Here is a 57091-nt window from a genome sequence, read left to right on the forward strand (position 1 = left end):
GCACGGCGATGGTCATCGGGCCGACCCCGCCCGGTACCGGCGTGATCAGCGAGGCGCGGGCGGCGGCGGACTCGAAGTGCACGTCGCCGACGTTGCCCTCGTTGTACCCGGCGTCCAGGACCACGGCGCCCGGCTTGATGTCCTCGCCGCGGATGAACTCGGCCTTGCCCACGGCGGCGACCAGCACGTCGGCCTGGCGCACGATCGAGGGAAGGTCCCGGGTGCGGGAGTGGCAGTAGGTGACGGTGGCGTTCTGCTCCAGCAGCAGCATCCCGGCCGGCTTGCCCAGGATCGCGCTGCGGCCGACGACCACGGCGTGCTTGCCGGTGAGGTCCACGTCGTAGGCGGCGAGCAGGCGCATGATGCCGCCGGGGGTGCAGGAGACGAAGCCCGGCAGGCCGAAGCCCATGGCGGCGAAGGAGTGCATGGTGACGCCGTCGACGTCCTTGCCGGGGGCGATGGCCTCGAAGGCGGCGCGCTCGTCGATGTGGTGCGGGACGGGGTGCTGGAGCAGGATGCCGCTGATCTCCGGGTCCTCGGAGAGCGCGGTGAGGGTGGCGACCAGTTCCTCGGTGGTGGTCTCGGCCGGCAGCTCCACGTGGCGGGAGGTGATCCCGGCCTTGGCGCAACGGTTCTGCTTCATGCGCACGTAGGTGACGGAGGCGGGGTCCTCACCGACCAGCACGGTCGCGAGACAGGGCGCGGTGCCGGTGCGCTCGGTGATCTTGGCCGCGTAGGCGGCGGTCTGCTCCGAGATGCGGCGGGCGAGGGCGGTGCCGTCCATCAGCTGGGCAGAGGCAGTGGCAGTCTGGGCAGTCGTCACGGGGTCTCCTGAACGTCGCTGCGTATCGCGGTTCGCGGTTCGCCCAGGCGCGCGGCAGTCGGCGTACGACACGTACGCCGGGCCGCTCCCCGGTGGTGATCCACCCGAACGCCAGTCACGGCCCGCCGACCACTGTAGTCGACATATCCGGTGGTTCGCCTGGGTCCGACCTGCGACGATCAATGCATGACGCGCACTTTCGACCATCTTGTCGCAGAGGCCGAGTCGGTTTCCGTGGAGGGCTGGGACTTCTCCTGGCTCGACGGCCGGGCCACCGAGCAGCGCCCGTCCTGGGGCTACCAGGGGCTGCTCGGCGAGCGCCTGGCCCGTGTCCGGTCCGCGCTGGACATCCAGACCGGCGGCGGTGAGGTGCTGGCCGGGGCGGGGCCCCTGCCCCCGCTGATGGCGGCCACCGAGTCCTGGCCGCCGAACATCGAGCGGGCGACCCGGCTGCTGCACCCGCTGGGCGCGGTGGTGGTCGCCGACGCAGACGAGCCGCCGCTGCCCTTCGGCGACGAGGCCTTCGAGCTGGTCACCAGCCGGCACCCGGTGACCATCTGGTGGGACGAGATCGCGCGGGTCCTGCGGCCCGGCGGCACGTACCTGTCCCAGCAGGTCGGTCCGGCGAGCGTCTTCGAGCTGGTCGAGTTCTTCCTCGGCCCGCAGCCGGAGGAGATCCGGCGCGGCCGGCACCCCGACGACGCGGTGACCGACGCCACCAAAGCCGGCCTCGAAGTCGTCGATCTGCGCTCGGAACGGCTGCGCACGGAGTTCCACGACATCGGAGCCGTGATCTACTTTCTCCGGAAGGTGATCTGGATGGTGCCCGGCTTCACGGTCGGGCAGTACCGGGACCGGTTGCGCGAGCTGCACGAACAGATCGAACACGAAGGCCCGTTCGTCGCGCACACCGCCCGCTTCCTCATCGAAGCCCGCAAAACGGGATGACGAATGAGGGCGGACGGATCCACGCCGATTAGGTTGCGCGGCCACAGCGTGGCGCAGGTCACTCAATTCAGCGCGTAACGAATCGACTCGGGCATGCGATGAACCGACAGGTGTCCTCGCGCGGCCCCGGAATACAGACCCCCCTCGGGTCTGTTTCCCGAGTCCGCGCGATGATGTCCCGCCCACCCCATATCTGTTCGCAACGAGAGGCTCCTTGTGTCGCTCAGCCCGTCCCGTACGTTCCCTCCGGAGATCGCCGAATCGGAGGCCCTCGTCGCGCTCGTCGAGCGCGGCCGCGAGCAGGGTCACATCAACGGTGACGACGTGCGCCAGGCCTTCGAGGCCGGCCGCATCCCGGTGGACCAGTGGAAGCGGGTCCTGCGCAGCCTGAACCAGGTCCTGGACGAGGAGGGTGTCGCCCTCCACGTCAGCGCCGCCCCCGCCACCAAGGCTGCCGCCAAGAAGCCCCGCAAGGCAGCCGCCGCCCCCGCCCGCACCGTGGCCAAGAAGGCCGCCGCGGCGCCGCGCCCCATCGGCGCGCGCAAGGCCTCGGCCGCCGCCCCGGCCACCGCTGCGGCGATATCCGCTCCGTCGGCCCCCGCCACCGAGGACGAGGCGACGGCCGAGGCCGCCGCCGAGCCGAAGAAGCGGACGGTCAAGAAGACCGCGACCGCCGCGAAGAAGACCGCCACCAAGAAGACGGCGGCGAAGAAGACCAGCGCCAAGGACGCCGACGAGGGCGAGACCCCCGCGGCCGAGGGCGAGGACTGGGCAGCCGAGGACCTCGCCGACGAGGCCGAGGAGGAGACTCCCAAGGCCGGCGGCACCCAGGGCTTCGTGCTGTCCGACGACGACGAGGACGACGCCCCGGCGCAGACGGTCATGGTGGCCGGTGCCACCGCCGACCCCGTCAAGGACTACCTCAAGCTCATCGGCAAGGTGCCGCTCCTCAACGCCGAGCAGGAGGTCGAGCTCGCCAAGCGCATCGAGGCGGGCCTGTTCTCCGAGTACAAGCTCGAAGAGGAGGAGGACCACAAGCCCGCCTTCAAGCGCGAGCTGGAGATCCTGGTCGAGGACGGCCGCCGTGCGAAGAACCACCTGCTGGAGGCCAACCTCCGCCTCGTGGTCTCCCTCGCCAAGCGCTACACCGGCCGCGGCATGCTCTTCCTGGACCTGATCCAGGAGGGCAACGTCGGCCTGATCCGCGCCGTGGAGAAGTTCGACTACACCAAGGGCTTCAAGTTCTCCACGTATGCGACCTGGTGGATCCGGCAGGCGATCACGCGTGCCATGGCCGACCAGTCGCGCACCATCCGCATCCCGGTGCACATGGTCGAGATCATCAACAAGCTCGCCCGCGTGCAGCGCCAGATGCTCCAGGACCTGGGCCGCGAGCCCACCCCGGAGGAGCTGGGCAAGGAACTCGACATGACCCCCGAGAAGGTCATCGAGGTCCAGAAGTACGGCCGCGAGCCGATCTCCCTGCACACCCCCCTGGGTGAGGAGGGCGACAGCGAGTTCGGTGACCTCATCGAGGACTCCGAGGCGGTCGTGCCCGCGGACGCGGTCTCCTTCACCTTCCTCCAGGAGCAGCTCCAGTCCATCCTGGGCACGCTCTCCGAGCGCGAGGCGGGCGTGGTCTCCATGCGCTACGGCCTCAACGACGGCCAGCCGAAGACCCTGGACGAGATCGGCCGCGTGTACGGGGTCACCCGTGAGCGCATCCGCCAGATCGAGTCCAAGACCATGTCGAAGCTGCGCCACCCGTCGCGTTCGCAGGTGCTGCGCGACTACCTGGACTAAACCGGTCAGGCCAGCCGGAAGACGGGCCCTCGTGGCGTGAACGGCAGGGAGGCACCCTGCGGAACCAGATAGGCGTGCTCGCGCCGGATCCGCAGGGTGTCGCACCACCCGTCCGTGATCACCAGCACCGGGGCCCCGGGCGGGAAGTCCTCCGCCCGCTGCAGCAGGTCGATGCCCGGTTGCAGTACGGTCCCGCCCCGGCCTCGCACCTTCACCCGGCCCGCGATCTCACCCGGGGGCAGATAGCCCGCGTCGTACGGCGCCGCGTCGCAGAAGACGACGCGTGCCGCCGGTACGTCGCGGGCTTCGGCGTACGAGGCGATGGCGCCCAGCGCCTTGCCGAGCAGGGCGCTGTCCATCGACCCCGAGGTGTCGAGCACCACTCCGAAGGTGCAGCGGGCCACCTCCTCGGGCGGGAAGCAACGGCCCGCGCGGGGGATGTCCGGGGTGGAGGCCTGGCGGCGCGCCGGGCGGGCGTAGGACCGTACGGGCACGGGCCGCGGCACGTACTCGTCGAACCAGCGGGCGAGCCGGGCGTCCCAGGGCACCGGCGGGTGGGCGAGCGCCCGGATCTCCTGGATCAGACCGGCGGGCAGCAGGCCGCGCTCCCCGTACGCGTGCAGGTCGAAGCCCTGGACCAGGCCGCGCCGGTAGAACTCGTCGAGGTCCGTGTACGGGCCGCTCCCCGGGTGGGGCAGCGGCTCGCCCAGGATGTCCCCGAGGCCCTTGCCGCGCAGGGTGGCGAGGCGGCGCATGCGGCGCAGGTCGGTGGTGATGCGGTCGTAGACCTCCTCCACTGACAGGTCCCGCAGCGCGGGGTCGTGGAGCAGCCCTTCGGGCATCTCGCCGACGCCCATCTCCACCAGCCAGCCGTTGACCACGTAGTCGGCGGCGACGTTGTGCAGGTACGGGTCGCGGGCGCCGCGGCGCTCGCCGTGGCGCAGGGCGGCGTGCAGCATCTCGTGGGCGAGGATGAACCGCCACTCCTCGTCCCCGAACGTGCGCAGCGGGTTGATGTAGATCTCCCCGGCGGTGGCACTGACGGCGGCGACGGAGATGTTCTGGGCGCGGGCCAGCTCGGCGTCGGCGACGACGGTCAGACCGGCGGCCAGCCCGCCGAGCAGCGGGTACGAGGAGACGAACCAGCTGAGCGCGCGGTCCCAGGGGCGCTGCGCCACGCGTTCGCCGGTGATCCGGTCGCGGCGGCCGCCCGCGACGTCCATGGCGGCGGAGACACTGCGGGTCAGGGCGGCGGCGAAGGCCGTCTGCCAGTCGGGGACCCGGTTGAGGCTGGAGCGGTGCCACGTCAGCAGCCACTGGTCGGACTCGCCTCCCGCCGTACCGCAGAGGGCGAGGGCGGGCGGGATGCCGTCCCGCCGCCAGCGGGCGGCCAGCTGTTCCTCGTCCCCGCCGGGGTACGCGGCGGGGAGGTGCTCCGGGGCCCGGCCGGCCGGGAAGGTGAGCAGGAAGCGGTTGACCACCGTGCAGCGCGCGGCCCGGTCGTAGGGGTCGGGCTGGGCGCGGTGGCGGTCCTCGGCCGCCGGGACGTGGCCGAAGCCCAGGTGCAGGAGGCAGTGGGCGAGGGCCCAGGCCCACTCGGCGGGCTCGGCCCGGCGGGTGGGATGGGCGTGGACGTGGCCGTTGGAATCGACGGCGGCCAGGCCCTCGGCCGGGCACAGCCGGCAGTTCTTGCGGCGGCAGAACTCGACCTCGAGGGCGGCGAAGGCCGGGTTCCGCTTCACCAGCAGGAGTCCCGCGGCGTAGGCCTCGGCGGCCGGGTCCGGCGGGGCGGCCTTGCCGCGGGAGCGGGCGCCGCTCACCGGCGGGCCTCGACCAGCCGGGGCATGTCCCGGGCGGCCTCGACGAGGAACCAGGAGGGGAGTACGGGCAGGCCGTCGGCGTCGTCGGCGATGACGGTCTGGGCCACCTCGACGGAGATCTCGGCGAGCTGGACGAGCAGCGACTTGAAGCGGTACGCGGACTGCCGCAGGGCGGGCGAGACGTGTTCCTTCTGCGCCGGGAGCTCCTTGAGCAGCCGGCCTCGGAAGGCCTCGGCGAGGTAGTAGAGGAGATCGCGGTCGGCGAGGCGGCCGGGCCAGGAAGCGTCGCCCTTCATGATCGCCTCGATGCCGAAGGTATGGCGGACGATCTTGGCGTAGCCGCAGAAGGACACGGCGTGCGCGGGGGTGAGGGTGCCGTGCGCGATCACCTTCAGGGTCTGCTCGTCCAGCTCCGTCCCGAAGGAGTGCAGGGCGTCGGAGAGCATGTGCCAGGAGCGCGGGGTGGAGAACGCCTCCTCAGTCTTGGGCGGCTGCGACCAGAGGTGGTCGGGGCGGTCGGTGAGGTAGTCGGTGACCCAGGGGTGGATGCCGTTCTCGCCGGCCCAGACCAGCCAGTCCCGCGCGGACGCCTGGAGGTGGACGTGGGTGAGGCGGTTGACGAGGGCGGAGGCGATGGGCCGGGCCAGCGCGTTGTCGGTGGCGCGGTTGCCCGCTCCGATCACGATGGAACCCGCGGGCAGCTCGTAGGAGCCGATCCGGCGGTCCAGGATCAGCGAGTAGAAGGCCTTCTGGACGTCGGGGCTCGCGGCGTTGAGCTCGTCGAGGAAGAGGCAGTACGGCTCGTCGCGCGCGATGGCCTCGGGCGGGCAGAAGACGGACCGGCCGTCACGGATCTGCGGGACGCCGATGAGGTCCTCGGGGGCGAGCTGGGTGCCGAGCAGGCTGACGCATTCCAGGCCGAGCGAGTCGGCGAACTTCCGTACGAGCGAGGACTTGCCGATGCCGGGCGCGCCCCACAGGAACACGGGCCGCACGGTGGCGAGGCCGAGGAGAAGTTCGGGGATCTGGGCGGGGGTGACGGTGACGGCAGCCTGCACGGGCGTGGATGTCCTCGGGAGTTCGGGTGCTGTGGTGCGGCCAGTGTGGGCACACCACGGCACCCGGAGCATCCTGTTTTCCGGGCCCGCAAGGCCTCCCGAGGCCCCGGAGGCCCCCGAGACCCCCAAAGCCCCGGAGTCAGCTCGCGGAGTGCTCCAGCAGGTGCTTGAGCTTCTCCTCGCTGCGGGGCATCTCCTTGCGGAGCATGGGCTTGACCGCGAGGGGGACGAGTGCCCTGCCCATGCCGTGGCCCTCGAAGTCGACGGACAGGGTCACGCGCGAGCGCGTCCCGCCGTCGAGGGGTTCGATGCGGCCCCGTACGTCCGGCCGGACCGGCCCGTCGAGGCCGTGGATGTGCCAGCTCCTCGGCGGATCGAGCTCCGTGAACTCCATGGTCGTGGGGATCCTGCGCTTGCCGACCTGCCGGATGACGACGACCCGCGAACCGATGTGGACGGGGAGGTCACCCATCGGTACGGCGGACACGGCGCTGTCCTGCCACTCGGGCAGGTGCGTGGGGTCCGTCACGTACGAGTAGACGTCCTCGGGCCTGCGGTCGATGTCGATGCTCTTGCTGATCGCGGACATGGCGACCCCTTAGAGCCCCCCTTACCGTCCTCTCCTTCCAAATTACCGCGGGTCAGGCGGCCGCGCGGCGCCTGCGGGCGGCCATCACGGCGTAGACCGCGACGCCCGCGAAGAGGAAGAGCACGCCCTGGTAGACGGCGGCGTAGCCGGAGCCGGCCACCAGCCACATGGAGAAGGCGAAGGCCAGGCCTGCGAGGGCGCCGTCGCGGATCAGGCGCCCCCGGTGCACGCGCTCGGACCGGCCCGAGAGCAGGAAGTAGAGCTGCGCCGCGGTGGAGAGCAGGTACGGGACGGTCGCGGTGAAGGTGGTGACCAGCACCAGGATCTCGAAGACGCCCTCCGAGCCCGCTGTGTAGTTGTAGACGGTCAGGCCGGAGGCGAGGACCACCGTGACGGCCACGCCGACCACCGGGACACCGCGCTTCTTCGTTTCGAAGACCTTCGGGAAGAGCCCGTCCTTGGCGGCGGCGTACGGGGTCTGCGCGCTGAGCAGGGTCCAGCCGTTGAGGGCGCCGACCATCGAGATCACGGCCGCGCAGGCGACCACCGTGCCGCCCCAGGTGCCGCCGAACATTGCGTTGACGGCGTCCGTGAAGGGGGCCTGGGAGGAGACCAGGGTGTCGTGGGCGACCAGGCCGAAGACGGCGAGGGTGCCCAGCAGGTAGACGGTGGCCGCGCCGACGGTGCCCAGGATGGTGGCCCGGCCGACGTTGCGGGCGGGGTCGCGGACCTCGCCGGCGCTGACGGCGGCGGACTCGACGCCCAGGTAGCTGAACAGCAGGATCGCGGCGGAGGCGGAGACGGCCCCGATCGCGCTCTGGTCGGTGGCCCGGAAGGGGCCGAGGTTGGCCGGGTCGAAGAACAGGAGACCGCCCACCGCGACGAGCAGCAGCGGGGCGAACTTCAGGACGGTGGCGACCAGTTGGACGGCGCCGACGTACCGGGTCCCGGCCAGGTTGGCGAGCGCCGGGAGCCACTGCACGGTGAGGGCGGCCAGGCACATGGACCACTTGTGCGCGCCGATCGCCGGGAAGAGCACGCCGAGGTAGCCGACGGCCGCCACCGCGAGGGCCGCGTTGGAGACCCAGGTGGTGATCCAGTAGCTCCAGGCGGCGAGGAAGCCGGCGAAGTCGCCGAACGCGGCGCGGGCGTAGACGTACGGGCCGCCGGTCTGCGGGTGCCGCTGGGCGAGGCGGCCGAAGACGAGGGCGAGGGCGACCGCGCCGAGGGTGAGCACGGCGAAGGCGACCAGGCTGATGGTGCCGAAGGGGGCCACCGAGGCGGGCAGGAGGAAGATTCCACCGCCGATGATGTTGCCCATGACCAGACAGGTCGCGACGGGCAGTCCGAACCGCCGGGCGTGCGGGTCGCCTGCGGCGGGCTCGGGGGCTTCGGCCCGGTCGGCCCGGTCGGCGGCCTGGTCGGAAGCTGCGACCCCGTCGGCTGCGGTGGCCTCCGTGGTCGGTGCTGCGGTGCTGGTCATCGGTGGTGCGCCTCGAGTTGTCTCACATGATGGGCAGGTCGACCCATGGTTGACCACCGCACAGGACGCACCAAATCAGCGGGTTTCGTCCCGCGAGACCATCCCTACGGACGGAAAGGTTCCGCCCGTGGCCCCTTCCAGCCGGGAATCCTCCACCACCGGTACCTGCGGCCCGTCCGACTCCCGCAGCCAGCGCCGCAGTACTCCGTGCACCGCCTCGGCGCCCACCAGCTCGCCGCCCGGATCCGACAGCTCCGTCGGCCACATCAGGAACGGGTGACCCTGCTCCCCGCCCAGGCCCCCGTGCGAGCCGATCTGCTGCTCGAAGGCGTGCACCTCGCCCGTTTCCGGGTCGTAGGCCGAGTTCACCATCACGTCGGCGACGTGCGGGAAGGTGTCGGTCCGGCGCACGGCCGCGGCCGCCCCGGGGCCGAACGGAGCCAGCAGTTCCGCCGCCTCCCCGGGGACGTCGAGGCGTGCCACCGCCCCTCCCGGGCCCAGCACCACGCCGTCCACGAGTACGAAGCCCACACCGGGGTGATTGGCCAGGGTCGCCAGCAGGGCGGGGTGCGCGCGCTCGATGCGCTCGCGCGAGGCCCGGCCGGGGACGTCGGGGAACGAGATCAGCCCGAGGTTGCCGGAGGCGAGCACCACCGGGTCGGATCCCCGCGGCGGACGGGCCTCCTCACCCTCCTCCACCGGCCGGTGCAGGGCGGCCAGGAAGGCGGCCCGGGCCTCGGCTCCACTGGGGGTGCGGCCGGCCCGGCGGGAGACGGGCAGTCCGCAGCCCGCCCGGACCAGGTCCTTGAGGGTCAGCCCGTACCGGCCGAGGAAGGTCTCCCCCGGGCTCTGGCCGTGGTCGGAGAGCAGCACGATCCGGTACGTGCGCGGCGCGTGCTCGGCGACGCGGGCGATCAGCTCGAGGCTCCGGTCGAGCCGGGCCAGCACCTGGTCGGTGTCCCGGCCGTGCGGGCCGGAGTGGTGCGCGACCTCGTCGTAGGCGACCAGGTCGGCGTAGACCGCGGCGCGCCCGGCCAGCATGTCGCCGATCACCGCCGCCACGACCACGTCCCGTTCCACCACGGTCGCGAAGGCCCGGATCAGCGGGTACAGCCCGCCGCGCGCCACCCGCGGCCGGTCCCCGCGGATCCGCGCCCGGAGCGACTGGACGATCTCACGGGCCACTTCGGCGACGAAGGACAGGGCGGTGCGGACGGCGTTGGCCGGATCGGAGAAGTACGTGAAGTACCCGGCGCGCGAACGGTTCGCCCGGCCCCGGCGGGCGGAGACCGAGAGCACGAGCGCCAGCTGGTCCGCGCCCCCGCTGAACAGGTTGCCGCGGCTCGCGCCGTCGAGGGTGAGCAGCCCGCCGTCCGCGGTGCGCTCGACGGCGCGCCGCTGGAGCTCGGCGGCGCTGGTGGGCCGGTTGCAGACGACCACCTCGCCGGTGTCCTTCTCGTACCAGCGGAACGCGGGCACGTCGAAATTCGAGCCGTGCAGGATGCCGAGCTGGCTGGCCCCGGTCTGGCTCGACCAGTCTGTCCGCCAGGAGACGATGCGGTGGCTGCCGTCCAGCCAGCTCGAGACGGTGGGCATCAGCCCGTCGCCCGAGGCCCGGCGCAGCGTCTCGTACCCGACCCCGTCGAGCTGGAGGAAGACGAGCCCGGGCGCGGACTCGCCGGCCCCGGGCGCCGACGCCCGCCTCTGCCTGCGCCGACGCCGGTCGGCGAGGCGGTAGAGGCGCCGCCGGTACGCCTCGTCGTCGCGCACGGCGAGCGCGGTCGAGGTCGCGGAGGCCACGGCGGACATCACGGCGGCGACCACCACCGCGGTCTCGGGAGCCACCTCGCCGCGCCCCGCCGGGATCAGGCTGAGGGCTATCAGCAGCAGCGAGCCGTTGAGGAAGAAGACGAGCAGTCCGAGCACGAGGGCGGGCACCAGCAGCAGGGCCCGCACGAGCACCGGCCAGACCAGCGCGCTCAGCAGGCCGAAGGCCCCGGCGCCCCAGGCCGCCGTCAGCCCGATCTGCGTGATGCTGTCGCCGTCCCCGGACTGGAGCCGGAAGTCCGGCAGGATCCCGGCCAGCGCGAGCATGGTCAGCGTGGACACCGCCCAGACGAGGATCACCCGCACCAGGGCGCCGCCCGCGGTCCGCCACCGTCGTCCTCGCCACACGCCGCAACCTCCCGCGAGCCCCGTCCCGCCTCCAGGCTCGCACAGCCGGGCTCACCCGGCCGGGCGAAACGGACGGCGCACGGAGGTGAGGGAGCGGGCGCTCAGGTGCCGTCGTAGCCGGCGGTCGGCATGGACATCCGGCGGTGCACCTCGGCCTTCATCGCGGAGGTGTACGGCGGTTCTTGGTGCCCGGCGGTCTCCAGGCGCACCCCGCGCCGCCGGCATTCGGCGGTGAACTCCTCGACGGAGCCAAGCGCGCGGGCCAGCACCCGGTGGTTGGCGGCGACGAAGAGGTCGACCTGCCCGGCGTCGATGTCGGACCAGAGTCCGCAGTGGTCGGCGCGCAGCCCGTAGACGAGCAGTTGCTTCGTGACGACGTACCCGCGGTCCGCGGCCCAGCGCGCGCACACGGCGTGCTGGCTCCGGGTGTCCACGGCGAAGGGGTCGGCGTCGAGTTCCTCAAGCGGGGCCAGGCTGGCGATCGCGGCCACGCGCAGCTCTTCCATGTCGCCCGACCCTACTCCGATCCGCCGCCGGGGAGGAGGGGCGGTGGCCTTCCGATTGGTTCCGGGCGGATCGGCACGACACACCCTAAGGTCGTGGGAGCCGTGCGGAGCGGTGGGGCGCTGTGAGGGAGGGAGGGCCGGGTGCCGGTGGAGATCACCTGGTGGGGTCATGCCACGTGCACGGTCGAGGACTCCGGGGTGCGGCTGCTGACGGATCCGCTGTTCGCGCGGCGGCTGGCCCATCTGCGGCGGCGGAGGGGGGCGGTGCCCCCGCCCGAGGCCGCGCGGGCGGACGTGGTGCTGGTCTCGCACCTGCACGCCGACCACCTGCATCTGCCCTCGCTGGGGATGCTCGCACCCGGCACCCGGCTGCTGGTGCCGCGGGGTGCGCGCCGGGCCGTGCCGGGGCTGGCCCGGATCGCCGGGCTGCGCGGGCTGACGGTGACGGAGGTGGCGCCGGGCGAGGAGGTGCCCGTGCGGGGCGGCGTGCGGGTGCGGGTGGTCAGCGCCCTGCACGACGGCCGGCGGCTGCCGTTCGGGCCGCAGCGCGCACCGGCCCTCGGGTACGTGGTCCAGGGTGCGGCCCGGACCTACTTCGCCGGGGACACCGGGCTGTTCGACACGATGGCCGAGGAGGTCGGCCCGGTGGACGTGGCCCTGCTGCCGGTGGGCGGCTGGGGCCCGTACCTGGGTCCGGGGCACCTGGACGCGGGGCGGGCGGCGCGGGCGCTGGCCGAGCTGGCTCCGGCGGCGGCGGTCCCGGTGCACTACGGGACGTACTGGCCGATCGGGATGGACGCGGTGCGCCCGCACGAATTCCACGCGCCGGGCGAGGAGTTCGCGCACCGCGCGGCGCGGCTGGCGCCGAAGGTGACGGTACGGGTGCCCGCCCACGGCGAGCGGGTGCGACTGCCGTGACCTGGCGCGAGATCGCGGTGGCGGCCGGGCAGGTGCCGCCGGAGACCACCCGGCAGGCTCTGGGATACCCGGCGTTGTTCGTGCTGGTGGCGCTCGGCGCGCTGGTCCCGGTGATCCCGACGGGGGCGCTGGTGAGTTCGGCGGCGGTGGTGGCGTTCCATCAGGACTCGCTGCCGTACGGGGTGTTGCTGGTGTTCGCGGTGTCGGCGCTGGCCGCGTTCACCGGGGACATCACGCTGTACTGGCTCGGCCGGCGCGGGGTGCGCTCGCGCAACGGCTCGCGCTGGCTCGGGGCGCTGCGCGGCCGGGCCACGCCCGAGCGCCTCGAGCAGGCGCAGGCGAGGCTGGACGAGCACGGGGTGCTGGTCCTGGTGATCTCCCGGCTGGTCCCGGCGGGCCGCATCCCGGTGATGCTGGCCTGCCTGCTGGCGGAGATGCCGCTGCGCCGCTTCGCCCGCGGCGACGGTCCGGCGTGTCTCGCGTGGGCGGCGACGTACGGCCTGATCGGCATCCTGGGCGGCTCCCTCTTCTCGGAGCCGTGGAAGGGCGTCGCGCTGGCGGTGGGCCTGGCCCTGCTGATCAGCACGGGCCCGGCCCTCTGGCGCCGGCTCCGCCCGGGCAGGGCCTAGGCCCCGTCCGGGCCGAGGGTGCGGGAGGCGCCGATCGGGAGGTCCCAGAGGTCCTCGCGGGGCAGGGCCGCGCGGGACCAGGCGGCCCGGACGCGGTGCAGGGGCTCCGTGACCGGCTCGGCGGACAGCACGAAGGCGGCCCAGTGCATGGGGGCCATCCGCCGGGCGCCGAGGTCGAGGCAGGCCTGTACGGCCTCCTCGGGGTCGGCGTGGACGTCGCCGAGCCACCAGCGCGGGGCGTAGGCGCCGATGGGCAGGAGTGCGAGGTCGATGCCGGGGTGGCGGCGGCCGATCTCGCCGAACCAGTGGCCGTAACCGGTGTCGCCCGCGAAGTAGAGCGTGTGCGGCGCCGGACTGCGGGTGTCGGTGAGGATCCAGCCGCCCCACAGGGACCGGCAGGTGTCGATCAGCGAGCGCTTCGACCAGTGGTGGGCCGGTACGAACTCGAAGCGCACGCCGTCGAGTTCGGCCGCCTCCCACCAATCGAGCTCGGTGACCCGGGTGAAGCCGCGGCGGCGGAACCAGCGGGCCAGGCCGGCCGGGACGAAGAGAGCGGTGTGCCGCGGCAGCCGCTTGAGGGTGGGCGCGTCGAGGTGGTCGTAGTGGTTGTGGCTGATGACCACCGCGTCCACCGGCGGCAGGTCCTCCCAGCGCACCCCCACGGGCGTCATCCGGGACGGGGTACCGAGGATCCGCCGGGACCAGACGGGGTCGGTCAGTACGGTCAGCCCGCCGGTCCGCAGCACCCAGCTGGCGTGCCCGGCCCATGTGACGCAGACCGACCCCAGGTCGGCCGGGGGCAGCGGGGCCGGCTCGTACGGCAGGTCGGGGATGCCGCGCAGCCCTTCCGGGCCGGGCCGCAACGCGCCCTCGCGGGCGAGCCGGGCGAAGCCGCGGACACCGGGGAGCGGGGTGGTGAGCCGGTCCGCGAAGGAGCGGGGCCAGTGCCGGTGTTCACCGAGCGGGCGCGCAGCCGCGGGTCGCGGCGGGGCCGCCGCGGGCGGCCGGGTGGCGGCAGCGGTCCGTACGGGCGCGGCGCGGGGGGCGTCCGTCCGCTCCCTCATCAGGAAGTCTCCGTCCACCGGGTCGGGCATCAGACGAGCCCGGCCAGGACGGATCCGAGGAGGTCCAGGGAGCGCCGTACGTGCGGCAGCCCGAGCGGGTCGCGGGCGGTGAGCGCGGCGAGGCGTTCCTCCGGGGTGGCGCCGAGCAGCGGCCCGGTCGACAGCCTCACGCGCAGGGCCACCGGTTCGTCCGCGAACCGCTGCCCTCCGGGGGTGGGCGCGCCGAGCCGGCCGCCGAGCCAGTCCTCCAGCTCCATGGCGTCGCCGACTCCGTGCCGGGCGAGTCCCTCCCGCAGCGGGGTCAGGTCGGCGTAGAGGTGCCGTCCGGCCTGCGGGGGCCGGGCCAGCGCCCCGACGGCGAGGAGTTCCCGGTGCGCGGCGGCGGCGACCGCGCCGTGCAGGGCGGCGGCCGCGTAGGCCCGTGCGGCGACGCGGTCGGGTTCGTCGAGGGCGTGCGCGGCGGCCCCGGCGACGGGGCCGGCGACGAACGCGCCGGTGGCGGTGAGGACGTCGAGGGTGCGGGCGCGCAGCCAGGTCCCGCGGGGGGTGTCGGGGAAGCGGACCACGGCGGCGGGCCAGCCGGCGGGCAGCAGCGCCCCGGACAGGTCGACGAGGACGGCCGCCCGGTCGGGGAGCATCTCGGCGGGGCTCAGGACCAGGGTGTCGTGCGGCCGGTGGACGGTGTCGCGCCAGCTCTCGTCGCTGACGACGAAGAGTCCGGCGGATTCGGCGGCCTCGCAGGCCTCGCGCAGTATCTCGGGCGGCGGCACGGTCGCGGTCGGGTCGTCGGCGACCGACAGGAGCAGCACGCGCGGATCGCCGCCCTCGGCGCGCACCCGCCGTACGGTCTCCAGCAGGGCGTAGGGGTCCGGGATGCCGCCGCACTCGGCGGGGGTCGGCACGTGGTAGGCCCGCCGGCCCAGCAGCCGGACCTGCGGGGTCCACCAGGCGGGACAGGGCCGGGGCAGCATCACGTCGCCCCCGTAGGCGCCGAGCAGCGCGAGCAGCAGCGCGGGGGCTCCGGGGCCGGCGGCCACGTTCTCCGGGGCGGTGGTCAGCCCGCGGCGCCCCCAGTGGCGGCAGGCGGCCTCGCGGACGGCCTCCCCGCCGCCGGGGGTTCGGGGGCGGAGCGCCCGGCGGCCGCGGCGAGGACGGCGACGAGTTCGGGCAGCACGGGCAGGCCGGGTTCGGGCGGGGGCGGGCCGAACCGGACCGGGCCGCGGCCTTCCGCCGTCGTGCGCTGCATCCCCGCCACCGTGTTCCGCCTTCCGCGCTCGTCCCGCTCAGCTCCTCCAGCCCTGACCTTTATACGATTGATTGCCGGTTTACGCCCGCTATGGGCTTCCGGGGCCGCCCGGACCTCCCGCGAGGGCTCAGCCCCGCCTCCCCAGCAGTCCCAGCAGCCTCGTCTGTGCGTTCGCCCCGGCCGGAACCTCGAGCGGAGCCGCGTACATGCCGCTCGCCGCGAGTCCGTCGGCGTACGGCATGACCTCCTTGATGGAGAATTCGACGAGCCCGTCCGGAAGCCGGTCGTCCGCGCCGGTCCCCCGGGCGAGGTCCCAGGTGTGCACCACGCAGTCGGCCGTCAGCTCGGAGCAGTACGCCGAGCCGAGCGCGGGCCCGTAGGAGAGCCGGACGGTCCGGTCGAGCGCCCCGGGGGCGGCGAAGGCGGCGTGCGCGGCGGCGGAGGCCTTGTCCCATGCGGCGACCGGGTCCTCGCCCAGCACGTCACCGGAGAACGCGTCGCCCAGCTCCTCGACCGTGCGGCCCTCGGCGACCAGCGGCGGGATCCAGAGCTGCTCCCCGGTGACATGGTTGACCAGATCCCGCACGCTCCACTCCGCGCACGGGGTCGGCGCGTCCCACTGGTCGTCCGCGACCGCGCGCAGACGCTCGCCGAAGAGCTTCAGCGCCTCGGCGTGCTGTTCCAGCAGCGTGTGCGGCATGGCTCTCACCGTCCTGGCGTGACAGTTCCCCCTGAGGCCCACTCTCCTCGCCCCTGCTGGGCCCTGCCACCGGGGTGGGGGGTGCCGACAGGCGACGGGTGGTGCCGACAAGAGAGACGGCCTAACCGGGCGGGCGCATGCGGAAGTCGTAGCGGGGCGGGAGCGGGCGGTCCGTGAGCGCCGACCAGACCTCGCCGAGGGTTTCCTCCCCCTCCCGGAGGTCCGGGAGGGCGAACCCGTCCTCGAAGACCCGCCGGGCCGCCGCCACATGGCCCTCCGCCGCCAGGAGGCGGGCGGCGAGGAGCCGGAAGCGGCCCTGCTCGCGCAGGGCGGGCCTCAGCCGGTCCCAGACCCGGCGCGTCTCGGGCAGCCGTCCGGCGGCCAGCAGGGCCGCCATCGCCTCCTGGCCGAGCGCGGACTCCGCGGCCGTCCACGGCTCGCCGCCGCGGCTCTCGCCGGCCAGGTCGTCGAAGGCCTCCGCGTACCCGTCGGCCGCCCTCGCCCGGTCACCGGCCAGTGCGTCCGCCACCGCCAGGCAGCGCAGCAGCGGCCACCGCGAGGGGGCCAGCGCCAGCCCGCGCTCCCAGCTCCGCACCGCCTGGGCCACGTCCCCGGCGTGCCACTGGGCCACGCCCAGGTGGTACTCGGTCAGCGGTTCCGCCGGGGCCGTCTCCAGCATGTCCCGCCAGTGCGCGGCGACCAGGCTGGGCCCCGGCGGCGCCACCCGGCGCGGGGCCGGGAAGACCCCCGTGCGCCACAGCTCCAGCCACGGCTCCTGGGCCTCGCCGAGCGTGGACTCCTCGAAGGGGGTGCCCGGCAGCTTGAAGCCGCCGCACAGCACCTCCAGCGCGCCCCAGCCGGACCCCGCCGCCAGCCGCTCCCCCGGCTCGGTGTCCGCGCAGCCGCGCCACGCCTCGTACGCCGCGTCCACCCGCTCCCGGGGCAGTACGGAGTCCAGCGCGTCCTGAGCCGCACCGCGGGCCGCCGCCCAGTCGGCCCCGTGCACCGCGGCGGGCTCCGCGGCCAGCGGCCCGTACGCCTCCAGCCAGCTGAACTCCGCCCCGCCCTCGAGCCGTACGTGCTCCAGCTGGGTGCGGGCCAGCCCCGCCTGGATCTCCGCGTAGCCGCCCGTGCCCGGCTCGGTCAGCCACTCCTGCCAGCGGCGGCCGCCGCCGCCCGCGCCCCAGACGAACAGCTTGCGCCCGCGCAGCCGCCCGGTGGAGGTCTGCACCAGCCCCTGCCCGGCGGCGTCCAGCGAGGCGATCCAGGGCCGGGCCCCGTCCCGGACCTCGTAGAAGAAGTCGGCCGGGTACTCGCTGCGCAGCGGGTAGGTGCGGTCCGCGCCCTCCCACTCCGGTACGGGGATGCGGCGCAGCGAGCGCTCGTAGCCGAAGTTCCAGGCCTCGTCGGCGGGGGCGAGGACGCGGGTGCCCTCGTCCTCGGGGACGGCGATGTTGGACCACCAGTAGACGGGCGCGGGCCGTTCGTGCGGATTGCGCACGCGGACGCCGACGTAGAGGAACTCCGAGTCCTCGGGCAGCCACAGGTCCACCTGGAAGGGCAGGTCGCGCAGCCGCTCCCACTCCCACAGCCGGACCATCACGCCGCCGTCCGGGGCCGGGACGAGTGCGGCGTGCAGCGGGGCGCAGGAGAGGGTGGTGTGCCCGGTGGCGCCGGTGTTCCATTCGATGCCGCCGGAGAACCAGGCACCGTTGAGGGCGAAGTTGGCCGGCTGGAACACCGGGTTGCGGTAGAGCAGTTCGCGCCCGGTGGGCAGGTGCACGAGGGAGTGGACCCGCCCGCCGAGCCCCGGCAGGACGGTGACCCGCAGGTGCTCGTTCTCGATGACGATCGACTCGAACTCCCGCTCGGACCGCCCCCGTCCGTACCCGTCGCGGATCCGGACCGGCAGCAGCGAGCGCAGCGGCTCGTACCCGATCTGCCGCGCCATGTCGCGCGGCAGCCCGTCGCGGGACCGCTCGTCCAGCGTGTGCACCCCGTCGGGCGCGCGCAGGGCGGGCAGCGGGTTCTCGGGCCCCAACGGGGCTGCGGGAAGGGTCAGTACGGCGCGTCGGACGGTGGTGGCCATGAGGGAAATGGAACACGCAGCGGCGGCCGCTGCACAGGGGTTCCGCAGATCACCACCGGTCAGGATTACGCAAAGGCGCCCGCGACCAGGTCGGCGAGCAGGGCGCCCGCACGGCCGTCCGGGTCCAGGTCCGGGTCGTAGATCGTGATGTTGATCCCGACGCAGCGCGGCGATCTCACCAACACGCTCAGGAGTTCAGCGAGTTCGTCCGGGAGCAGGCCGCCGGGGTCCGGGCTGTCCACGGCCGGCATGACGCTCGGATCCAGCACGTCGGCGTCCAGGTGCACCCAGAACCCGGCGGTGGCCGGCGGGTGCAGCCCGTCCAGCGCCGTCCGGGCCACCGGCCCGGCGCCGCGCTCGCGGATCTCCCCGACCGTGGCCACCTGGATCGCCGCCTCGCGCAGCTCCGCGAGGTCGGCGTCCCCGTCCCGGATCCCGAACAGCCGTACGTCCTCGTCCCGCAGGTACGGGGAGCGGCCCTCCAGGTCGGCGAGAGCGGCCTGCCCGCGCCCCGTCGCGAGGGCGAGCTCCTCCCCGCCGGCGGCGCCGACCGGCCCGTTCACGGCCTCGTTGCCGGGGTGGCGGAAGTCGGCGGAGCCGTCGATGGCGGCCAGTCCGTACCGCCCGAGCCTGCGCATGGCCAGCGAGGCGCCGAGCTGGATCGAGCAGTCCCCGCCGAGGACCACGGGGAACTCCCCGGCCCTCAGGTGCCGTTCGATCCGGTCGGCGAGGGTGACGGTGTACGCGGCGAGGGCGTCGGCGTGGAACACGCCGTCACCCTCCTGCCAGTCCCCGCGGTCGTAGCGCGGCGGGACCACCACCCCGCCCTCGCGCGCACCGAGCCGGGCCAGCAGGCCCTGCTCCCGCAGGGCTCCGGCGAGCTTGTAGACGCCGGGTACGGTGCCGGGCGCGGGCGGGCGCAGGCCGAGGTTGGACGGGGCATCGAGGAGCACGAGGGATCGCATGTCCCCATCCTTGCGGACAGGGCTGCCTCTAGGGGAGCGACATTTCGGCGGTGACGGCCCAGCGTTCGTGGTCGCGCCAGGCGCCGTCGACGTGGAGGAAGTCCGGGGAGAGCCCCTCCAGCCGGAAGCCCGCGCCGCGGACCAGCGCGATCGAGGCGGCGTTGCCGGGCTGGATGTTGGCCTCCAGGCGGTGCAGGCCGAGGCCGCCCTCGCCGGGCGGGGCGAAGGCGTGCCCGAGGACCAGGCTAAGGGCCTCGTGGAACAGTCCCCGGCCGGCGGCGTGCGCGAAGGCTCCGTAGCCGAGGGCCCCGCACTGGAAGGCGCCCCGCACGATGTTGTTGACGTTGACGAAGCCCGCGAGGGCCCCGGTCCCGAGCTCGCACACGAGGAACCCGGCCCGGCCGTCGCCCTCGGCCAGCCGGGTCGCGTACGGCTCGTACTCCTCGATGGTGGCGGGCGGGAACAGCCAGGGGTGGTGGAGGTCCCGGCTCTCGTGCGCGCGTGCGGTGAACTCGGGCCCGTCGGCGAGCCGGAAGGGCCGCAGCCCCACCCGCGCGCCCTCCCGCAGGTACGTGGAAAAGGTCATCCGCCCAGGTTAGGAGCTGTGACAGGATCCCCTGTGTGATCATCAACCCCGACACTCGCGAACTCCTGCTCGCGGCGGCGCGCGACAACGCCGAGTGGTGCGACGCGGTCGTACGCGGCCACGGACCGGCCGGCGCGTTCGCCCCGGAGCTCTGGACCAGCGCGCTCCGGACTCCGCCGCTGTACCCCGATGCCGTGACCCTCGTCCCGGGAGCCCCGGCGGCCGCGCTGCTGGCCGGGATCGACACCGACGGCCCCGGCTGCTCGGTCAAGGACAGCTTCGCCGACCTGGACCTGGCCGGGGCCGGCTTCGAGGTGCTGTTCGAGGCCCGGTGGATCCACCGCCCGGCCGGGCCCGCCGCGGACACCGGCTCGCGCCTGGAGTGGTCCGCGGTCACCGACGCCGCCGGCCTGGAGGCCTGGGAGGCCGCCTGGGACGGCGAGCAGAGCACCGGCCTGTTCCACCCCGCCCTGCCGGGCCGGGACATCGTCTTCCTGGCGGGCCGCGCCGGGGGGCGGATCGTCGCCGGGGCCGTCGCGCACCGGGGCAGCGGCGCGGTGGTCGGCCTGTCCAACCTGTTCGCCGCCGACGAGGCCGACACCGACACGGCCTGGGCGGGCGCGCTCAACGCCATCGCCGCCCGCTGGCCGGAACTGCCCGTCGTCGGCTACGAGTCGGGGGACGACCTCGACGCCGCCGTCCGCGCCGGGTTCACCCCGATCGGCCCGCTCCGCGTCTGGCTGCACACGGCCTAGCCCTCCAGCTCCAGCCTCGGCACGTCGGTGCGTTCGATCCCGAACATCTGGGCGTACAGGGACAGTTCGGCCTCCAGTGCGCGGATCATCGTGTCCGCCCGCCGGAAGCCGTGCCCTTCGCCCTCGAAGGCCAGGTACGCGTGCGGCACCGACCGCCCCCGCATGGCGGCGAGGAAGCGCTCCGCCTGGGCGGGCGGGCAGACCGGGTCGTCCAGTCCCTGGAGCAGGACGAACGGGGCGGTGATCCGGTCGGCGCGGGCCACCGGCGAGCGCTCGCGGCAGCGGACGGCGAGGGTCTGCGGCGGTCCGGCCAGGCCGTCGATGTAGCGGGACTCCAGGTCGTGGGTCTCCGCGGCGAAGCCGAGCAGGTCCAGGACCGGGTAGATGATCGCCGCGCAGGCGTACAGGTCGGTGGCGGCCAGCGAGGCCGCCGCGGTCCAGCCGCCCGCGCTGGCGCCGCGGATGGCGAGCCGGTCCGGGTCGGCGGTGCCCTCGGCGGCCAGTGCCCGGGCCACCGCCGCGCAGTCCTCCACGTCCACGACGCCCCACTGCTCGCGCAGCCGCTCCCGGTAGGCGCGGCCGTAGCCGGTGGAGCCGCCGTAGTTCACCTCGACCACGCCGATGCCGCGCGAGGTGAAGTACGCGATGTGCAGGTCGAGTACGGGCGGCACGTGATCGGTGGGTCCGCCGTGCGCCCACACCACGTACGGGGGCAGTTCGTCGGCGGCCGCCCGGCAGGCCGGGTGGTGCGGCGGGTAGACGTGTGCGTGGATCTCCCGGTTGTCGGGGCCGAGGAAGGTCCGGCTCTGCGGCTCCGGGTAGTAGGCCGGATCGACCGGGTCCACTCCGTGCGCGCCGACCACCCGGGCGTGCCCGGTGGCGGTGTCCAGCTCCACCACCTCGTACGCGCTGCGCGGGCTGGCGGCGACCCCGTACACGCGGGTGCCGCTCACGGCGAGGGTCGGCTGCCAGGCGGTCCACGGCCCGGCCGCGTCCACCAGGTCCCCGCTCTCCGGGTCGAGGATGCCGAGCACGGAGGAGCCCTGGCCGTGCAGGACGGCGACGAGCCCGTCGGCCAGCGGGGCGAGCCAGCGCAGCCCGGGCTTCCACAGCGGACCGCCGAACTCCTCTTCCCTGGGGCACAGGTTGACCGCGTCGCCGGTCGCCGGGTCCACCCGGTACGGGTTCCACCAGCCGCTGCGGTCGCTCACCGCGAGGAGGGTTCCGCGGGCCGTCCACTCGACCTGGGCGACGGCCTCGGCGGGGCCGCCCAGTACGGTACGGGCCCGCTCGAGCCGGCCGTCCGGCGTGACCTCGGCCAGTCGCAGTTCGGTGCCGTCCCAGGGCATCCGCGGGTGGTCCCACACCAGCCAGGCCGCGTGCCGCCCGTCCGGGGAGAGCCGGGGTCCGGTGCTGAACCGGTGCCGGTCGTCGGTCAGTTCCCGCACGGCGGCCCGGTCCGCGGCGGCCGACCCGTCCAGCGGTACGGCGGCGGGCACCCGGCGGACGTCGGTCGGCCCGGGTCCGGTGAACTCCTCGAGCACGCACCAGACTTCGGAGCCGCGCAGCACCGGATCGGCCCAGCGCAGTCCGCCGCCGACGCCGGAGAGGGGGGTCAGGGGCCGCGGTGTCGCGGCGTCGCCGGGGGCGTCCGGCTCGTAGGCGTAGAGCCGCTGGTCGGCGAAGTTGACGAAGACCAGCAGCGGACCGCCCTCGGCCCGTTCGACTCCGGCCCAGGGGAGGCCGCCGTACTCGGTGACCCGGCTGCGCACGTTCCACGGCGCGGGCAGGGCGGTGACGCTCTCGCCGACGGGACCGCCGCCGGCGGGGCGGCGCACCAGGGCCCGGCGGCCGCCCTCCTGCGGCCGGGGCTCGGTCCACCACACCTCGGGGCCGACCGTGCCCACGTACTCGGGCCGCCCGTCGAGGGAGGCGGCGAGTTCGGCGGCGATGGGCGAGGGCCAGCTTCCGTAGGGCCGGGTCGCCGCGGCCATCACAGGGTCCCCCTCACAGCGTCCGCAGTGCGTGGTCGAGGACGCGGACGCCGAAGTGCAGGGCGTCGACGGGGACCCGCTCGTCCACGCCGTGGAACAGCGACCAGTAGTCGAAGCCGGGCGGCAGTTTCAGCGGGGAGAAGCCGTAGCCGGTGATGCCGAGCCGGGAGAACTGTTTGGCGTCGGTGCCGCCCGCCATGCAGAAGGGCACCACGTGCCCGTCCGGGTCGAACCGCTCGACGGACTCTCGCAGGATCCCGTACGTACGCCCGTCCACGGGGGCTTCGAGCGCGACCTCGCGGTGGTGGAACTCCCACCGCACATCGGGGCCGGTGAGCGCGTCCAGGGTGGCGATGAACTCGGCCTCGCCGCCCGGCAGCATCCGGCCGTCCACGTAGGCGGCGGCCTGGCCGGGGATCACGTTGAGCTTGTAACCGGCGCTGAGCATCGTCGGGTTGGCGCTGTTGCGCACGGTCGCGTCGACCAGGGCGGCGGCCGGGCCGAGCCTGCCGAGGACGCCGTCGAGGTCGAATCCCGGGGCCCTCGGGTCCACCGACAGGCCCTGGAGGGCGGCGAGTTCGGTGATGCAGGCGACGACGGTGTCGGTGAGGCGGACCGGCCACTCGTGGGCGCCGATCCGGGCGACGGCGGCGGCGAGCCGGGTCACGGCATTGGCCCGGTTGGGCTTGGAGCCGTGTCCGGCGGTTCCGTGGGCCGTCAACTTCAGCCACGCGGTGCCGCGTTCACCGGCGGCGATCGGGTAGAGGGCCCGGCCGTCGCCGGGGTGGACGGTGAACGCGCCGGACTCGCCGATGCCCTCCGTACAGCCCTCGAAGAGGTGCGGGTGCCGGTCGGCGAGGAAGCCGGAGCCGTCGACGGCGCTGTCCTCCTCGTCGGCGGTGAAGGCGATCACGATGTCCCGGCGGGGCCGCACGCCGGCCCGCGCCCAGGCCCGTACGACGGCCAGCACCATCGCGTCCGTGTTCTTCATGTCGACGGCCCCGCGGCCCCAGACCACGCCGTCGCGGACCTCTCCCGAGAAGGGGTCCACACTCCATTCGCCGGCCTCGGCCGGAACCACGTCGAGGTGGCCGTGGACGAGGAGCGCCTCGGCGGAAGGGTCCGAGCCCTCGATCCGGGCCACCACGTTGGTACGGCCCGGGGTGCGCTCCAGGAGGACCGGCTCGAGCCCGGCGGCGGCGAGCCGCTCGGCGGCGTACTCGGCGGCGGGGCGTTCGCAGCAGTCGCCGCCGCCCCGGTTGGTGGTGTCGATCCTGATGAGGCCGGAGGTGAACTCGACCGCCTCGTCGAGGGCGGCCTCGTCGACGGCGTCGGCCGGGGCGCCGTCCTGGGCCTGGGCCGGGACGTCGGCGGTGACTACGGGCATGTCAGCCATACTGCTCCTCCACGGCCGCGGAGACGACCGTCGTGACCGCCTTGAAGGTGCGGATCCCCTCGTACATCGTCTCGCTGCTGTACGCGACCCTGCGTTCGCCGCACCGGTCGGCGCCGGGGACCACCGTGGCCGCCAGGGCCAGGTGCTCGGCGTCGAACTCCAGCTCCACGGTGTAGGGGCCGCCGAGCACGGGATCGCGCCGGACGGCGAGGGCCGTGGCCTCCTTGGCCGCCGCGCGGATGTCGGCGGCGGTGCGCGCGGGGGTCCGGCACACGGCGGCGTAGCGCGAGACGTGGTCCTTGACCGCGACGGTCACCGCGTCCGGGGCGTATCCGGCGGCGTCGACGCAGGTCAGGTCGTCGCCGGTGACCAGGATGACGGGCACCCCGTATTCGGCGACGACGTGCGCGTTGAGCAGTCCCTCGCTCGCGCGGATCCCGTTGAGCCAGACGCCGGTGATGGAGTTGGCGAGGTAGGTGTGGGCGAGGACCCCTTCGGAGCCGGCGCCCGTGTGGTAGCCGACGAAGGCGATCCCGTCGACGTCCCCGTGCTGGACGCCCTCGACCATGGAGAGCGTCTTGTGGCGGCCGGTGAGCATCTCGGCGCGGGCGTCGAGCTTCTCCAGCAGCAGGTTGCGCATGGTCCAGTGGGCCTCGTTGATGAGGACCTGGTCGGCGCCGCCGTCATAGAAGCCGAGTGCGGCCGCGTTCACGTCGGAGGTGAACATGTGCCGGCAGCGCTCCCACTGGGACGCCCCGGGCACCACGTCCTCGGGCCAGGTGACGCCGGTGGCGCCCTCCATGTCGGCGGAGATGAGGATCTTCATCGGGCCCCCGGGCGGTCGGTTGCGGAGACCCAGCCTAGCTCTCGCACCTCCGACGGGCCCGGGGGCCACGCCCGGGTTCCGGCGGCTCACCGGGGCCGGGAAATCCACCCGATCCGGTGAGCCGCCCGGCGCCGCGCAACGCCAAGTGCGGTCACAGCACTGGGATCAGGCCTCGACTTCGGCGGCCAGGTTGGCCAGCAGGGTGTCGTAGATCCGGCCGAGGCCCTTGGGCGCGAAGGTGCGCTCGAAGAAGCCGCCGATGCCGCCGGCGCCGTTCCACACGGTGCTGACCACGGCCTTGGACTTGCCCTCGCCGGCCGGGGTGACCAGCCAGGTGGTGACCATGGAGGAGTTGCGGTCCTTCTCCACCAGCTGTCCGTCGGTGGGCTCGCTGACCTCGAGCAGGCAGTCGCGCACGCGCTTGCTGGTGGCCTGGAGCTTCCAGTGCACCAGGGTCCCCTCGCCGTCGCCGCCCTCGCGCACCTCGTACTCGCTGAAGTGCTCGGGCAGCAGCTTCCCCCGGGTCCCGGTGTAGTCCGCCAGCGCGTCGAACACGGTCTCCGCGTCAGCCGCGATGATCCGCTCCGTGGTGGCCTCGACCTGCGCCATAGCTGTTCCTCCAGCAGTTTTGAATCCTCCCCTCCGGATCGAAGGGGATTCCTACCTCACGCCGCCTGACGGACCGGCGGTCCGTCAGGCCTTACACGATCAACGGTAGCCGGGTTGAAACCAGCCCGGAGGAGCATGACCTGTGCGGAGTTCTTGTCTCTCGGCGAGACGGCTCCGCACACGCTACAGGCGTAGGTCCGTTCCGACAGCGGGAGGGCGTGCTTGGTTCTCGCTCCGCACCGTCCGCAGTCCATGGTGGTGTGTGCAGGGTTCACGAGCCGCAGATCGCGTCCGTGCTTGCGCGCCATGCTGATCAGCTCACGCTTGGTGGCCGAGATCGCCGCGTCGGCCGCCTTCCGGGCCATGGTGGACGCAGCGAGGAACTTGGGGCGGAAGTCCTCCACCGCAAGCCGGTCGAAGTCCGTCACGATCTTCTTGGCCCACTTGCGGGCGGTGTCCTGGCGCTGCCGGGCGATCTTCCTGTGCGCCTTCGCGGCCAGCCGCTTCGCCTTGCGGTAGCCCTTCGATGCGGCCTGACCGCGCTTGGGCTTACGGCGGGCCATCATCCGCTGATACCCCGGCCAGCTTCGCGGCCGCTTTCTTCCCGTGCTCCGGGTGCGGGAGATCGTGACCATCGCTTGTAGTGGTCGCGGTCTCCTTCACACCCCAGTCGACACCGATCACCGCACCGGTCGCGGGAAGCGGCTGTACCTCTGCAAGGACGACGAAAGAGGCGTACCAGTCGCCGAGACCGTCCCGGTACACCCGCACGCTCGACGGGTCGGCGGGCAGCTCACGCGACCACACCACGGTCAGCGATATCCCGCCCGCCAGGTGCAGACGACCGCCCTTCAGCCGGAAGCCACGCCGGGTGTAGTTGAGCGTCGGATCCGCTACGGCCTTCTTCTTGAAGCGCGGCATCCCCGCACGCTGCGGCATCGGTAGCCGGGCCTTGATGTCTTTCAACGCCTTACCGCGGGACCGAGCGAAGTCCCGGATGGCCTGCTGCTGTGGGACACTCCCGCCCCCGCCCAGCCACTCACACTTACCGCGCCATTCCGTCAGCAGCCTGTCGAGACCGGCAGGCCCGCACTCCTCCGCGGTCTTCTGCGCCGCCCGGGACCGAGCAACACACTCGTTCCACACCCACCGGCACCGGTCCCATTCCGCCGACAGGGCCGCGCAGGCACCAGACGACACACGCAGCCGGAAGGTGTACCGGGCGCGCCCGCCTTCCCCGACCTCCGCCAACGCCGTCATGACACTCACGGTAGAGCCGCAGCCGAACACGCTCCACGCAGCCACGCCGCTCCACGCGAACGAGTGAACGGCCTCATGTGCCGGAGCAGCTGCGGGACACCGTCCGCGCCATCGCCGAGTCCGGCGCCACCTCCGTGACACCCCTGGTACTCCATCTGCGGCCCGGGGCGCGCGAGTGGTTCACGGCCTGGCTGGGCGAGCACCACCCGCACCTCGTGGAGCGGTACGAACGGATGTACGCGGGCGGCTCGTACGCGCCCACCTGGTACCAGCGCCAGATCACCCGCCAAGTCCACGAGCTGGCGGCGGAATTCGGCATCGGCCCGAACGGGCGCGGGGCGGCCCGCCGGGTCGTCACCCCCGAGCCGCCCGTGCCCGCCGAGCCCACCCAGCTCACCCTCCTCTGACGCCCGTCACCCCCGAAGGGTCATCACATCGGGCCAAAAGGCAGCCCAATCCCGCTTTCCAGGCGCGGTTTCCGGGACGATTCCGCCCAGAACCCTCGGCTGGGAGGCCCCATGCTGCACCCCTTGAAGAAGCGCACCGCTGTCCTGCTGTCGATCTCCACCGTGGCCGCCGTCGCCTCCGTCCTCGCGAGCCCGGTCTCGGCCACCACGGCGGCCCCGGCCGCCGCCGCGCCGAAGCAGGCGCCGCTGCGCTGGACCGACTGCGCGACCCCCCGCTACCCGACCCTCCAGTGCGCCTCCCTCAAGGTCCCCCTCGACCACGGCCGGCCCGCCGGACGCCAGATCTCCCTCGCGCTGACCCGGGTCCCGCACACCGCCGCCACCTCCTCCGGCCCGCTGCTGGTCAACCCCGGCGGCCCGGGCGGCAGCGGGCGCACCCTGGCGGGCTTCGTCGCGTCCGCCCTCCCCAAGGACGTGGCCGCCCAGTACGACGTGATCGGCTTTGACCCGCGGGGCGTCGGCAAGAGCGAGCCGTCCCTCGACTGCGGGGCGGGCCACTTCACCCCGGTCCGGCCCGACTCCGTACCGATCGACGCGGAGACCGAGCAGGCCAACCTGGACCGGGTGCGGTCCTTCGCCGAGTCCTGCCAGACCAAGCACGCGGACGTGCTGCCGCACATCGGCACCGTCTCCGCCGCCCGCGACATCGAGGTGCTGCGCACGGCCCTCGGCGCGGAGCGCATCAGCTACTTCGGCTACTCGTACGGGACCTACCTGGGCGCGGTGTACGCCAAGCTCCACCCGCAGCGGGTGCACCGGCTCGTCCTGGACTCCGTGGTCGACCCGGGCGGGGTCTGGTACGAGGACAACCTCGCGCAGGACCGGGCCTTCGACTCCCGCCACAAGGCCTTCCTGGCCTGGGTGGCGAAGTACGACGCCACCTACGGGCTCGGCGCGGACGCGGCCGGGGTCGAGGAGCGCTGGTACGCGATGCGCGGCGAGCTGCGCGAGACGCCCGCGGGCGGCAAGGTGGGCCCGTCCGAGCTGGAGGACACCTTCATGCCGGGCGGCTACTTCAACGGCTACTGGCCCAGCCTCGCCGAGGCCTTCGCGGCGTACGCGGTGAAGAAGGACCCGAAGCCGCTGGTGGCGGCGTACGAGCGGTTCGGCGCGGTGGAGCCCTCCGCGGGCAACGGCTACAGCGTCTACACGGCGGTGCAGTGCCGGGACTCGGCCTGGCCGAAGGACTGGAACCAGTGGCGCGCGGACATGTGGCGCACGCACGCCGAGGCGCCGTTCATGACCTGGAACAACGCCTGGTACAACGCCCCGTGCGCGTTCTGGCCGACGGAGCCGCTCGAGGCCCCGGACGTGACCAACGCCGACCTTCCGCCCGCCCTGCTGCTCCAGGCGACGGAGGACGCGGCGACCCCGTTCCAGGGGGCGCTCAGCATGCGGGAGAAGCTGAAGGGCGCGGCCCTGGTCGTCGAGGAGGGCGGCGGCAACCACGGCATCTCGCTGAGCGGCAACAAGTGCCTGGACGAGAAGGTCTCGGCCTATCTGCGGACGGGCCGGGCCGCGGACGCCACCTGCCCCGCCCAGGAGGCCCCGAAGCCGACCGCGGCGACCCGCGCGGTCCCGTCCTCGGCGGGCGGCGCGGCCCTGCACGGGCTCCTGGGCTTCCGCGGCTGATCTTCACCGGGCAGGATCGTGCCCATGACCACCACGCCTGAGCACAGCCACCTCTCCCGCGTCCGAGCCCCCGAGGGCGTCAGTCCCGGTACCGGATACAGCCATGTCGTCTGGGGCACCGGGCGGTTCGTCGCCGTCTCCGGTCAGTGCGCGCTCGACGAGAAGGGCGAGGTGGTCGGCGAGGGCGACGCCGCCGCCCAGGCCCGGCAGGTGTTCGAGAACCTGCGCCGGTGCCTGGCGGCGGCCGGGGCCGGCTTCGACGACGTCGTGAAGCTGACGTACTTCGTCACGGACGTGGCCCACCTCCCGGCGGTTCGGGCCGCCCGGGACGCGGTCATCCCCGCGGACCGCCAGCCGGCCTCCTCGGCGGTCCAGGTCTCGGCCCTGTTCCGCCCCGAGCTCCTGCTGGAGGTGGAGGCCTTCGCCGTCGTCCCGGCCTAGCCGGGAGGGAGACCGCGCAGTGCGGCCGTCGCCGCCACCGCGAGGCGTGGGTGGGCCTGCGCCCGGGTCAGCAGCTCGCGGGCACGGGGGTCGCCGAGGGCGCCGAGGCCCTCCACGCAGGCCAGGGCCACCCGCCAGTACGGGTCGTGCGGGGAGAGCAGCCGGGACAGGGTCGTCATCAGGGCCGGGGCCGACTCCGGCGCGCGCAGGGCGGTGAGCAGCCGGACGGGCTGCAGGGCGTAGGCGGTGCGCAGACCGTTGGTGGCGAGGGCGGCGGCCGCGCGGGCGGTGCGCGGGTCGCCGAGGACGGCCAGTGCCTCGGCGGCGGCCGCGCAGCGCGGCGGGTCCCGGTGGTTGAGCAACAGCACGAGGGACTCGAAGGCGCGGCGGTCCCCCGCCAGTCCCAGCCGGTAGGCGGCCAGTTCGCGGGCCCACAGGGGCAGCCCGGCCGAGGTCAGGGAGGCCGCGAGCCCGTCCGGACCGGCGGCGAGCAGCGCCTCGTACTCCGGGTACTCCGGGGAACCGGTGGCTTCCGCCCGCAGGCGCTCCAGCACGTCGTTCACCCGGCCACCCTAGGCGGCCGCGGCCGTCGCCACGGCCCGTTCACCGCGATTGATGATCGATGATCGATGATCGGTACATTTGGGCGGTACAGGTCACATCTCCGCGCTCTGGCGCACCAGTTACCGGCGGGTTACTGTCGCTACAACACGTACGAGGGCGGCCTGGTGACGCAGCCGCCTCGTGCCGGTCGGTTCAGCACGACACCACGGCGTGACCCCGGGACAGGGTTTCCGCCGCTTCCGCCCTCTGGGCATCTTCCCTTGGGCATCTCGCCTTGGGCTTCTCCCTCTGGGCTTCTTCCGCACGGCTTTCCGTACGGCATCCGCGCGCGCTGTGCGCCGCGCGCTCCCTCAGTCGTCACCCTCTTCCACTGGAGTCCCTCGATGGACCGTCCGTCCAGTCACCCCACCCTCCAGACCATCGCCGTCGTCGGCCTCGGCACGATGGGCACCGGCATCGCCGAGGTCCTCGCCCGGGCCGGCCGCGAGGTCATCGGCATCGACGTCAGCGAGGCCGCCACCCGCCGGGCCGCGGCCTCGCTCGCGGCGGCCACCGAGCGCTCCGTCACCCGGGAGCGCCTCACCGAGCAGGAGCGGGCGGACGTGCTCGCCCGCTTCCGCACCTTCACCGATCTGGGCGCCGCCGCCGAGGCCGATCTGGTCATCGAGGTCGTGCCGGAGTCCTACGAGATCAAGCAGCAGGTGTTCCGCGAGCTCGACGCGATCGTCCGGCCCGACACCATCCTGGCCACCGGCACCAACGCCCTCTCGGTGACCCGCCTGGCCGCCGAGTCCCAGCGCCCCGAGCGCGTGCTGGGCCTGCACTTCTTCAACCCGGCGCCGGCGATGAAGCTGGTCGAGGTCGTCTCCAGCGTGCTGACGGCCCCGCCGGCCGTCGAGGCGGTCACCGAGCTGGCCCGCGAGCTCGGCAAGGAGCCCGTCTCGGTCGGCGACCGTCCCGGCTTCGTCGCCGACGGCCTGCTGTTCGGCTACCTCAACCAGGCCGCCGCCATGTACGAGGCGAAGTACGCCTCCCGCGAGGACATCGACGCGGCGATGCGGCTCGGCTGCGGTCTGCCCATGGGCCCGCTCGCGCTGCTCGACCTGATCGGCGTGGACACCGCCCGCACCGTCCTGGAGGCCATGTACACCTCCTCGGGCGACCGGCTGCACGCCCCGGCCCCGATCCTGGGCCAGCTCGCGGAGGCCGGCTTGACCGGGCAGAAGGCCGGGCGCGGGTTCTACACCTACGAGGCTCCGGGCAGCTCCACGGTGGTCCGCGACCAGCAGACCCCGCCGGAGGAGTCCCGGCTCGGCGCGGGCCGTCCCGTCACCTCGGTCGGCGTGGCCGGCTCGGGCACCATGGCGAGCGGGATCGCGCAGGTCTTCGCGCAGTCCGGGTTCGACGTGGTGCTGGCCGCCCGCAGCCAGGAGAAGGCGGAGGCGGCGAAGGCCGCGATCGGCAAGTCCTTGGGCCGTGCGGTGTCCAAGGGCCGGCTGACCGAGGAGGCCGCCGCGCAGACCCTGGGCCGGATCACCCCGGCCGGTTCGCTGGACGCCTTCGCCTCGGTGGACCTGGCCGTGGAGGCCGTGGCCGAGGACCTCGCGGTCAAGCAGGAGCTGTTCGCGGCCCTGGACAAGGTCTGCAAGCCGGGCGCCGTGCTGGCGACGACCACCTCCTCGCTGCCGGTGATCGCGGTGGCCCGCGTGACCTCGCGCCCGCAGGACGTGATCGGCATGCACTTCTTCAACCCGGCCCCGGCGATGAAGCTGGTCGAGGTGGTCCGCACGGTCCTGACGGCCGACGACGTGCACGCCACGGTCCGCGAGATCTGCCTCAAGGTGCGCAAGCACCCGGTGGACTGCGGGGACCGGGCCGGCTTCATCGTGAACGCGCTGCTGTTCCCGTACCTCAACAACGCGATCAAGATGGTCGAGCAGCACTACGCGAGCCTCGACCAGATCGACGCGGCGATGAAGCTGGGCGGCGGGTACCCGATGGGGCCCTTCGAGCTCCTGGACGTGGTCGGCCTCGACGTCTCGCTGGCCATCGAGAAGGTCCTCCACAAGGAGTTCCGCGACCCGGGTCTGGCCCCGTCCCCGCTGCTCGAGCACCTGGTGGCGGCGGGCTGCCTGGGCCGGAAGACCGGCCGCGGATTCCGTGAGTACGCCCGCCGGTAAGCCTCGGCCGGGCCACGAGCCGGATGCGTGGGGAGGGCTCCTCGGGCCCGCCGGACCCTCACGGTGGGCGAACCCTCCCGACGAGCACTGTGTGCCCAGTGCCGGTCCTCCCCCGCATCCACCCCAGTCCCACCCCCCTCGGGCGCGCTCTTCCGCGCAGATGAAGTACGTTCGCTCTATGTCCCAGCCCGCCAAGACCTCGTCCCGCGCCGCCGCGGCCTCCGACGCACAGGAGAGCACGGCCGGCACCAAGGCGGCCGCGCAGCGGCTCAAGATGCGCCGTGAGCTCGCCGCGGCCGCGATGGAGCTGTTCGCGACCAAGGGGTACGAGGCGACGACGGTCGACGAGATCGCCGCGACCGCCGGGGTGGCGCGCCGGACCTTCTTCCGGCACTTCCGGTCCAAGGAAGAGGCGATCTTCCCGGACCACGACGACACCCTGACCCGCGCCGAGGCCGTCCTCGACGTGGCCCCGGCGCACGAGCACCCGCTCGACACGGTGTGCCGCGGGATCAAGGAAGTCATGAAGATGTACGCCGCCTCGCCGGCGGTGTCGGTGGAGCGATACCGGCTGACGCGCGAGGTGCCGGCGCTGCGGGAGCGGGAGATCGCCTCGGTGGCCCGCTACGAGCGGCTGTTCACGCGCTACCTGCTCGCCCACTTCGACGAGCAGGACCACCACGACGGCAACGACGACCCGCTGCTGGCCGAGGTGGCCGCCTCCGCGGTGGTGACCGCCCACAACCACGTGCTGCGGCGCTGGCTGCGGGCGGGCGGCCAGGGGGACGTGGAGGCGCAGCTGGACCACGCCTTCTCGATCGTGCGCAAGACCTTCGGCACGGGGATCGGCGCGGGCCGCACCCTGACCAGTACGCCGCCGGCCGCGCCGGCCGCCGTCCGTACGCAGGGCGAGGTGCTGGTGGCGGTGGCCCGGACGGACGCTCCGCTGGACGAGGTCATGCGGACCATCGAAGAGGCACTGCGCACCACGTAGTCGAAACGTCGAAAAGCCGAAAAGCAGCACGCGCGATCCTCGTCACACAGGGCCGCCCCCGTTTCGGGGGCGGCCCTTTGCGTATGCCCGACTTGCCCCTACTCGCGGGTAACTCTGATCGATCATCGCTCATCCGCGCAGGTCAATCGGCAAATGAGAGAAAGTTTTGGCACGCGGTGCCTTGCCGGGTGACACGGGGTGCCATACGTTGAATCTCGTCCGGATGTCCCCGCGACCCACGCCCACACGGCACGGAACGCGCCCCGGATCGCCTGCGTCACCAGGCACCGCACGCCTCACCACGGGCGTCGCCCAGCAGCACCGCACCAGCCGGACCGACGGCACACCTGCACCACGCACCCCCGTTCCCCTCAGCGCACCCTCATCAGCGCTAGCCGGAGGCTCTACCGTGAAGGACATCCTGGACGCGATTCAGTCGCAGTCCGCCACCGCCGCAGACTTCGCGGCCCTGCCGCTGCCCGACTCGTACCGCGCGATCACCGTGCACAAGGACGAGGCGGAGATGTTCGCGGGGCTGACGACACGCGAGAAGGACCCGCGCAAGTCCCTTCACCTGGACAACGTCCCGGTGCCGGAGCTGGGCCCGGGCGAGGCCCTGGTCGCCGTCATGGCCTCCTCGGTCAACTACAACTCCGTGTGGACCTCGATCTTCGAGCCGGTGTCCACCTTCAGCTTCCTGGAGCGCTACGGGCGCCTGTCGGAGCTGACCAAGCGCCACGACCTGCCGTACCACATCATCGGCTCCGACCTCGCGGGCGTCGTGCTGCGCACCGGCCCGGGCGTGAACGCCTGGAAGCCGGGCGACGAGGTCGTCGCCCACTGCCTCTCGGTCGAGCTGGAGTCCTCCGACGGCCACAACGACACGATGCTCGACCCCGAGCAGCGCATCTGGGGCTTCGAGACCAACTTCGGCGGCCTGGCAGAGATCGCGCTCGTCAAGTCGAACCAGCTGATGCCCAAGCCCGGCCACCTCAGCTGGGAGGAAGCCGCCTCCCCCGGTCTGGTCAACTCCACGGCTTACCGCCAGCTGGTCTCCCGCAACGGCGCCGGCATGAAGCAGGGCGACAACGTCCTGATCTGGGGCGCCAGCGGCGGACTCGGCTCCTACGCCACCCAGTTCGCACTGGCCGGCGGCGCCAACCCGATCTGCGTGGTCTCCAGCCCCGAGAAGGCGGCCATCTGCCGCGCGATGGGCGCCGAGGCGGTCATCGACCGCAACGCCGAGGGCTACAAGTTCTGGAAGGACGAGCACACCCAGGACCCGAAGGAGTGGAAGCGCTTCGGCAAGCGCATCCGCGAGCTGACGGGCGGCGAGGACGTGGACATCGTCTTCGAGCACCCGGGCCGCGAGACCTTCGGCGCCTCGGTCTACGTCACCCGCAAGGGCGGCACGATCGTCACCTGCGCCTCCACCTCCGGCTACAACCACGAGTACGACAACCGCTACCTGTGGATGTCCCTCAAGAGGATCGTCGGCTCGCACTTCGCGAACTACCGCGAGGCGTGGGAGGCCAACCGCCTGGTCTCCAAGGGCAAGATCCACCCCACCCTGTCGAAGGTCTACTCCCTCGAGGAGACCGGCCAGGCCGCCTACGACGTCCACCGCAACCTCCACCAGGGCAAGGTCGGCGTCCTGGCGCTGGCCCCCGAGGAGGGCCTGGGCGTCCGCGACCACGAGCTGCGCGCCACGCACCTCGACGCCATCAACCGCTTCCGCAACATCTAAGGGCCAAAGGGACAGCCTGAGATGACAGAGCGCCAGAAGGACCGTCCGTGGCTCATGCGGACGTACGCCGGCCACTCCACGGCCGAGGCGTCCAACGAGCTGTACCGCCGCAACCTCGCCAAGGGCCAGACCGGCCTGTCGGTCGCGTTCGACCTTCCGACGCAGACCGGCTACGACCCCGACCACATCCTCGCCCGCGGCGAGGTGGGCCGGGTCGGGGTCCCGGTCTCCCATCTGGGCGACATGCGGCGGCTGTTCCAGGACATCCCCCTGGAGCAGATGAACACCTCGATGACGATCAACGCCACCGCCATGTGGCTGCTGGCGCTCTACCAGGTGGCCGCCGAGGAGCAGGGCGCGGACATATCCCTGCTCCAGGGCACCACCCAGAACGACATCGTCAAGGAGTACCTCTCGCGCGGGACGCACGTCTTCCCGCCGGGACCCTCGCTCCGCCTGACGACGGACATGATCGCGTACACGGTCAACCACATCCCGAAGTGGAACCCGATCAACATCTGCAGCTACCACCTGCAGGAGGCGGGAGCCACCCCGGTCCAGGAGATCTCGTACGCGATGTCCACCGCGATCGCGGTGCTGGACTCGGTGCGCGACTCGGGCCAGGTGCCCGAGGAGCGCTTCGGGGAGGTCGTCGCCCGCATCTCCTTCTTCGTGAACGCGGGCGTCCGCTTCATCGAGGAGATGTGCAAGATGCGCGCCTTCGGCCGCATCTGGGACCAGGTCACCCGTGAGCGCTACGGCATCGAGAACGAGAAGCAGCGGCGCTTCCGCTACGGGGTCCAGGTCAACTCCCTGGGCCTGACGGAGGCGCAGCCGGAGAACAACGTCCAGCGCATCGTGCTGGAGATGCTGGCCGTCACCCTCTCCAAGGACGCCCGCGCCCGCGCCGTTCAGCTGCCCGCCTGGAACGAGGCGCTGGGCCTGCCCCGGCCCTGGGACCAGCAGTGGTCGCTGCGCATCCAGCAGGTCCTGGCCCTGGAGAGCGACCTGCTGGAGTACGAGGACATCTTCGCCGGTTCCCACGTCATCGAGGCCAAAGTCGACTCCCTGGTCGCCGACTGCCTGGCCGAGATCGACCGGATCCAGGAGATGGGCGGCGCGATGGCCGCCGTCGAGTCCGGGTACCTGAAGGGCGAGCTGGTCTCCTCGCACGCCGAGCGGCGGGCGCGGATCGAGGCCGGCGAGGACAAGATCGTCGGGGTCAACTGCTTCCAGCAGACCGAGGAGAACCCGCTCACCGCCGACCTGGACGGCGCCATCATGACGGTCGACCCGGCAGTGGAGGCGCTCACCGTCGAGCGCATCGTCCGCTGGCGGGCGGAGCGTCAGGAGTCCTCGGACCGCCAGGGGAACGGCGATCCCTTCGTCTTCCCCACCACCCAGCAGGCCCTGGACCGCCTCAAGGAGGCCGCGGCCGGCACCGAGAACCTGATGGAAGCCACCCTGGAGTGCGCCCGGGCGGGTGTCACCACGGGCGAGTGGTCGAGCGCCCTGCGCGAGGTGTTCGGCGAGTTCCGGGCTCCGACCGGGGTCTCCTCGGCCCCGGTCGCGGTCACCGCCGAGCCCGGTACGCCGATGCACGAGGTCCGCGAGAAGGTCTCCCGTACGGCCGACGAGCTCGGCTCGGGCCGGCTGCGCCTGCTGGTCGGCAAGCCCGGCCTGGACGGGCACTCCAACGGCGCCGAGCAGATCGCCGTCCGGGCCCGCGACGCCGGTTTCGAGGTGGTCTACCAGGGCATCCGGCTGACGCCCGAGGAGATCTCCTCCGCGGCGCTGGCCGAGGACGTGCACTGCGTGGGACTGTCCATCCTGTCCGGATCCCACAGCGCACTCGTCCCGGATGTCCTCGAACGCCTGCGCGTTGCAGGGGCGGGTGACATTCCCGTCATCGTCGGAGGCATCATTCCGAACGCGGATGCCGTGACACTGAAGGCGGCCGGAGTCGCCGCCGTCTTCACCCCGAAGGATTTCGGCATCACGGAGATCATCGGCCGTATCGTCGACGAGATCCGCAAAGCCAACAAGCTCGCCCCTCTCGAAATCGTTGCAAGCACGGAGGTCCCCGCATGACCACGCCCGTCCACCCGGTGAACCGTCTTCGCCCGCGTCGCTCCTGCCTCGCGGTCCCGGGTTCGAACCCGCGCTTCCTGGAGAAGGCCCAGGGCCTGCCGGCCGACCAGGTCTTCCTGGACCTGGAGGACGCCTGCGCGCCGCTCGCCAAGGAAGGCGCCCGCCACACCATCGTGGACGCGCTGAACAACGGTGACTGGACGGGCAAGACCCGGGTCGTGCGCGTCAACGACTGGACCACGCACTGGACGTACCGCGATGTGATCACGGTCGTCGAGGGCGCCGGCCAGAACCTCGACTGCATCATGCTGCCGAAGGTCCAGGACGCCCAGCAGGTCGTGGCCCTCGACCTCCTGCTCACGCAGATCGAGAAGACCATGGGCTTCGAGGTCGGCAAGATCGGCATCGAGGCGCAGATCGAGAACGCCAAGGGCCTGGTGAACGTCGACGAGATCGCCGCCGCCTCCCCCCGGCTGGAGACGATCATCTTCGGCCCGGCCGACTTCATGGCCTCGATCAACATGAAGTCCCTGGTCGTGGGCATGCAGCCGCCCGGCTACGGCGCGGACGCCTACCACTACATCCTGATGCGGATCCTGATGGCGGCCCGCATGCACAACCTCCAGGCCGTCGACGGCCCCTTCCTCCAGATCCGCGACGTGGACGCCTACCGCGAGGTGGCCGGCCGGGCGGCGGCGCTGGGCTTCGACGGCAAGTGGGTGCTGCACCCGGGACAGGTCGACGCGGCGAACGAGGTCTTCTCCCCCTCGCAGGAGGACTACGACCACTCCGAGCTGATCCTCGACGCGTACGACTGGTGCACCTCGGAGGCCGGCGGCAAGAAGGGCTCCGCGATGCTCGGCGACGAGATGATCGACGAGGCCAGCCGCAAGATGGCCCTGGTCATCGCGGGCAAGGGCCGGGCCGCCGGTATGCAGCGCACCAGCAAGTTCGAGATCCCGGAGGCCTGATCCCCATGCAGTTCGGACGCACGTACGAAGAGTTCGAGGTCGGGGCGGTCTACAAGCACTGGCCCGGGAAGACGGTCACGGAGTACGACGACCACCTCTTCTGTCTGCTGACCATGAATCACCACCCGCTCCACATGGACAGCAACTACGCCGAGAACACGACCGACTTCGGCAAGAACGTGGTCGTGGGCAACTACATCTACTCGCTGCTGCTGGGCATGTCCGTCCCGGACGTCTCCGGGAAGGCCATCGCCAACCTGGAGATCGAGTCCCTGCGGCACGTGGCGCCGACCTTCCACGGCGACACCATCTACGGCGAGACCACGGTCCTCGACAAGACCCCGTCGAAGTCGAAGAACGACCGCGGCATCGTCTACGTCGAGACCAAGGGCTACAAGCAGGACGGCACCCTCGTCTGCGTCTTCCGGCGCAAGGTGATGGTCCCGACCGAGACGTACATCAAGGAGCGCGGCGGCGAGCAGCCCGGCCGCCCGCAGCTGAAGGAACAGGGGAAGTAGCCATGGCCCGACTCGCCCAGACCGCCGGGCTCACGGACGTCCAGCGGGAGATCCTCAAGACCGTCCGGGAGTTCGTCGACAAGGAGATCATCCCGGTCGCGACCGAGCTCGAACACCGTGACGAGTACCCGCAGCAGATCGTCGACGGCCTCAAGGAGCTCGGCCTCTTCGGCCTGATGATCCCGGAGGAGTACGGCGGTCTGGGTGAGTCGCTCCTCACCTACGCGCTGTGCGTGGAGGAGATAGCGCGGGGCTGGATGTCCGTCTCGGGCATCATCAACACCCACTTCATCGTGGCGTACATGCTCAAGCAGCACGGCACGCAGGAGCAGAAGGACCACTTCCTCCCGCGCATGGCGCTGGGCGAGGTGCGCGGCGCGTTCTCGATGTCCGAGCCGGGGCTCGGCTCCGATGTGTCGGCCATCACGTCCAAGGCGGTGAAGGACGGCGACGAGTACGTCCTGAACGGCCAGAAGATGTGGCTGACGAACGGCGGCACCTCCACCCTGGTGGCCGTTCTCGTACGAAGTGACGAAGGACACCCCGAGGGCACGGCGCCCCACAAGTCGATGACGACCTTCCTCGTCGAGAAGGAGCCGGGCTTCGGTGAGGTCCGTCCGGGCCTGACCATCCCCGGCAAGATCGACAAGATGGGCTACAAGGGCGTCGACACGACCGAGCTCATCATGGACGGACTGCGCATTCCGGCCAATCGCGTACTCGGCGGGCAGACGGGCCGAGGGTTTTACCAAATGATGGACGGGGTCGAGGTCGGCCGCGTCAACGTGGCGGCGCGTGGCTGCGGCGTCGCTCAGCGTGCTTTCGAACTGGGTGTCTCGTATGCCCAGCAACGTCACACTTTCGGCAAGGCGATCGCCGAGCACCAGGCCATCCAGTTCAAGCTGGCCGAGATGGCTACCAAGGTCGAAGCCGCCCATGCGATGATGGTGAATGCAGCACGCAAAAAGGACTCCGGGGAACGAAACGACCTCGAAGCAGGGATGGCGAAGTACCTCGCCTCCGAGTACTGCAAGGAGGTGGTTGAAGACGCCTTCCGCATCCATGGCGGCTACGGCTTCTCGAAGGAGTACGAGATCGAGCGTCTCTACCGGGAGGCTCCGATGCTGCTCATCGGTGAAGGTACCGCCGAGATCCAGAAAATGATCATCGGGCGACGCCTGCTCGAGGAGTACCGACTCCAGGGCTGAAAGTACCTTTTGCGGCGGATCATCCACTGATTCGTCGCAAAAGAGTCACTACCAGTCACTGGCCGACGGCCATCGACTCGGCTTCTGGCTTGCCCAGTTGTTGCGCGCAACCGATAGCATTCCAGTAAAGCCGCCGTCCCGTCCCCCCGTTTACGGCGCGGCAATCACCCGCTACGAAGGTCATCCATGCCCCACAGCCAAACCTCTGCACCTCGCGACAGCCTCCGTGGCGTACGCCTCGCGCGCGGAGCATCGCCGTGGCTTCTGCCGACCCTCGCCACCGCGGCGCTCAGCCTCACCCGGGCTCGCAAGTCCGGGCGCTGGGCCGCGGCGGCCGTGCCCACCACCGCGCTCGCGGCGGGCATGCTGTGGTTCTTCCGCGACCCCGAGCGCGAGATCGCCCAGGGCCGTGTCATCTCGCCCGCCGACGGTGTGGTGCAGAGCATCATGCCGTGGAAGGACGGACGGACCCGGGTCGCGATCTTCATGAGCCCGCTGAACGTCCACGTCAACCGCGCGCCCCTGGCGGGCACGGTGACGTCCGTGGAGCACATCCCCGGCGGATTCGTCCCGGCGTTCAACAAGGAGAGCGAGAACAACGAGCGCGTTGTCTGGCACTTCGACACCGAGCTCGGCGACATCGAGATGGTGCAGATCGCCGGCGCAGTCGCCCGGCGCATCGTTCCGTACCTGCCGGCCGGTACGAAGGTCGAGCAGGGCGAACGCATCGGTCTGATCCGCTTCGGCTCCCGCGTCGACATCTACCTCCCCGAGGGTGTCGAGGTCGCGGTCGAGGTCGGTCAGGCCACCACCGCGGGGGTGACACGAATTGACCGTGACTGACCCTGAGACTCCGGCAGCCGGCTGGGTGCCCGAGCCCGCCGAGGAGGAGTCCGCCGAGGACGACATGCCGCTCTCGCTGCGGCTGTCGATAGCGGACACCCTCACGCTCGGCAATGCGACGTGCGGATTCATGGCGGTGTACTTCACCACCACCGGAATCCTCATCCCGCACCTCACCGGCAGTGGCGAGTCGGGCATGGCCCGTAACAGCGCCGCGACGGCAGTGATACTGATGCTGCTCGCCGCGGTCTTCGACCTCTTCGACGGCATCGTGGCCCGCAAGCTGCGCAGCTCGCCGATGGGCGCCGAGCTGGACAACCTGTCCGACCTGATCAGCTTCGGCCTGGCTCCCGCGTACTTCGTGCTCGTCTACGGCATGGTCGCCGACGACGCGGTGCAGAAGATGTCGGCGCTGGCCGCGATCGTGGTGCTGCTGGCCGTGGTGCTCAGACTCGCGAGATTCAGCTGCGTGACGATGAAGGACGGCATGTTCCAGGGCATGCCGAGCCCCTTCGGCGCCCTGACGGTCGTCTCGATCGTGCTGCTGGAGCTCCCCTTCGTCCCGACGCTGCTGGCGATCATCGGCGTGGCCTGGCTGATGGTGAGCCGGGTCGAGTACCCGAAGCCGCGGGGTGTCCTCGCGGTGGCGATGCTCTGCTGGATCGTCGGTGCGATGGGGCTGCTGGCGGCCTGGGCGTTCGACGCCCCGGGCGGTCAGCTGCTGCTCCAGACCGGCTGCGCCCTGCAGATCGCGATGGCGGCGACCATTCCGCTGTTCGCGACGACCCGGAGGGCGAACACCTTCCGGCACAACCGTCGCGAGGCCCGCGCCACCACGCTGCGCTAGCTGTACGACAAGAGGCCCCCGGATGCCGATGGCATCCGGGGGCCTCTTGTCGTTTCTGGCTGCGGGTCCGTTGCTGGGGCTCCGCCCCAGACCCCGCTCCTCAAACGCCGGAGGGGCTGGAGGGGGCCCGGGAGGGCTGGGAGGTGCTGCCAGGCGGCTAGGTGCCGGGGGTGTAGGCCTGGGCTGCCGGGGTTACCGCGGCTTCCTTGACCACCTTCAGGCCGCCCGGGGTCTGCTCGTCCGGCTTCATGATCACACTCTGCCTGGTGGAAGGGGACTTCGGGTCGGAGAAGTCGTGCGTGATCCCGAAGCCGCTGTCGTAGGACTTCAGGCTCAGCAGGGCCTTGCCCACGCCTTCGCGGGTGAGGTCCTTGTCCGCGCAGGCCTTCTTCAGCGCCTCCCCGTAGACCGCGGCGGCCGTGTATCCGGCCACCACCCCGTTGTCGAGCCCCGCGCCCGGGTAGGCCTCCTTGTAGGCCGCGGCGAGGGCCGCCGGGCCGGGGGCGGTGGAGCCGATGGGCAGGGTGGACGCGGCGACGTAGTAGTCCTTCTGCAGGGCCGCGCCCGCCGGGGTGGCGAGCAGCTGCGGAGCGAAGGCCGAGTTGTTGCCGACCACCGGGACGTTCCAGCCGCCGGCCGCGGCGACCCCGACCAGCGAGGCCGCCTGCCGGGGCCCGGCGCTGATCACCACGGCCTTGACCCCGGCCTGCTTGAGTGCGGCGACCTGGGCGGACATGTCGTTGTCGGTGGGCTTGATCTTCTGCTCGACGACGGTCAGCCCGGCCTCCTTGGCCGCGTGCTTGGACCCGGCCAGGGCGTTCTCGCCGTAGTCACCCTCGAAGTACACGTGCCCGATCTTGTCCCCGGAGGCGATGCGCTTCTGTTCGAGGAGGTAGCCGATGGCGTTGACCGTCTCGATGTCGTAGGTGGCACCCACCGTACGGATGGCAGGGCTGCCCAGCAGCGAGGCGGACCAGGCCTGCGGGATGACCAGCCCCTTGTCCTGGCCGTCGATGCGGTCCTTGGCGGCGGCGACGAACGGGGAGCCGATGAACTGGGCGAAGCCGAGCACGTCGGGCTCCAGCTCGGTGTAGCCGGCGAGGGCCTTCTGCGGGTCGTAGCCGTGGTCCCGGACCGTCAGCTCCAGCTGTCGGCCGCAGATGCCGCCGGCGGCGTTGGTCTGCTTGATCCACAGCTGCTGGGCCTGCGTGACGCTCTTGCCGAGCGAGGCGTAGACGCCGGTCATGTCGGTGAGGGCGCCGAGCCGGATGGCGGTGGCGGTGACCCCCTTGCCGGTCTTGACCCCGCCCTCGCCCTGCTTGTCCTCGGTGCCGGTGCCCGCCTTGCCGCTGCACCCGGCCGCGCCGGTGAGCAGGAGCGCGGCCGCGAGGGCCGCCGTACCGAGTCGCGCTCGCTTGTCCGTGCCGGGTCTGATCACGCTGGCTCCTTCGGGGGTCTGATCCGGGCGAGGCCGCCCGGGAGGAACAGGACGACGGCGACGACGGCCGCGCCGTACAGGTAGCGGGACGCCTCGCCCGGGGAGACCCCGCCGGCGCCGGGGGCGGCGACGAGCGGGAGGGCGTCGCTGTAGCGGGTGAGCAGCTGGGGCAGCAGGGAGACGAACGCGGCGCCGATGACGGCGCCCGCGACCGTGCCGAGGCCGCCGATCACGATCATGGCGAGGTATTCGAGGGACAGGACCATGCCGAAGTAGTCGGGCACGGTGCGCTGGAAGACGAGGGCGAGCAGGACCCCCGCCAGGCCCGCGTACATGGAGGACAGGACGAAGACGGCGGCGCGGTAGCGGGCCACGGGGACGCCCATGACCCCGGCGGCGATGGTGTGGTCGCGGATGGCGTTCATGGCGCGGCCCGGGCGCCCGCGCAGGATGCCGCGGGCGAAGAGGGCGCAGGCCAGGAGCGCGGCGAGGGCGACGTACCAGAGCTTCTCGGCGGACTGGAAGGGGACGGCGGCGATCACGGTCTCGGTGTCGTCGAAGGTGATCCCGAGGAGGGAGAGGGGTTCGACGGCGCGGCCGTTGAAGCCGCCGGTGAGGGGGGTGGCGTTGAACAGCACGTGCTGCCCGATGAAGATCAGCGCGAGGGTGGCGATGCCGAGGTAGGCGCCGCGCAGGCGGCCGGCGATGGGGCTGAAGAGCCCGCCGACGGCTCCGGCGAGGACGACGGCGAGCACGGCCGCCAGCCAGCTGGGCAGGCCGAGGCCGACGAGCTCGTGGCCGCCGGACCGCCCGCCGTCCCCGGCCAGGGCGCAGTATCCGTACGCGCCGACGGCGAGGAAGAAGGCGTGCCCCATGGACAGCTGGCCGGTGGCGCCGGTGAGCAGGTTGAGGCCGATGGCCCCGATGCCCGCGGCGATGGCGAACAGCCCGGCCTGGAGCCAGAACCGCTCCAGGTAGAAGGGCAGCGCGAGGAGCACGACGGCCCCGGCGCTCCACAGGATCGGGCGCCCCGGGATCGCGCGCCTGAGGACCAGGCCCTTGGGGATCGGGCGCGGGGTGCTAGACACGGGCGGGCTCCTTCGTGCCGAAGAGGCCGGCCGGGCGCAGCAGCAGCACCGCGACCATGACCAGGTACGGGGCGAGGTCGCCGATGCCGCGGCCGAGGAAGGCGAGCTGGCCCTGGTAGCCGGTGGCCATGGCCTCGGTGACGCCGACGATCAGGCCGCCCGCGAGGGCTCCGGTGGTGGAGTCGAGGCCGCCGAGGATGGCGGCCGGGAAGGCCTTGAGGGCGGCCAGTGAGGTGGCCCGTTCCAGGCCGGGGGTGGGGAAGACGGTGAGGAAGAGCGCCGCCACGGCGGCCAGGGCGCCGGCGACCGCCCACGCCGCCAGCGAGACCCGGCCCAGCCGGACGCCCATCAGCGCGGCGGTCTCCGGCTTCTCGGCGGCGGCCCGCATGGCCACCCCCCAGGCGGTGTACCGGAACAGCAGCAGGAATGCGCCGATGAGGAGGCTCGCGGAGGCGAAGGCCGCGATCCGGGTCTGCGGGAGGGTGACCGGGCCCAGGTGGACCACCGCGTCGCCCCACGGATCGCCGAGCGCGAGTACGTCCGTACCGATGCGACGGGTGAGGTCGGTGGTGAGCAGGATGTCCACGCCGATGGTGACGATGGCGAGGACGCTCTGGTCCTGGCCGCGGTAGCGGCGCATGACCAGGAACTCCACCCCGGCACCGACCGCGGCGGCGGCGCCGATGCCCACGGCCAGGGCGGGCCAGAAGCCGATGTCGTCGTGCAGGACGGCGGTGACGTAGCCGCCCGCCAGGAGGAGGGAGGCGTGGGCGAAGTTGACGACCTCGGTGGCCTTGAAGATGACCACGAAGCCGAGGGCGATCAGCGCGTACACGGAGCCCATGGAGAGGCCGCCGAGCAGCAGTTCAAGGAAGGTGGTCACGCGGCAGGGTCCTCCTCGCCGAGGTAGGCGCGGACGACCGCCGGGTCGCTCTGCACCTGGGCGGGGGTTCCGCCGCCGATCCGTCTGCCGAAGTCGAGTACGGTCACCGCGTCCGCGAGCCGCATCACCACCCCCATGTCGTGTTCGACGAGCACGATCGAGATGCCGAGGCCGTCGCGGACTCCCGCGATGACGGCGGCGGTGCGCTGCCGTTCACCGGCGGTCATTCCGGCGACGGGTTCGTCCAGGAGGAGCAGCCGGGGCTCCATGCACAGGGCCCGGGCCAGCTCGACGAGTTTCTGTTTCCCGTACGGGAGGGAGCCGGCGGGGGCGGCCAGGTCGGCCTCCAGACCGACGAAGGCGGCGATCTCGCGGACCCGTTCGCGGTGCCGGCGGTCCTCGCGGACGGCGGCCGGCAGCCGGAGTCCGGCCGCGAGGAATCCGGAGCGCATCAGCCGGTGGCGGCCGAGCAGCAGGCTCTCGGCGACCGTGGTGTGCGGGGGCAGGGCGAGGTTCTGGAAGGTACGGGCGATGCCGAGGGCGGCGACGGCGTGCGGGGCGAGGCCGGTGAGCTCGGCGGCGCCGAAGCGGACGCTGCCGGAGGTGGCCCGGTAGACCCCGGAGAGCACGTTGAAGCAGGTGGACTTGCCGGCGCCGTTGGGGCCGATGACGGCGTGCACACTGCCGGGCTCGACGGTGAAGGAGACGCCGTCGAGGGCGGTGAGACCGGCGAAGCGGACGGTGACGTCGGTGACGGTGAGGGGCGGGATCACGCCGACCACCTGCGCAGGGTGCCGCTCGCCGGTGGCGTTTCGACGGCGCCTTCGTCCGTGATGCCGAGATAGCGGCGGCGTACCTCGTCCGAGGCCGCCAGCTCGGCGGCCGGGCCGGACAGGGTGACCTCGCCGACCTCCAGGACGTAGGCGTGGGAGGCGAGCCGGAGCGCGAGGGCGGCGTTCTGCTCCACCAGCAGCACGGAGGTGCCCGAGGCGTTGATCTCGGTGATGGTCGCGGCGATCGTCGCGGCCATCTTCGGCGCCAGACCCAGTGAGGGCTCGTCCAGGAGCAGCAGCCGGGGGCGGGCCATCAGGGCGCGGCCGAGGGCCAGCATCTGCTGCTCGCCGCCGGAGAGCAGGCCCGCCCGCTGCCTGGAGCGTTTGGCGAGGACCGGGAAGAGTTCGTGGACGCGGGCCAGCGAGCGGGCGGTGTCGGCCCGGGAGCCGGCCCGGGCCCCGAGGGCGCCCGCCCGCAAGTTGTCCGCGACGCTCATCCGGGCGAACACCTGGCGCCCTTCGGGGACTTGCACCACTCCGGCGGCGACCGCACGGGCCGGGGCCAGTCCGTCCAGCGGCATGCCGTCGAAGGTCACGCTGCCCCCGGTGACGGCGCCGCGGTGAAAGGCGAGCGTGCGGGACACGGCCCGCAGCAGGGTCGTCTTTCCCGCACCGTTCCCGCCGAGTACGACGACCACGGCGCCCGCGGGTACGTCGAGCGACACGGCGCGCAGCGCCCGGACCGGCCCGTAGCCGACGGACAGCTCGCGCACTTGGAGCGAGGCCACATCCCCTCCCACTGTTCCGGCTCTGTGCTGGCGCACAGACCAGCACCGGGCGGGGCGGCCGTCCACGCCCCGAAGCGGAATCGCTGCCGATGACCAGCCGGGAGTGGGGTCCGGTTGTGCAGCGGCACAGACCTGCGTACGGGGCCCCTTACGCGGGTGGGCCGCGGGTGACATCCTCTGCGGCCATGGGCGGACGCAGGGCGCGTACGGAAGCGGAGTGGTCGGTGCTGCTGACGGCGGCCGAGGTGCTGCTGGAGCGCGTCCCGGAGCTCACGGAGCAGCTGATCGGCGATCTGGCGCAGCACTCGCCGCTGTTCGACCTGGTGGTGCCGCGGGACGAGCACTGGCAGCAGATCAGCGAGGCCATGCGCTACGGCATCGAGGCGTTCGCCGCGCGGCGCTCGGACACGCGCAAGGACCTGGTGTACGCGGAGGAGCTGGGGCGGCGCCGGGCCGAACAGGGGCTTCCGCTGGACCTGTTGCTGTACGCGTACCGGCGCGCGGGGCGGCTGACCTGGGACGCGCTGCTGGACATCGTCACCGAGGAGGACCCGGACGCCCTGCCGGTGCTGGCGCGGACGGCCGGTGCGATGTGGGCCGGAATCGAGCAGCAGGCCGCGACGACGGCGGAGGCCTACCGGGCGGGCGAGCGGGAGATGCGGCGGCGCAGCGACGAGCGGGTGCAGGCCCTGCTGGACGCGCTGCTCCAGGGGGACGCGGCGCCGGGCCTGGCGGCGCGCGCGGCGGCGGGCCTGGACCTGCCGGAGCAGGGGCGGTACGCGGTGGTCGTGCTCCCCGTGGACCGGCGGGACTCGGTGCACCGGGTGGCGGCGGTGGGCGGGATGCGGCTGTTCTGGCGGATGCGGGCGGAGCAGGAGCTGGCGGTGGTGGCCCTGGGGTCGTCCTCCCCGGAGGAGCTGGCCTCGGAGCTGGCCGACCGCTGCCACGGGCCGGGCGGGATCAGCCCGGTGGTGGACGGGCTGGCGGAGCTGAGCCGGGCCCGCCGCCTGGCCGAGACGGCGCTGGCCACCTGCGGTGCGGAGGAGCGCGGGCTGGTCCGCCTGTCGGAGCGGCTGCCCGCCGCGCTGGTGGTGGGCCAGCCCGAGCTCGCGGGGGAGCTGGTCGAGGCGGTCCTGGGGCCCCTCCTGGAACTGGACCCGGCGGACCGGGCGGTGCTGCTGGAGACGCTCGACGCGTGGCTCGCCGCCGAGGGCTCCGCCGGGCGGGCGGCGACCCGGCTGTACTGCCACCGCAACACGGTGTTCAACCGGCTGCGCCGCCTGGAGCACCTGACGTCCCGGTCCCTGTCGCGGCCGCACGACCTGGTCGCCCTCACCCTGGCCCGCGACGCCCACCGCCTGTCCGCCGCCGCGGGGCCGCCCGGCCCCTGACCGCTTCCGCGGTCCGGGTCGGCGCGCCGTAGGCTTGATGTCGGAAAACCGCCAGCCGCGGTGGATCTCACCCCGGATCCTGGAGCCATGCACACCGACACCGAGCGTTGCGTCAGAGCCGTGCAGTCGAAGGACGCCCGCTTCGACGGCTGGTTCTTCACCGCCGTCCTGACCACGCGGATCTACTGCCGGCCCAGCTGCCCCGCCGTACCGCCGAAGGTCGAGAACATGACCTTCCTGCCCAGCGCCGCCGCCTGCCAGCAGGCCGGTTTCCGCGCCTGCAAGCGGTGCCGGCCCGACACCAGCCCCGGCTCCCCCGAGTGGAACGCCCGCGCCGACGCCGTCGCCCGCGCCATGCGCCTCATCCAGGACGGGGTGGTGGACCGCGAGGGGGTTCCCGGCCTGGCCACCCGGCTCGGCTACTCCACCCGCCAGGTGGAACGGCAGCTCAGCGCCGAGCTCGGCGCCGGACCCCTGGCCCTCGCGAGGGCCCAGCGCGCCCAGACCGCCCGGCTGCTCATCGAGACCTCCGAGCTCCCGATGGGGGACGTCGCGTTCGCGGCCGGCTTCTCCTCCATCCGCACCTTCAACGACACCGTCCGCGAGGTCTTCGCCCTCTCCCCCAGCGAGCTGCGGCTGCGCGCCGACAAGGCCAACCGCCATCAGCCGCGGATCCCCGGGACGATCAGCCTCCGGCTGCCGTTCCGGGCCCCCCTGAACCCGGACAACCTCTTCGGGCACCTGGCCGCGACCGCCGTCCCCGGCGTGGAGGAATGGCGGGACGGCGCCTACCGCCGGACCCTGCGCCTGCCCTACGGCACCGGGGTCGTCGCACTGACCCCCCAGCCCGACCACATCGGCTGCCGCCTCGCCCTGACCGACCTGCGCGACCTCACCATCGCCATCAGCCGCTGCCGCTGGATGCTCGACCTGGACGCCGATCCCGAGGCCGTCGACGAGCAGCTGCGCTCCGACCCGCTGCTGGCCCCGCTCGTGGACAAGGCTCCCGGGCGCCGGGTTCCCCGTACGGTCGACGCGGCGGAGTTCGCCGTACGGGCGGTCCTCGGCCAGCAGGTGTCCACGGCGGCGGCGCGCACGCACGCGGCCCGGCTGGTCACCGCGCACGGCGAGCCCGTGCAGGACCCGCTCGGCGGGCTGACCCACCTCTTCCCCTCCCCGCAGGCCCTCGCCGAGGTGGACCCGGAGTCCCTGGCCATGCCGCGCACCCGGCGCACCACGTTCACCACGCTGGTCTCGGCGCTCGCCGGCGGTTCGCTGCCGCTCGGCATCGACAGCGACTGGGAGGCGGCGCGCGCGCAGCTGTCCGCGCTGCCCGGCTTCGGCCCGTGGACCACCGAGATCATCGCGATGCGGGCGCTCGGCGACCCGGACGCGTTCCTGCCGTCCGACCTGGGCATCCGGCGGGCGGCGCAGGGGCTCGGGCTGCCGTCCACGCCCTCGGCGCTGACCGCCCGGGCGGCCCGCTGGCGGCCCTGGCGCGCCTACGCCGTCCAGTACTTGTGGGCCACCGACGACCACGCCATCAACCACCTGCCCGCCTGAGGAGCACATCGTGAACACCAGCAGCAAGCAGCACGCCGTCGTCGACAGCCCCTACGGTCCGCTCACCCTGGTCTCGACGGACGGGGTCCTCAGCGGTCTGTACATGACCGGGCAGCGCCACCGCCCGACCGAGGAGGCCTTCGGGGAGCGGGTCGCCGCCACGGAGGAGCCCTTCCCCGAAGTGGTGCGGCAGCTGACCGCGTACTTCGCCGGGGAACGCACCGAGTTCGACCTGCCGCTACGGCTGGAGGGCACCGACTTCCAGCGCAGCGTGTGGGACCAGCTCGTACGGATCCCCTACGGCGAGACCTGGTCGTACGGGCAGCTCGCGTCCGAGCTCGGCAAGCCGAACGCCTCGCGCGCCGTGGGGCTGGCCAACGGGAAGAACCCGATCGGCATCATCGTGCCGTGCCACCGGGTGATCGGGGCATCGGGCGGCATGACCGGCTACGGCGGCGGCGTCGAGCGCAAGGTGCGGCTGCTCGGCTTCGAGGCCGGGGCCCGGCAGCTCTAGTCCCGGAGGGGACCTGGCGGCTAGACGACGAGCAGCGGGACCAGCAGGGCGAAGGCGGCGCCCGCTTCCACCGCGTAGCCGTACAGCGAGGGGTGCTGGACGGGGGCGGCGAGCAGCACCACGCTCTGCTGGGCGGCGGCCGCCGTCACCCAGTCGGCGTCGGCGCCGAGGTTGCCCTGGTACCAGCCTTCGCAGGAGCCGGGGCCGCTGACGGCGAGGAGGTCGTCCTCGCGGCGGTAGAAGGCCTGCCACTGGGTGGCGGGCACGGACCAGCCCTCGAAGTCGGTGAACTGGGACCAGCCGCCGTCGCGGATCGCGGTGTCGAACAGCCAGACCGGCATCCCCTCCGGGGTCACCTCGCCGGCGGACTGCTGATCGGTGGTGAAGTGGACCATGGGGAGGGCGTCGGGCCCGTCGGCGGTGCTGGGCCAGGCGTACATCGTGATCATCAGCTGATTCTGTCCTGCTCGGAGTAAGCCCGGTGTTACTGGGACACGGGGCGGCGGCCGTTCTCCAGTTCCACGGCGCCCTCGCCCGACTGCAGGACCCGGTAGGCCTCTTCGGTGCGCAGGCCGAGCGATCCGTGGAGGTACTCGGTGAGTTCGGCGGGATCGACCAGCCGCCAGGAGATCAGTTCCTCCTCCTGGAGCTTGATGGAGGCGAGCTGCTCGGCGTCGAGCACCCCGCCGTCGTAGAGGTACGCGACCAGCGGCGGGCGGTCCGCGCCCAGGACCCAGTCCACGGCGAGCAGCCGGCCGAGCGGCACGTCGATGCCGATCTCCTCGGCGCTCTCGCGGCGGGCGGCGGTGCGCGGCGACTCGCCCTGGTCCGACTCGATGGTGCCGCCCGGCAGGACCCATCCCTCGCGGTAGTTGGGCTCGACGAGCAGGACCCTGCCCTCGGCGTCGCGGTAGAGGGCGGCCGCGCCGGCCAGCACCCGGGGCAGGCTCGCGATGTAGGTGGCGTAGTCATCCGTGGTGGTCACGTCGCCACCCTACCCAGGGCTGCCGGGCCCGTCCTCGCGGTCCCGGCCCCTGGACTCGGCGACACGCCGCAGCCGCGGGTGCACGGCCTGGCCCTGTTCGGTGATGGCGTCGCCGACCATGGCCCGGACGGCGTCGCGCATGCCGTGCAGCGCGTGGTGGCGGACGGGCCCGGCGCCGGGGTCCTCGCGGAGCTCCTTCACCAGGGCCCAGCAGAGCACCAGCATGACGAGGACGAAGGGCAGCGCGACCAGGATGGTGGCGGTCTGCAGGGACTTCAGGCCGCCCGCGACGAGCAGCACGGCGGCGACGGCGGCCATCAGTACGCCCCAGGTGACGACGAGCCAGGTCGGCGGGTGGAGCGAGCCGCGGCTGGTGAGCGAGCCCATGACCAGGGAGGCCGAGTCCGCGCTGGTGACGAAGTAGGTCATCACCAGGACCATGGCGACCCATGAGGTGACCGTGGCCAGCGGCAGCGCGTCCAGCATCGCGAAGAGCGAGGCCTCCGTCCCCTCCTTGAGCTTGGCCGCGAAGTCGACGGCGCCGGTGGAGTCCAGGCGGATGGCGGTGCCGCCCATCACGCAGAACCAGATGACGGTGGCCCCGCTGGGCACGAGGAGCACACCGATGAGGAACTCGCGGATGGTGCGGCCGCGCGAGATGCGGGCGATGAAGGTGCCGACGAACGGTGCCCAGGAGAGCCACCACGCCCAATAGAAGATCGTCCACGCGCCGAGCCAGGCGCTGTCGGTGAAGGCGCCGGTGCGGGTGGCCATGGGCACCAGCTCGCTCAGGTACCCGCCGATGCTGGAGGGGATCACGTCGAGGATGTAGACGGTGGGGCCGAGCACGAAGACGAAGAGCATCAGGGTGGCGGCGAGCACCAGGTTGATGGTGCTCAGCCACTTCACCCCCTTGTGCAGGCCGGAGAAGGCGGAGAGCACGAAGGCCGCCGAGAGCGAGCCGATGATGATCAGCTCGACGGTCGTGGAGTCCTCGACCCCGGTGGTGAGGTTCAGTCCCTTGGACACCTGGAGGGCGCCCAGCCCGAGGCTGGTGGCGGTGCCGAAGACGGTGGCGAAGACGGCGAGCAGGTCGATGGCCTTCCCGGCCCATCCGTCGGCGCGCTCCTGACCCATCAGGGGAACGAAGGCGGAGCTGAGGCGGTTGCCGCGGCCCTTGCGGAAGGTCGCGTAGGCGAGGGCGAGTCCGGCGATGCCGTAGATCGCCCAGGGGGTGAGGGTCCAGTGGAAGAAGGAGTACTCCATGGCCGCCAGGGCGGAGGCGCCCGAGGACGGGGCGGCGCCGGAGGCCGGGGGCGGGACCAGGTAGTGGGTGAGCGGCTCCCCCACCCCGTAGAACATGAGGCCGATCCCCATACCGGCGCTGAACATCATCGCGATCCACGCGAGGTTGGTGAACTCGGGCTCGGAGTCGTCGGCGCCGAGGCGGATCCGGCCGAAGCGGCTGATCGCGAGCACCACGCACATCACGAGGAAGACGTCGGCGGCGATCACGAAGAGCCAGGCGAAGTTGTTCAGCACCCAGGCGAGCGCGGTGCCCGACGCGGTGTCGAAGGAGCCCTTGGCGAGGGCCGCCCAGGCGACCACGGCCAGCACGGCGATCACGCCCACGGTGACGACGGTGAGGTCGGGGGTGCCGTCCGCCGGACCACCGGACCCGTCACCTGGGGTATCCGGACGTGGCTGTTCCAGTGAATCCGCACTCATGCGGCCACACTATGCAGGCTTATATGCCTATTTAGCCGCATGGCGCGCCGCGTGTGGCCCAGGCCACTCATGGGCATAGGAGGATCCTCCGGATAAGCTCATGGCGGCGCGACTGCACTGTTCGATAGCAAGGGAATAGCAAGGTGACGGACGGAGCAGTAACTGAGACCGCGCGCGTGCTCATCGCCGCGGACAAATTCAAGGGCTCGCTCACGGCCGTTCAGGTCGCGGAGCGGGTGACGGCGGGACTCCGCAAGGCCGTACCGGACGTGGAGATCGAGACCCTCCCCGTCGCGGACGGCGGCGACGGCACGGTCGCGGCCGCGGTGGCGGCCGGTTTCGAACGCCGGGAGGTACGGGTCACCGGGCCCCTCGGTGACCAGGTCACGGCCGCCTTCGCGCTGCGCGAGGGCACCGCGGTCGTCGAGATGGCGGAGGCCTCCGGGCTGCAGCTGCTGCCGGCGGGCACCTTCGCCGCGCTGACGGCCACCACGTACGGCTCGGGCGAGCTGCTGAAGGCCGCGCTGGACGCGGGCGCGCGCTCCATCGTCTTCGGCGTGGGCGGCAGCGCCACCACCGACGGCGGCGCCGGCATGCTGGCGGCGCTGGGCGCGGTGTTCCTGGATGCGAACGGCGAACCGGTCGGTCCGGGCGGCGGCGCGCTGGCCGAGCTGGCCTCGGCCGACCTGTCGGGGATCGACCCGCGCTTCGCGGACGTGGAGTTCGTCCTGGCGAGCGACGTGGACAACCCGCTGACGGGCCCGAAGGGCGCGCCGGCCGTCTACGGCCCGCAGAAGGGGGCTTCGCCCGAGGACGTGGCGACGCTCGACGCGGCGCTGGCGCACTTCGCGCAGGTCCTCGAGAAGTCGATCGGCGCGAAGGCGGCCGAGTGCGCGCTGCTCCCGGGTGCGGGCGGCGCGGGCGGCATCGGCTACGGGGCGCTGCTGCTCGGCGCCACGTTCCGGCCCGGCATCGAGCTGATGCTGGAGGTACTGGGCTTCGCGCCGGCGCTGGAGCGCGCCACGCTGGTCATCACCGGTGAGGGCTCGCTGGACGAGCAGACCCTGCACGGCAAGGCCCCGGCCGGTGTCGCGGCGGCGGCCCGGGCCGCGGGCAAGCCGGTCGTGGCGGTGTGCGGACGGCTGCTGCTGACCCAGGAGGCCCTGGAGGCGGCGGGCATCCGCAAGGCGTACCCGCTCTCGGACGTGGAGCCCGACCCGGCCAAGTCCATCCCGAACGCGGGCCCCCTGCTGGAGCAGGTCGCGGCCAACATCGCCGCCGAGGTGCTCTGACCGGATCAGCCCCGAGGCCCGGACCCCCGCTCGGGGGTCCGGGCCTCGGCCGTTCCCGGCTCGCGGCCCATCGGGCTCAGGGACTACGCGGCCAGCAGCTGGGCCGTGGTCACCACGCGGGCGAAGCTGCCGCCCTGGAGGTTGACGGCGGTGGCGGTGGCGAGCTCGTCGGCGGTCAGGGCCAGGCCTTCCGGGCCCGCGAGGTCGAAGGTGTGGGTGGCGTCGAGGGGTACGAGCACGTCGTAGCCCAGGTTCCCGGCCATCCGGGCCGTGGTCTCGACGCACATGTTGGTCTGGATGCCGGCCACCACCACCTGACCGATGCCCCGGGCGGTGAGCCAGTCGGCCAGGTCCGGGGTGCCGTAGAAGGCCGAGTTCACCGTCTTGGTGACCAGCAGGGCCTCGTACCGGCGCTGCTCGACCAGCTCCTTGAAGGCGTAACCGGGCTGGTCCGGGGCGAGGACGGAGCCGGCGACGCGCGAGGCGTGCTGCACCAGGACCACCGGACGCCCCGAGGCCTTCCAGGCGTCCATCAGCGCCGCGATGTTCTCCTCGGCGGCCGGGTTGTTGCGCGGCCCCCAGAAGGACGCGTCGTCGAAGCCCCTCTGCACGTCGATGACCAGCAGGGCACTGTCGGGAGCGATCTCGATCGCGGTCTGTGTCATGGCTCCATGCTGTCCGCCGGGGCACGGCGGGCACAGGGGCGTCAGTGCCGCCGATCGATGGGATCCTGCCAGCCTGGCAGGATGACACAATGGCCGCGTGCACCGCGTCGCGATCCTCGTCCAGCCCGGCATCCGCAGCTTCGACCTCGCCGTGATCACCGAGGTCTGGGGCCCCGACCGCAGCCGCAGCGGGGTGCCGTCCTTCGAGCTGCGGCGGTGCGCGGTGGAGCCCGGGCCGATCCCGCTGCCCGGCGGGCTGACCCTGACCCCCGACCGCGGCCTCGACGGGCTGGCCACGGCGGACCTGGTCGTCGTACCGGCGCTGGCCGAGCCGGACGATCCGACGCCCGAACCGGCCCTCGCCGCCCTGCGGGAGGCGCACGCCCGGGGGATCCCGGTCGCGGCACTGTGCGCCGGGGCGTTCATCCTCGCGGAGGCCGGGCTGCTGGAGGGCCGCCGGGCGGTGACCCACTGGTGGCTGGCTCCCCGGCTCGCCGCACGCCACCCCGGGGTGGCCGTCGAGGACACCCCGCTGTACGTGGAGGACGGCGGGGTGTGGACCTCGGCCGGGGTGGCCTCCGGGATCGACCTGTGCCTGCACCTCGTACGGGAGGCGCACGGCGCCGAGGCCGCCGCCGCCATCGCCCGGTCCATGGTGACGGGCCCCTTCCGCACCGGGGACAACGCCCAGTTCCTGGACCGGCCCGTACCGGCCGCCGACCGGACCGCCGAGACCCTGGCGGCCGTACGGGAGCGCGCCCTGCGCAGTCTGCACGAACCGCTGGACGTGGCCACCCTGGCCCGCTGGGCCGGAATGTCCCCGCGTTCCTTCGCCCGGCACTTCGCCGCGGCCACCGGGACCACACCCCACCGGTGGCTGCTGAGCCACCGGCTGGACGAAGCCCGCAAACTGCTGGAACGCACCGACCACCCCGTCCCGGAGGTGGCCCGGCGCGCCGGTTTCGCCAGCGAGGTCACCTTCCGCCAGCACTTCACGTCGTACGTCGGCCTCAGCCCCCGCGCGTACCGGGCGGCGGCCGCAGCCGCGCAGCCACCCCCAAACCCCCGGGACAGTGTTAGAAAGGGCTCATGACCGGACGTTTTGGTCGCCAGCCGACCGGATGGGGCCCGCGCCTGTTGGCGCGCCTGTCGCTGGGGGCCCGCGGCGTCGCCGGTCAGGTCTTCGCCCTCGAGGCGGTGATCGTGCTGCTGCTGATCACCGCGGCCTCGGTGGCCCTGGTCCTGCAGTCCCGGTACGACAGCGAGCGCGACGCGCGCAACCGCTCGCTGGCGGCCGCCGAGTCCTTCGCGCACGCCCCCGGTCTCCCCGCGGCGCTGCTGGAACCGAATCCGACGGTCGTGCTCCAGCCGCTGGCCGACGCCGCCCGCCGGGCCTCCGGCGTCGACTTCATCGCCGTGATGAGCACCGACGGGGTCCGGTACACCGACTCGCGGCCCGACCTGATCGGCAAGCGCGCCACGGGCGACCTCTCCCGCGCCGCGGCCGGACAGTCCTTCATCGAGACGTTCACCGGCGAGCCCAGCGACGCGGTCCGGGCCGTCGTGCCCGTACGGAACGCCGACGGCGCCGTGGTGGGCCTGGTCGGCACCGGCATAGAGGTGGAGAACGTGTCCGACGCGGTCGACGACCAGATCCCGCTCCTCGTCGGCTCCGCGGTGGGCGCCCTGCTGCTGGGCACGGGCGGTGCCTTCCTGGTGAGCCGCCGGCTGGGACGCCAGACCCACGGGCTGCGCGCCGACGAGATGTCCCGGATCAACGAGCACCACGAGGCCGTCCTGCACGCCGTCCGCGAGGGCGTGCTCATCATCGGGCTCGACCTCAAGCTGGTCCTGGCCAACGACGAGGCCCGCCGGCTCCTGAACCTGCCGCCCGACGCCGAGGGCCGGCACGTCGCCGACCTGGGCCTGGACCCGCGGACCACCGAACTGCTCACCTCGGGCCGGATCGCGACGGACGAGGTCCACCTGGCGGGCGACCGGCTGCTCGCGGTCAACGTCCGGCCCACCAAGCCCTACGGCGGCCAGTCCTCCGGCACCGTCATGACCCTGCGCGACTCCACCGAGCTCGCCGCGGTCTCCGGCCGGGCCGAGGTGGCCCGCGGACGGCTCCAGCTGCTCTACGACGCCGGTGTGCGGATCGGGACCACCCTGGACGTGGTGCGGACCGCGGAGGAGCTGTCGGAGGTCGCCGTCCCCCGCTTCGCGGACTTCGTCACCGTGGAGCTGCTGGAGCCGGTGCTGCGCGGTGACGAGCCCTCGTCGGCCTCCGGCGTGTACACCGAGATGCGGCGGGCGGCCATGAGCGGGGTCCGCACCGACCAGCCGCTCCAGCCGGTCGGCGACATCATCCGGTTCGTCGTGCCGACGGCTCCGATGGCTGCGGCCCTGGACGCCGGGCAGGCCGTGCTCGCGGCGGATCTGAACGCCGCCATGGGCTGGCGGGCCCAGGACGCCAAAGGCACCCGGGAGGCCCTGGGGTACGGGCTGCACTCCCTGATCAGCGTCCCCCTCCAGGCGCGCGGGGTGGTCCTCGGCATGGCCAACTTCTGGCGGGCCGCGGACACCCCTGAGGCCTTCGACGAGGAGGACCGTTCCTTCGCGATGGAGCTCGCGGCGCGCGCGGCCGTCTCGATCGACAACGCCCGCCGCTTCACCCGCGAGCACGCGACGGCCGTGGCGCTCCAGCGCAGCCTGCTCCCGCGGGTGCTGCCGGACCTGACCGCCGTGGACGTCGCCTTCCGCTACCTGCCGGCGAAGGCGGGGGTCGGCGGGGACTGGTTCGACGTGATCCCGCTGCCCGGCGCCCGGGTGGCACTGGTCGTCGGCGACGTCGTCGGCCACGGGGTGCACGCCGCGGCCACGATGGGCCGGCTGCGCACCGCCGTGCACAACTTCTCCACCCTGGACCTGCCGCCCGACGAGCTGCTCGGGCACCTGGACGAGCTGATCAACCGGATCGACCAGAACGACACCCTCGGCGGCGCGGCCGAGGGGGACGGATCCCTCACGGACACCGGGGACGAGCCCGCCGGAATCACGGGTGCCACCTGCCTGTACGCGGTCTACGACCCGGTCTCCGGGCGGTGCGTGGTGGCCAGCGCCGGGCACCCCGGGCCCGCCCTGCTCCGTCCCGGCGGGGAGGTGGAGTTCCCCGAACTGCCCGCCGGGCTGCCGCTCGGCGTCGGCGGCATGCCGTTCGAGGCGACCGAGTTCCGGC

48 protein-coding genes, 3 pseudogenes and 1 riboswitch (2 of these 52 running past the window's edge) are annotated in these 57091 nt (G+C 72.7%); of the genes and pseudogenes, 23 read left to right on the forward strand and 28 right to left on the reverse strand.

Translation table 11 applies throughout. From position 1 onward, the window contains the following. On the reverse strand, positions 1 to 784 hold the 5' portion of the coding sequence (locus OHA89_RS08105; RefSeq protein ID WP_215146742.1) for a bifunctional 5,10-methylenetetrahydrofolate dehydrogenase/5,10-methenyltetrahydrofolate cyclohydrolase. It extends 62 nt beyond the left edge of the window; the window shows 784 of its 846 coding nt (coding positions 1-784); the start codon lies at positions 782 to 784; the stop codon falls past the left edge of the window. A 73-nt stretch (positions 785 to 857) separates the two neighbouring features. Beyond that, a riboswitch (ZMP/ZTP riboswitch) is annotated at positions 858 to 952 on the reverse strand. Between the two features lie 57 nt (positions 953 to 1009). Between OHA89_RS08105 and OHA89_RS08110 the strand changes: the two genes are divergently transcribed. Next, on the forward strand, positions 1010 to 1771 hold the full coding sequence (locus OHA89_RS08110) for a class I SAM-dependent methyltransferase (protein WP_215146689.1): 762 nt from the start codon (positions 1010 to 1012) through the stop codon (positions 1769 to 1771). A gap of 216 nt (positions 1772 to 1987) precedes the next feature. After that, a complete protein-coding gene (locus tag OHA89_RS08115) occupies positions 1988 to 3574 on the forward strand; it encodes an RNA polymerase sigma factor (protein WP_257553430.1) in 1587 nt (528 codons plus the stop codon). A gap of 5 nt (positions 3575 to 3579) precedes the next feature. Here OHA89_RS08115 and OHA89_RS08120 read toward each other — a convergent pair whose 3' ends face one another. The 6 genes from OHA89_RS08120 to OHA89_RS08145 all read right to left on the reverse strand — a co-directional run bounded on the left by OHA89_RS08120 (position 3580) and on the right by OHA89_RS08145 (position 11205). After that, positions 3580 to 5394, reverse strand: coding sequence for a DUF2201 family putative metallopeptidase (locus OHA89_RS08120; RefSeq protein WP_406365782.1), 1815 nt, complete (start codon positions 5392 to 5394; stop codon positions 3580 to 3582). Next, entirely contained in the window at positions 5391 to 6452 is a 1062-nt protein-coding gene (locus OHA89_RS08125; protein WP_215146692.1) for an ATP-binding protein, read from the reverse strand. Before OHA89_RS08125 ends, OHA89_RS08120 begins: the two co-directional genes overlap by 4 nt. Positions 6453 to 6591: 139 nt before the next feature. Next, a complete protein-coding gene (locus OHA89_RS08130; protein ID WP_257553432.1) occupies positions 6592 to 7041 on the reverse strand; it encodes an SRPBCC family protein in 450 nt (149 codons plus the stop codon). Between the two features lie 52 nt (positions 7042 to 7093). Next, entirely contained in the window at positions 7094 to 8524 is a 1431-nt protein-coding gene (locus tag OHA89_RS08135; protein WP_406365784.1) for an amino acid permease, read from the reverse strand. 75 nt (positions 8525 to 8599) lie between these two features. Further along, entirely contained in the window at positions 8600 to 10699 is a 2100-nt protein-coding gene (locus tag OHA89_RS08140; protein WP_406365785.1) for a phage holin family protein, read from the reverse strand. A 101-nt stretch (positions 10700 to 10800) separates the two neighbouring features. Next, a complete protein-coding gene (locus tag OHA89_RS08145) occupies positions 10801 to 11205 on the reverse strand; it encodes a hypothetical protein (RefSeq protein WP_266613866.1) in 405 nt (134 codons plus the stop codon). 141 nt (positions 11206 to 11346) lie between these two features. On the opposite strand from OHA89_RS08145, the gene OHA89_RS08150 reads away from it, so the two are divergent. After that, the gene (locus tag OHA89_RS08150; RefSeq protein WP_215146744.1) at positions 11347 to 12123 is read left to right on the forward strand and encodes an MBL fold metallo-hydrolase; all 777 of its coding nucleotides are present in this window, start codon (positions 11347 to 11349) and stop codon (positions 12121 to 12123) included. After that, positions 12120 to 12752: a DedA family protein gene (locus tag OHA89_RS08155; protein ID WP_257553436.1), complete on the forward strand. Its 633-nt coding sequence runs from the start codon at positions 12120 to 12122 to the stop codon at positions 12750 to 12752. Before OHA89_RS08150 ends, OHA89_RS08155 begins: the two co-directional genes overlap by 4 nt. On the opposite strand, the gene OHA89_RS08160 is transcribed toward OHA89_RS08155, so the two are convergent. From OHA89_RS08160 to OHA89_RS08185, 6 genes and pseudogenes are all read right to left on the reverse strand, one after another. Next, on the reverse strand, positions 12749 to 13816 hold the full coding sequence (locus OHA89_RS08160; protein WP_406365786.1) for an MBL fold metallo-hydrolase: 1068 nt from the start codon (positions 13814 to 13816) through the stop codon (positions 12749 to 12751). The genes OHA89_RS08155 and OHA89_RS08160 overlap by 4 nt on opposite strands. Before the next feature lie 29 nt (positions 13817 to 13845). Beyond that, positions 13846 to 15062, reverse strand: a pseudogene (locus OHA89_RS08165) (aminotransferase class I/II-fold pyridoxal phosphate-dependent enzyme). A gap of 127 nt (positions 15063 to 15189) precedes the next feature. Continuing rightward, complete coding sequence (locus OHA89_RS08170; RefSeq protein WP_215146697.1) at positions 15190 to 15762, reverse strand: TIGR03086 family metal-binding protein; 573 nt, start codon at positions 15760 to 15762, stop codon at positions 15190 to 15192. Positions 15763 to 15883: 121 nt separating this feature from the next. Continuing rightward, positions 15884 to 17851, reverse strand: coding sequence for a DUF5107 domain-containing protein (locus tag OHA89_RS08175; RefSeq protein WP_406365787.1), 1968 nt, complete (start codon positions 17849 to 17851; stop codon positions 15884 to 15886). Positions 17852 to 17916: 65 nt separating this feature from the next. Then, on the reverse strand, positions 17917 to 18816 hold the full coding sequence (locus OHA89_RS08180) for an arginase family protein (protein WP_266613874.1): 900 nt from the start codon (positions 18814 to 18816) through the stop codon (positions 17917 to 17919). 28 nt (positions 18817 to 18844) lie between these two features. Beyond that, entirely contained in the window at positions 18845 to 19402 is a 558-nt protein-coding gene (locus OHA89_RS08185) for a GNAT family N-acetyltransferase (RefSeq protein WP_266613876.1), read from the reverse strand. A gap of 35 nt (positions 19403 to 19437) precedes the next feature. Here OHA89_RS08185 and OHA89_RS08190 point away from each other — a divergent pair, with 35 nt between their 5' ends. Further along, positions 19438 to 20157 (forward strand): hypothetical protein, encoded by a 720-nt coding sequence (locus OHA89_RS08190; protein WP_406365788.1) that lies wholly within the window; start codon positions 19438 to 19440, stop codon positions 20155 to 20157. Here the strand turns inward: OHA89_RS08190 and OHA89_RS08195 are convergent. The 5 genes and pseudogenes from OHA89_RS08195 to OHA89_RS08215 all read right to left on the reverse strand — a co-directional run bounded on the left by OHA89_RS08195 (position 20154) and on the right by OHA89_RS08215 (position 26242). Beyond that, positions 20154 to 22151 (reverse strand): prolyl oligopeptidase family serine peptidase, encoded by a 1998-nt coding sequence (locus OHA89_RS08195; protein ID WP_266613878.1) that lies wholly within the window; start codon positions 22149 to 22151, stop codon positions 20154 to 20156. The two genes, OHA89_RS08190 and OHA89_RS08195, sit on opposite strands and share 4 nt — an antisense overlap. A 13-nt stretch (positions 22152 to 22164) precedes the next feature. Beyond that, positions 22165 to 23538, reverse strand: a complete 1374-nt coding sequence (locus OHA89_RS08200; RefSeq protein WP_266615320.1) for a M20/M25/M40 family metallo-hydrolase — start codon at positions 23536 to 23538, stop codon at positions 22165 to 22167. 1 nt (position 23539) lies between these two features. After that, entirely contained in the window at positions 23540 to 24373 is an 834-nt protein-coding gene (locus OHA89_RS08205) for a M55 family metallopeptidase (protein ID WP_266613880.1), read from the reverse strand. A gap of 165 nt (positions 24374 to 24538) precedes the next feature. After that, a complete protein-coding gene (locus OHA89_RS08210; RefSeq protein WP_215146704.1) occupies positions 24539 to 24982 on the reverse strand; it encodes an SRPBCC family protein in 444 nt (147 codons plus the stop codon). A gap of 56 nt (positions 24983 to 25038) precedes the next feature. Further along, a pseudogene (locus OHA89_RS08215) lies at positions 25039 to 26242 on the reverse strand (RNA-guided endonuclease InsQ/TnpB family protein). Between the two features lie 80 nt (positions 26243 to 26322). Here OHA89_RS08215 and OHA89_RS08220 point away from each other — a divergent pair. The 3 genes and pseudogenes from OHA89_RS08220 to OHA89_RS08230 all read left to right on the forward strand — a co-directional run. After that, positions 26323 to 26649, forward strand: a pseudogene (locus OHA89_RS08220) (radical SAM protein); the annotation flags it as partial. A 111-nt stretch (positions 26650 to 26760) separates the two neighbouring features. Next, the gene (locus tag OHA89_RS08225; RefSeq protein ID WP_266613883.1) at positions 26761 to 28341 is read left to right on the forward strand and encodes an alpha/beta hydrolase; all 1581 of its coding nucleotides are present in this window, start codon (positions 26761 to 26763) and stop codon (positions 28339 to 28341) included. 24 nt (positions 28342 to 28365) lie between these two features. Then, the gene (locus tag OHA89_RS08230) at positions 28366 to 28782 is read left to right on the forward strand and encodes a RidA family protein (protein WP_257553446.1); all 417 of its coding nucleotides are present in this window, start codon (positions 28366 to 28368) and stop codon (positions 28780 to 28782) included. Here the strand turns inward: OHA89_RS08230 and OHA89_RS08235 are convergent. Continuing rightward, positions 28779 to 29345 carry a HEAT repeat domain-containing protein gene (locus OHA89_RS08235; protein WP_257553447.1) on the reverse strand — a complete coding sequence of 189 codons (567 nt, stop codon included), beginning with the start codon at positions 29343 to 29345 and terminating at the stop codon, positions 28779 to 28781. The genes OHA89_RS08230 and OHA89_RS08235 overlap by 4 nt on opposite strands. A 384-nt stretch (positions 29346 to 29729) precedes the next feature. On the opposite strand from OHA89_RS08235, the gene OHA89_RS08240 reads away from it, so the two are divergent. The 9 genes from OHA89_RS08240 (at position 29730) to pssA (ending at position 40745) form a co-directional block, all read left to right on the forward strand. Next, positions 29730 to 31526 (forward strand): 3-hydroxyacyl-CoA dehydrogenase family protein, encoded by a 1797-nt coding sequence (locus OHA89_RS08240; protein ID WP_215146709.1) that lies wholly within the window; start codon positions 29730 to 29732, stop codon positions 31524 to 31526. Positions 31527 to 31704: 178 nt separating this feature from the next. Next, positions 31705 to 32520 carry a TetR family transcriptional regulator gene (locus tag OHA89_RS08245; RefSeq protein WP_215146710.1) on the forward strand — a complete coding sequence of 272 codons (816 nt, stop codon included), beginning with the start codon at positions 31705 to 31707 and terminating at the stop codon, positions 32518 to 32520. A 409-nt stretch (positions 32521 to 32929) separates the two neighbouring features. After that, positions 32930 to 34267 (forward strand): crotonyl-CoA carboxylase/reductase, encoded by a 1338-nt coding sequence (gene ccrA, locus OHA89_RS08250; protein ID WP_257553448.1) that lies wholly within the window; start codon positions 32930 to 32932, stop codon positions 34265 to 34267. A 21-nt stretch (positions 34268 to 34288) separates the two neighbouring features. Continuing rightward, positions 34289 to 36358, forward strand: coding sequence for a protein meaA (locus OHA89_RS08255; protein WP_266613889.1), 2070 nt, complete (start codon positions 34289 to 34291; stop codon positions 36356 to 36358). Beyond that, positions 36355 to 37329: an HpcH/HpaI aldolase/citrate lyase family protein gene (locus OHA89_RS08260; protein ID WP_406365790.1), complete on the forward strand. Its 975-nt coding sequence runs from the start codon at positions 36355 to 36357 to the stop codon at positions 37327 to 37329. The genes OHA89_RS08255 and OHA89_RS08260 overlap by 4 nt, the downstream gene beginning before the upstream one ends. 5 nt (positions 37330 to 37334) lie before the next feature. Continuing rightward, positions 37335 to 37847 carry a MaoC family dehydratase gene (locus OHA89_RS08265; protein WP_030155134.1) on the forward strand — a complete coding sequence of 171 codons (513 nt, stop codon included), beginning with the start codon at positions 37335 to 37337 and terminating at the stop codon, positions 37845 to 37847. Positions 37848 to 37849: 2 nt separating this feature from the next. Next, the gene (locus OHA89_RS08270; RefSeq protein ID WP_257553451.1) at positions 37850 to 39055 is read left to right on the forward strand and encodes an acyl-CoA dehydrogenase family protein; all 1206 of its coding nucleotides are present in this window, start codon (positions 37850 to 37852) and stop codon (positions 39053 to 39055) included. A gap of 186 nt (positions 39056 to 39241) precedes the next feature. Next, a complete protein-coding gene (locus tag OHA89_RS08275) occupies positions 39242 to 39898 on the forward strand; it encodes a phosphatidylserine decarboxylase (protein ID WP_069922629.1) in 657 nt (218 codons plus the stop codon). Then, positions 39885 to 40745: a CDP-diacylglycerol--serine O-phosphatidyltransferase gene (gene pssA, locus OHA89_RS08280; RefSeq protein WP_406365791.1), complete on the forward strand. Its 861-nt coding sequence runs from the start codon at positions 39885 to 39887 to the stop codon at positions 40743 to 40745. The genes OHA89_RS08275 and pssA overlap by 14 nt, the downstream gene beginning before the upstream one ends. A 157-nt stretch (positions 40746 to 40902) precedes the next feature. Here the strand turns inward: pssA and OHA89_RS08285 are convergent, their stop codons facing one another. The 5 genes from OHA89_RS08285 to OHA89_RS08305 are packed head-to-tail and all read right to left on the reverse strand — an operon-like array spanning position 40903 to position 45715. Continuing rightward, the gene (locus OHA89_RS08285; RefSeq protein ID WP_406365792.1) at positions 40903 to 42183 is read right to left on the reverse strand and encodes an ABC transporter substrate-binding protein; all 1281 of its coding nucleotides are present in this window, start codon (positions 42181 to 42183) and stop codon (positions 40903 to 40905) included. Beyond that, complete coding sequence (locus tag OHA89_RS08290; protein ID WP_257559279.1) at positions 42180 to 43250, reverse strand: branched-chain amino acid ABC transporter permease; 1071 nt, start codon at positions 43248 to 43250, stop codon at positions 42180 to 42182. The genes OHA89_RS08285 and OHA89_RS08290 overlap by 4 nt, the downstream gene beginning before the upstream one ends. Before the next feature lie 13 nt (positions 43251 to 43263). Continuing rightward, the gene (locus OHA89_RS08295) at positions 43264 to 44154 is read right to left on the reverse strand and encodes a branched-chain amino acid ABC transporter permease (protein WP_266613898.1); all 891 of its coding nucleotides are present in this window, start codon (positions 44152 to 44154) and stop codon (positions 43264 to 43266) included. Continuing rightward, entirely contained in the window at positions 44151 to 44927 is a 777-nt protein-coding gene (locus OHA89_RS08300; protein ID WP_266613899.1) for an ABC transporter ATP-binding protein, read from the reverse strand. Before OHA89_RS08300 ends, OHA89_RS08295 begins: the two co-directional genes overlap by 4 nt. Next, on the reverse strand, positions 44924 to 45715 hold the full coding sequence (locus tag OHA89_RS08305) for an ABC transporter ATP-binding protein (protein WP_215146719.1): 792 nt from the start codon (positions 45713 to 45715) through the stop codon (positions 44924 to 44926). The genes OHA89_RS08300 and OHA89_RS08305 overlap by 4 nt, the downstream gene beginning before the upstream one ends. Positions 45716 to 45900: 185 nt before the next feature. Between OHA89_RS08305 and OHA89_RS08310 the strand changes: the two genes are divergently transcribed. The 3 genes from OHA89_RS08310 to OHA89_RS08320 all read left to right on the forward strand — a co-directional run bounded on the left by OHA89_RS08310 (position 45901) and on the right by OHA89_RS08320 (position 49183). Next, entirely contained in the window at positions 45901 to 47106 is a 1206-nt protein-coding gene (locus tag OHA89_RS08310) for a CdaR family transcriptional regulator (RefSeq protein WP_257559280.1), read from the forward strand. Between the two features lie 87 nt (positions 47107 to 47193). Further along, positions 47194 to 48669 (forward strand): AlkA N-terminal domain-containing protein, encoded by a 1476-nt coding sequence (locus tag OHA89_RS08315; protein ID WP_266613901.1) that lies wholly within the window; start codon positions 47194 to 47196, stop codon positions 48667 to 48669. A 10-nt stretch (positions 48670 to 48679) separates the two neighbouring features. Further along, positions 48680 to 49183 carry a methylated-DNA--[protein]-cysteine S-methyltransferase gene (locus tag OHA89_RS08320; RefSeq protein ID WP_406365793.1) on the forward strand — a complete coding sequence of 168 codons (504 nt, stop codon included), beginning with the start codon at positions 48680 to 48682 and terminating at the stop codon, positions 49181 to 49183. A gap of 20 nt (positions 49184 to 49203) precedes the next feature. Here OHA89_RS08320 and OHA89_RS08325 read toward each other — a convergent pair whose 3' ends face one another. Genes OHA89_RS08325 through OHA89_RS08335 form a run of 3 tightly spaced genes read right to left on the reverse strand, consistent with a single transcriptional unit; the run spans position 49204 to position 51896 of the window. After that, entirely contained in the window at positions 49204 to 49632 is a 429-nt protein-coding gene (locus OHA89_RS08325; protein ID WP_215146721.1) for a hypothetical protein, read from the reverse strand. Between the two features lie 35 nt (positions 49633 to 49667). Continuing rightward, positions 49668 to 50168, reverse strand: a complete 501-nt coding sequence (locus OHA89_RS08330) for an NUDIX hydrolase (protein ID WP_266613903.1) — start codon at positions 50166 to 50168, stop codon at positions 49668 to 49670. A 9-nt stretch (positions 50169 to 50177) separates the two neighbouring features. Then, complete coding sequence (locus tag OHA89_RS08335; RefSeq protein ID WP_406365794.1) at positions 50178 to 51896, reverse strand: BCCT family transporter; 1719 nt, start codon at positions 51894 to 51896, stop codon at positions 50178 to 50180. 143 nt (positions 51897 to 52039) lie between these two features. Between OHA89_RS08335 and OHA89_RS08340 the strand changes: the two genes are divergently transcribed. Continuing rightward, complete coding sequence (locus tag OHA89_RS08340) at positions 52040 to 53188, forward strand: glycerate kinase (protein WP_215146724.1); 1149 nt, start codon at positions 52040 to 52042, stop codon at positions 53186 to 53188. Between the two features lie 83 nt (positions 53189 to 53271). On the opposite strand, the gene OHA89_RS08345 is transcribed toward OHA89_RS08340, so the two are convergent. Next, positions 53272 to 53853 (reverse strand): cysteine hydrolase family protein, encoded by a 582-nt coding sequence (locus tag OHA89_RS08345; protein ID WP_406365795.1) that lies wholly within the window; start codon positions 53851 to 53853, stop codon positions 53272 to 53274. A gap of 97 nt (positions 53854 to 53950) precedes the next feature. Between OHA89_RS08345 and OHA89_RS08350 the strand changes: the two genes are divergently transcribed. After that, a complete protein-coding gene (locus tag OHA89_RS08350) occupies positions 53951 to 54946 on the forward strand; it encodes a GlxA family transcriptional regulator (protein ID WP_266613905.1) in 996 nt (331 codons plus the stop codon). Then, positions 54943 to 57091, forward strand: partial view of a SpoIIE family protein phosphatase gene (locus tag OHA89_RS08355; RefSeq protein ID WP_266613906.1) — the 5' portion only. 647 nt of this gene lie beyond the right edge of the window; the window shows 2149 of its 2796 coding nt (coding positions 1-2149); the start codon lies at positions 54943 to 54945; the stop codon falls past the right edge of the window. Before OHA89_RS08350 ends, OHA89_RS08355 begins: the two co-directional genes overlap by 4 nt.

Origin of the sequence: Streptomyces sp. NBC_01546 (assembly GCF_045208355.1) — a bacterium.
Lineage (GTDB): Bacteria > Actinomycetota > Actinomycetes > Streptomycetales > Streptomycetaceae > Streptomyces.

What these genes read in the sequence shown, in the direction of transcription:
- OHA89_RS08110 (WP_215146689.1), top strand. Translation starts at nt 1,010, where the DNA reads ATGACGCGCACTTTCGACCATCTTGTCGCAGAGGCCGAGTCGGTTTCC.
- OHA89_RS08130 (WP_257553432.1), bottom strand. Translation starts at nt 7,041, where the DNA reads ATGTCCGCGATCAGCAAGAGCATCGACATCGACCGCAGGCCCGAGGAC.
- OHA89_RS08135 (WP_406365784.1), bottom strand. Translation starts at nt 8,524, where the DNA reads ATGACCAGCACCGCAGCACCGACCACGGAGGCCACCGCAGCCGACGGG.
- OHA89_RS08145 (WP_266613866.1), bottom strand. Translation starts at nt 11,205, where the DNA reads ATGGAAGAGCTGCGCGTGGCCGCGATCGCCAGCCTGGCCCCGCTTGAG.
- OHA89_RS08160 (WP_406365786.1), bottom strand. Translation starts at nt 13,816, where the DNA reads ATGAGGGAGCGGACGGACGCCCCCCGCGCCGCGCCCGTACGGACCGCT.
- OHA89_RS08170 (WP_215146697.1), bottom strand. Translation starts at nt 15,762, where the DNA reads ATGCCGCACACGCTGCTGGAACAGCACGCCGAGGCGCTGAAGCTCTTC.
- OHA89_RS08175 (WP_406365787.1), bottom strand. Translation starts at nt 17,851, where the DNA reads ATGGCCACCACCGTCCGACGCGCCGTACTGACCCTTCCCGCAGCCCCG.
- OHA89_RS08180 (WP_266613874.1), bottom strand. Translation starts at nt 18,816, where the DNA reads ATGCGATCCCTCGTGCTCCTCGATGCCCCGTCCAACCTCGGCCTGCGC.
- OHA89_RS08185 (WP_266613876.1), bottom strand. Translation starts at nt 19,402, where the DNA reads ATGACCTTTTCCACGTACCTGCGGGAGGGCGCGCGGGTGGGGCTGCGG.
- OHA89_RS08195 (WP_266613878.1), bottom strand. Translation starts at nt 22,151, where the DNA reads ATGGCCGCGGCGACCCGGCCCTACGGAAGCTGGCCCTCGCCCATCGCC.
- OHA89_RS08200 (WP_266615320.1), bottom strand. Translation starts at nt 23,538, where the DNA reads ATGCCCGTAGTCACCGCCGACGTCCCGGCCCAGGCCCAGGACGGCGCC.
- OHA89_RS08205 (WP_266613880.1), bottom strand. Translation starts at nt 24,373, where the DNA reads ATGAAGATCCTCATCTCCGCCGACATGGAGGGCGCCACCGGCGTCACC.
- OHA89_RS08210 (WP_215146704.1), bottom strand. Translation starts at nt 24,982, where the DNA reads ATGGCGCAGGTCGAGGCCACCACGGAGCGGATCATCGCGGCTGACGCG.
- OHA89_RS08225 (WP_266613883.1), top strand. Translation starts at nt 26,761, where the DNA reads ATGCTGCACCCCTTGAAGAAGCGCACCGCTGTCCTGCTGTCGATCTCC.
- OHA89_RS08230 (WP_257553446.1), top strand. Translation starts at nt 28,366, where the DNA reads ATGACCACCACGCCTGAGCACAGCCACCTCTCCCGCGTCCGAGCCCCC.
- OHA89_RS08240 (WP_215146709.1), top strand. Translation starts at nt 29,730, where the DNA reads ATGGACCGTCCGTCCAGTCACCCCACCCTCCAGACCATCGCCGTCGTC.
- OHA89_RS08245 (WP_215146710.1), top strand. Translation starts at nt 31,705, where the DNA reads ATGTCCCAGCCCGCCAAGACCTCGTCCCGCGCCGCCGCGGCCTCCGAC.
- OHA89_RS08255 (WP_266613889.1), top strand. Translation starts at nt 34,289, where the DNA reads ATGACAGAGCGCCAGAAGGACCGTCCGTGGCTCATGCGGACGTACGCC.
- OHA89_RS08260 (WP_406365790.1), top strand. Translation starts at nt 36,355, where the DNA reads ATGACCACGCCCGTCCACCCGGTGAACCGTCTTCGCCCGCGTCGCTCC.
- OHA89_RS08265 (WP_030155134.1), top strand. Translation starts at nt 37,335, where the DNA reads ATGCAGTTCGGACGCACGTACGAAGAGTTCGAGGTCGGGGCGGTCTAC.
- OHA89_RS08270 (WP_257553451.1), top strand. Translation starts at nt 37,850, where the DNA reads ATGGCCCGACTCGCCCAGACCGCCGGGCTCACGGACGTCCAGCGGGAG.
- OHA89_RS08275 (WP_069922629.1), top strand. Translation starts at nt 39,242, where the DNA reads ATGCCCCACAGCCAAACCTCTGCACCTCGCGACAGCCTCCGTGGCGTA.
- OHA89_RS08310 (WP_257559280.1), top strand. Translation starts at nt 45,901, where the DNA reads ATGGGCGGACGCAGGGCGCGTACGGAAGCGGAGTGGTCGGTGCTGCTG.
- OHA89_RS08315 (WP_266613901.1), top strand. Translation starts at nt 47,194, where the DNA reads ATGCACACCGACACCGAGCGTTGCGTCAGAGCCGTGCAGTCGAAGGAC.
- OHA89_RS08325 (WP_215146721.1), bottom strand. Translation starts at nt 49,632, where the DNA reads ATGATCACGATGTACGCCTGGCCCAGCACCGCCGACGGGCCCGACGCC.
- OHA89_RS08335 (WP_406365794.1), bottom strand. Translation starts at nt 51,896, where the DNA reads ATGAGTGCGGATTCACTGGAACAGCCACGTCCGGATACCCCAGGTGAC.
- OHA89_RS08345 (WP_406365795.1), bottom strand. Translation starts at nt 53,853, where the DNA reads ATGACACAGACCGCGATCGAGATCGCTCCCGACAGTGCCCTGCTGGTC.